Origin of the sequence: Mesonia profundi (assembly GCF_031085155.1) — a bacterium.
In the GTDB taxonomy this organism is placed as follows: Bacteria; Bacteroidota; Bacteroidia; order Flavobacteriales; family Flavobacteriaceae; genus Mesonia; species Mesonia profundi.
In genome coordinates, this window is sequence record NZ_JAVHUL010000002.1 from 1 (window position 1) to 57,671 (window position 57,671).

At 37.0% G+C, this 57,671-nt stretch carries 53 protein-coding genes and 1 tRNA gene (1 of these 54 running past the window's edge); 31 read left to right on the top strand and 23 right to left on the bottom strand.

Going from position 1 to position 57,671, the window contains the following annotated elements:
• Nucleotides 1–478 precede the first annotated feature (478 nt).
• Nucleotides 479–1,123, top strand: coding sequence for a carbonate dehydratase (gene can / locus RBU60_RS01065; RefSeq protein ID WP_308862761.1), 645 nt, complete (start codon nt 479–481; stop codon nt 1,121–1,123).
• Between the two features lie 283 nt (nt 1,124–1,406).
• Here can and RBU60_RS01070 read toward each other — a convergent pair whose 3' ends face one another.
• A complete protein-coding gene (locus RBU60_RS01070) occupies nt 1,407–1,922 on the bottom strand; it encodes a CvpA family protein (RefSeq protein ID WP_308862762.1) in 516 nt (171 codons plus the stop codon).
• Between the two features lie 99 nt (nt 1,923–2,021).
• On the opposite strand from RBU60_RS01070, the gene RBU60_RS01075 reads away from it, so the two are divergent.
• From RBU60_RS01075 to RBU60_RS01090, 4 genes are all read left to right on the top strand, one after another.
• On the top strand, nt 2,022–2,378 hold the full coding sequence (locus RBU60_RS01075) for a hypothetical protein (RefSeq protein ID WP_308862763.1): 357 nt from the start codon (nt 2,022–2,024) through the stop codon (nt 2,376–2,378).
• Between the two features lie 135 nt (nt 2,379–2,513).
• Nucleotides 2,514–3,536, top strand: coding sequence for a phenylalanine--tRNA ligase subunit alpha (pheS, locus tag RBU60_RS01080; protein ID WP_308862764.1), 1,023 nt, complete (start codon nt 2,514–2,516; stop codon nt 3,534–3,536).
• The gene (locus RBU60_RS01085; protein WP_308862765.1) at nt 3,537–3,707 is read left to right on the top strand and encodes a hypothetical protein; all 171 of its coding nucleotides are present in this window, start codon (nt 3,537–3,539) and stop codon (nt 3,705–3,707) included.
• A gap of 3 nt (nt 3,708–3,710) precedes the next feature.
• Complete coding sequence (locus RBU60_RS01090) at nt 3,711–4,106, top strand: hypothetical protein (protein ID WP_308862766.1); 396 nt, start codon at nt 3,711–3,713, stop codon at nt 4,104–4,106.
• A 1-nt stretch (nt 4,107) separates the two neighbouring features.
• On the opposite strand, the gene RBU60_RS01095 is transcribed toward RBU60_RS01090, so the two are convergent.
• The 5 genes from RBU60_RS01095 to RBU60_RS01115 form a co-directional block, all read right to left on the bottom strand.
• Nucleotides 4,108–5,007 carry an EamA family transporter gene (locus RBU60_RS01095; protein WP_308862767.1) on the bottom strand — a complete coding sequence of 300 codons (900 nt, stop codon included), beginning with the start codon at nt 5,005–5,007 and terminating at the stop codon, nt 4,108–4,110.
• A 27-nt stretch (nt 5,008–5,034) separates the two neighbouring features.
• Nucleotides 5,035–6,039 carry an NAD(P)H-dependent glycerol-3-phosphate dehydrogenase gene (locus RBU60_RS01100; RefSeq protein WP_308862768.1) on the bottom strand — a complete coding sequence of 335 codons (1,005 nt, stop codon included), beginning with the start codon at nt 6,037–6,039 and terminating at the stop codon, nt 5,035–5,037.
• Between the two features lie 196 nt (nt 6,040–6,235).
• Nucleotides 6,236–6,820, bottom strand: coding sequence for a nicotinate (nicotinamide) nucleotide adenylyltransferase (gene nadD / locus RBU60_RS01105; protein WP_308862769.1), 585 nt, complete (start codon nt 6,818–6,820; stop codon nt 6,236–6,238).
• A gap of 91 nt (nt 6,821–6,911) precedes the next feature.
• Nucleotides 6,912–7,484, bottom strand: coding sequence for a guanylate kinase (gene gmk / locus RBU60_RS01110; protein WP_308862770.1), 573 nt, complete (start codon nt 7,482–7,484; stop codon nt 6,912–6,914).
• Nucleotides 7,484–8,350 (bottom strand): YicC/YloC family endoribonuclease, encoded by an 867-nt coding sequence (locus tag RBU60_RS01115; protein ID WP_308862771.1) that lies wholly within the window; start codon nt 8,348–8,350, stop codon nt 7,484–7,486. The genes gmk and RBU60_RS01115 overlap by 1 nt, the downstream gene beginning before the upstream one ends.
• A gap of 154 nt (nt 8,351–8,504) precedes the next feature.
• Here RBU60_RS01115 and RBU60_RS01120 point away from each other — a divergent pair, with 154 nt between their 5' ends.
• Nucleotides 8,505–8,993, top strand: coding sequence for an acyl-CoA thioesterase (locus RBU60_RS01120; RefSeq protein ID WP_308862772.1), 489 nt, complete (start codon nt 8,505–8,507; stop codon nt 8,991–8,993).
• 102 nt (nt 8,994–9,095) lie between these two features.
• Here the strand turns inward: RBU60_RS01120 and RBU60_RS01125 are convergent, their stop codons facing one another.
• Together RBU60_RS01125 and RBU60_RS01130 are read right to left on the bottom strand one after the other, a co-directional pair.
• Complete coding sequence (locus tag RBU60_RS01125; protein ID WP_308862773.1) at nt 9,096–9,449, bottom strand: arsenate reductase family protein; 354 nt, start codon at nt 9,447–9,449, stop codon at nt 9,096–9,098.
• A gap of 2 nt (nt 9,450–9,451) precedes the next feature.
• Nucleotides 9,452–10,261 (bottom strand): DUF3298 and DUF4163 domain-containing protein, encoded by an 810-nt coding sequence (locus RBU60_RS01130; RefSeq protein WP_308862774.1) that lies wholly within the window; start codon nt 10,259–10,261, stop codon nt 9,452–9,454.
• A 100-nt stretch (nt 10,262–10,361) separates the two neighbouring features.
• Here RBU60_RS01130 and RBU60_RS01135 point away from each other — a divergent pair, with 100 nt between their 5' ends.
• The 14 genes from RBU60_RS01135 (at nt 10,362) to RBU60_RS01200 (ending at nt 24,820) form a co-directional block, all read left to right on the top strand.
• Nucleotides 10,362–11,504 (top strand): cystathionine gamma-synthase, encoded by a 1,143-nt coding sequence (locus RBU60_RS01135; RefSeq protein ID WP_308862775.1) that lies wholly within the window; start codon nt 10,362–10,364, stop codon nt 11,502–11,504.
• 111 nt (nt 11,505–11,615) lie between these two features.
• The gene (gene porZ, locus RBU60_RS01140; RefSeq protein ID WP_308862776.1) at nt 11,616–13,886 is read left to right on the top strand and encodes a type IX secretion system anionic LPS delivery protein PorZ; all 2,271 of its coding nucleotides are present in this window, start codon (nt 11,616–11,618) and stop codon (nt 13,884–13,886) included.
• Complete coding sequence (gene recO / locus RBU60_RS01145) at nt 13,886–14,602, top strand: DNA repair protein RecO (protein ID WP_308862777.1); 717 nt, start codon at nt 13,886–13,888, stop codon at nt 14,600–14,602. Before porZ ends, recO begins: the two co-directional genes overlap by 1 nt.
• Before the next feature lie 297 nt (nt 14,603–14,899).
• Nucleotides 14,900–16,657 (top strand): aspartate--tRNA ligase, encoded by a 1,758-nt coding sequence (gene aspS, locus RBU60_RS01150; protein WP_308862778.1) that lies wholly within the window; start codon nt 14,900–14,902, stop codon nt 16,655–16,657.
• Nucleotides 16,658–16,724: 67 nt separating this feature from the next.
• Nucleotides 16,725–18,497, top strand: coding sequence for a chloride channel protein (locus tag RBU60_RS01155; protein ID WP_308862779.1), 1,773 nt, complete (start codon nt 16,725–16,727; stop codon nt 18,495–18,497).
• A gap of 2 nt (nt 18,498–18,499) precedes the next feature.
• Complete coding sequence (locus tag RBU60_RS01160; protein WP_308862780.1) at nt 18,500–18,742, top strand: hypothetical protein; 243 nt, start codon at nt 18,500–18,502, stop codon at nt 18,740–18,742.
• Nucleotides 18,743–18,846: 104 nt separating this feature from the next.
• The gene (locus tag RBU60_RS01165) at nt 18,847–19,041 is read left to right on the top strand and encodes a cold-shock protein (RefSeq protein ID WP_308862781.1); all 195 of its coding nucleotides are present in this window, start codon (nt 18,847–18,849) and stop codon (nt 19,039–19,041) included.
• Between the two features lie 186 nt (nt 19,042–19,227).
• Entirely contained in the window at nt 19,228–19,473 is a 246-nt protein-coding gene (locus tag RBU60_RS01170; RefSeq protein ID WP_308862783.1) for an AbrB/MazE/SpoVT family DNA-binding domain-containing protein, read from the top strand.
• Nucleotides 19,464–19,787, top strand: coding sequence for a type II toxin-antitoxin system PemK/MazF family toxin (locus RBU60_RS01175; RefSeq protein ID WP_308862784.1), 324 nt, complete (start codon nt 19,464–19,466; stop codon nt 19,785–19,787). Before RBU60_RS01170 ends, RBU60_RS01175 begins: the two co-directional genes overlap by 10 nt.
• Nucleotides 19,788–20,041: 254 nt before the next feature.
• Nucleotides 20,042–20,392 (top strand): hypothetical protein, encoded by a 351-nt coding sequence (locus RBU60_RS01180; protein WP_308862786.1) that lies wholly within the window; start codon nt 20,042–20,044, stop codon nt 20,390–20,392.
• A 1-nt stretch (nt 20,393) separates the two neighbouring features.
• Nucleotides 20,394–22,697 carry a M28 family peptidase gene (locus RBU60_RS01185; RefSeq protein ID WP_308862787.1) on the top strand — a complete coding sequence of 768 codons (2,304 nt, stop codon included), beginning with the start codon at nt 20,394–20,396 and terminating at the stop codon, nt 22,695–22,697.
• Entirely contained in the window at nt 22,694–22,894 is a 201-nt protein-coding gene (locus tag RBU60_RS01190; protein ID WP_308862788.1) for a hypothetical protein, read from the top strand. Before RBU60_RS01185 ends, RBU60_RS01190 begins: the two co-directional genes overlap by 4 nt.
• Nucleotides 22,884–23,690, top strand: a complete 807-nt coding sequence (locus RBU60_RS01195; protein WP_308862789.1) for an NAD(P)-binding domain-containing protein — start codon at nt 22,884–22,886, stop codon at nt 23,688–23,690. The genes RBU60_RS01190 and RBU60_RS01195 overlap by 11 nt, the downstream gene beginning before the upstream one ends.
• Before the next feature lie 206 nt (nt 23,691–23,896).
• A complete protein-coding gene (locus RBU60_RS01200) occupies nt 23,897–24,820 on the top strand; it encodes a T9SS type A sorting domain-containing protein (protein ID WP_308862790.1) in 924 nt (307 codons plus the stop codon).
• Nucleotides 24,821–24,918: 98 nt separating this feature from the next.
• Here RBU60_RS01200 and RBU60_RS01205 read toward each other — a convergent pair whose 3' ends face one another.
• From RBU60_RS01205 to RBU60_RS01215, 3 genes are read right to left on the bottom strand one after another with little or no spacing between them, the layout of a single operon-like run.
• Nucleotides 24,919–26,997, bottom strand: a complete 2,079-nt coding sequence (locus RBU60_RS01205; protein WP_308862791.1) for a M13 family metallopeptidase — start codon at nt 26,995–26,997, stop codon at nt 24,919–24,921.
• 50 nt (nt 26,998–27,047) lie between these two features.
• Entirely contained in the window at nt 27,048–27,293 is a 246-nt protein-coding gene (locus RBU60_RS01210) for a nuclear transport factor 2 family protein (RefSeq protein WP_308862792.1), read from the bottom strand.
• Nucleotides 27,290–27,889 carry a hypothetical protein gene (locus tag RBU60_RS01215; RefSeq protein ID WP_308862793.1) on the bottom strand — a complete coding sequence of 200 codons (600 nt, stop codon included), beginning with the start codon at nt 27,887–27,889 and terminating at the stop codon, nt 27,290–27,292. The genes RBU60_RS01210 and RBU60_RS01215 overlap by 4 nt, the downstream gene beginning before the upstream one ends.
• A 140-nt stretch (nt 27,890–28,029) precedes the next feature.
• Between RBU60_RS01215 and RBU60_RS01220 the strand changes: the two genes are divergently transcribed.
• Nucleotides 28,030–28,971 (top strand): NAD-dependent epimerase/dehydratase family protein, encoded by a 942-nt coding sequence (locus tag RBU60_RS01220; protein WP_308862794.1) that lies wholly within the window; start codon nt 28,030–28,032, stop codon nt 28,969–28,971.
• Nucleotides 28,972–28,973: 2 nt separating this feature from the next.
• Here the strand turns inward: RBU60_RS01220 and RBU60_RS01225 are convergent, their stop codons facing one another.
• The 4 genes from RBU60_RS01225 to RBU60_RS01240 form a co-directional block, all read right to left on the bottom strand.
• Nucleotides 28,974–30,119 carry a methionine aminotransferase gene (locus RBU60_RS01225; RefSeq protein ID WP_308862795.1) on the bottom strand — a complete coding sequence of 382 codons (1,146 nt, stop codon included), beginning with the start codon at nt 30,117–30,119 and terminating at the stop codon, nt 28,974–28,976.
• A gap of 83 nt (nt 30,120–30,202) precedes the next feature.
• Nucleotides 30,203–30,949, bottom strand: coding sequence for a succinate dehydrogenase/fumarate reductase iron-sulfur subunit (locus RBU60_RS01230; protein ID WP_308862796.1), 747 nt, complete (start codon nt 30,947–30,949; stop codon nt 30,203–30,205).
• 70 nt (nt 30,950–31,019) lie between these two features.
• Nucleotides 31,020–33,023, bottom strand: a complete 2,004-nt coding sequence (locus RBU60_RS01235) for a fumarate reductase/succinate dehydrogenase flavoprotein subunit (RefSeq protein WP_308862797.1) — start codon at nt 33,021–33,023, stop codon at nt 31,020–31,022.
• 11 nt (nt 33,024–33,034) lie between these two features.
• Nucleotides 33,035–33,697 carry a succinate dehydrogenase cytochrome b subunit gene (locus RBU60_RS01240; protein ID WP_308862798.1) on the bottom strand — a complete coding sequence of 221 codons (663 nt, stop codon included), beginning with the start codon at nt 33,695–33,697 and terminating at the stop codon, nt 33,035–33,037.
• 299 nt (nt 33,698–33,996) lie between these two features.
• Between RBU60_RS01240 and RBU60_RS01245 the strand changes: the two genes are divergently transcribed.
• Entirely contained in the window at nt 33,997–34,911 is a 915-nt protein-coding gene (locus RBU60_RS01245) for a J domain-containing protein (protein ID WP_308862799.1), read from the top strand.
• The gene (locus tag RBU60_RS01250; protein WP_308862800.1) at nt 34,908–35,198 is read left to right on the top strand and encodes a chaperone modulator CbpM; all 291 of its coding nucleotides are present in this window, start codon (nt 34,908–34,910) and stop codon (nt 35,196–35,198) included. The genes RBU60_RS01245 and RBU60_RS01250 overlap by 4 nt, the downstream gene beginning before the upstream one ends.
• Nucleotides 35,199–35,655: 457 nt before the next feature.
• Here RBU60_RS01250 and RBU60_RS01255 read toward each other — a convergent pair whose 3' ends face one another.
• Nucleotides 35,656–38,208: an adenosylcobalamin-dependent ribonucleoside-diphosphate reductase gene (locus tag RBU60_RS01255; RefSeq protein WP_308862801.1), complete on the bottom strand. Its 2,553-nt coding sequence runs from the start codon at nt 38,206–38,208 to the stop codon at nt 35,656–35,658.
• Nucleotides 38,209–38,694: 486 nt separating this feature from the next.
• On the bottom strand, nt 38,695–40,245 hold the full coding sequence (locus RBU60_RS01260; RefSeq protein WP_308862802.1) for a serine hydrolase: 1,551 nt from the start codon (nt 40,243–40,245) through the stop codon (nt 38,695–38,697).
• Between the two features lie 94 nt (nt 40,246–40,339).
• On the opposite strand from RBU60_RS01260, the gene RBU60_RS01265 reads away from it, so the two are divergent.
• Both RBU60_RS01265 and RBU60_RS01270 read left to right on the top strand, forming a co-directional pair.
• Entirely contained in the window at nt 40,340–41,125 is a 786-nt protein-coding gene (locus RBU60_RS01265; RefSeq protein ID WP_308862803.1) for an alpha/beta fold hydrolase, read from the top strand.
• 332 nt (nt 41,126–41,457) lie between these two features.
• The gene (locus RBU60_RS01270) at nt 41,458–42,114 is read left to right on the top strand and encodes a hypothetical protein (protein WP_308862804.1); all 657 of its coding nucleotides are present in this window, start codon (nt 41,458–41,460) and stop codon (nt 42,112–42,114) included.
• 363 nt (nt 42,115–42,477) lie between these two features.
• On the opposite strand, the gene RBU60_RS01275 is transcribed toward RBU60_RS01270, so the two are convergent.
• From RBU60_RS01275 to RBU60_RS01300, 6 genes are all read right to left on the bottom strand, one after another.
• Nucleotides 42,478–43,275 carry a tryptophan-rich sensory protein gene (locus RBU60_RS01275; protein ID WP_308862805.1) on the bottom strand — a complete coding sequence of 266 codons (798 nt, stop codon included), beginning with the start codon at nt 43,273–43,275 and terminating at the stop codon, nt 42,478–42,480.
• Entirely contained in the window at nt 43,272–43,910 is a 639-nt protein-coding gene (pdeM, locus tag RBU60_RS01280) for a ligase-associated DNA damage response endonuclease PdeM (RefSeq protein ID WP_308862806.1), read from the bottom strand. The genes RBU60_RS01275 and pdeM overlap by 4 nt, the downstream gene beginning before the upstream one ends.
• Before the next feature lie 189 nt (nt 43,911–44,099).
• A complete protein-coding gene (locus RBU60_RS01285) occupies nt 44,100–46,583 on the bottom strand; it encodes a ligase-associated DNA damage response DEXH box helicase (RefSeq protein ID WP_308862883.1) in 2,484 nt (827 codons plus the stop codon).
• A 183-nt stretch (nt 46,584–46,766) separates the two neighbouring features.
• The gene (locus RBU60_RS01290) at nt 46,767–48,359 is read right to left on the bottom strand and encodes an ATP-dependent DNA ligase (protein ID WP_308862807.1); all 1,593 of its coding nucleotides are present in this window, start codon (nt 48,357–48,359) and stop codon (nt 46,767–46,769) included.
• A 2-nt stretch (nt 48,360–48,361) separates the two neighbouring features.
• Nucleotides 48,362–49,393, bottom strand: coding sequence for a ligase-associated DNA damage response exonuclease (locus RBU60_RS01295; protein WP_308862808.1), 1,032 nt, complete (start codon nt 49,391–49,393; stop codon nt 48,362–48,364).
• A gap of 488 nt (nt 49,394–49,881) precedes the next feature.
• Nucleotides 49,882–49,954: transfer RNA gene (locus RBU60_RS01300), tRNA-Phe, on the bottom strand.
• 97 nt (nt 49,955–50,051) lie between these two features.
• Between RBU60_RS01300 and RBU60_RS01305 the strand changes: the two genes are divergently transcribed.
• The 6 genes from RBU60_RS01305 to RBU60_RS01330 all read left to right on the top strand — a co-directional run.
• The gene (locus RBU60_RS01305) at nt 50,052–50,792 is read left to right on the top strand and encodes a type III pantothenate kinase (RefSeq protein WP_308862809.1); all 741 of its coding nucleotides are present in this window, start codon (nt 50,052–50,054) and stop codon (nt 50,790–50,792) included.
• The gene (locus RBU60_RS01310) at nt 50,789–52,030 is read left to right on the top strand and encodes a hypothetical protein (RefSeq protein ID WP_308862810.1); all 1,242 of its coding nucleotides are present in this window, start codon (nt 50,789–50,791) and stop codon (nt 52,028–52,030) included. Before RBU60_RS01305 ends, RBU60_RS01310 begins: the two co-directional genes overlap by 4 nt.
• Before the next feature lie 27 nt (nt 52,031–52,057).
• On the top strand, nt 52,058–53,431 hold the full coding sequence (locus tag RBU60_RS01315; RefSeq protein WP_308862811.1) for a hypothetical protein: 1,374 nt from the start codon (nt 52,058–52,060) through the stop codon (nt 53,429–53,431).
• Nucleotides 53,432–53,436: 5 nt separating this feature from the next.
• The gene (lptC, locus tag RBU60_RS01320; protein WP_308862812.1) at nt 53,437–54,000 is read left to right on the top strand and encodes an LPS export ABC transporter periplasmic protein LptC; all 564 of its coding nucleotides are present in this window, start codon (nt 53,437–53,439) and stop codon (nt 53,998–54,000) included.
• A 196-nt stretch (nt 54,001–54,196) separates the two neighbouring features.
• On the top strand, nt 54,197–55,486 hold the full coding sequence (locus RBU60_RS01325) for a hemolysin family protein (RefSeq protein WP_308862813.1): 1,290 nt from the start codon (nt 54,197–54,199) through the stop codon (nt 55,484–55,486).
• A gap of 97 nt (nt 55,487–55,583) precedes the next feature.
• On the top strand, nt 55,584–57,671 hold the 5' portion of the coding sequence (locus RBU60_RS01330) for a peptidylprolyl isomerase (RefSeq protein WP_308862814.1). The gene runs 24 nt beyond the window's last position; 2,088 of the gene's 2,112 nt are visible here — the first part of the coding sequence; its start codon is at nt 55,584–55,586; the stop codon falls past the right edge of the window.

The window sequence follows — 57,671 nt, forward strand, 5'->3', positions numbered from 1 at the left end:
GTGGACCTAAACGTTTTCCGCTTTTTATCATCTTTTAAATGTTTTATAAAACGGTCAACCTATATCAGGGAGTGACATGGAGAGGTGAGAAAATGGATTCGAAATTTTGCTAGAAATTGAATTTTGAACTTTCAGGTGTAGGACGTTGAGTGATTTTTGCAAAAAATAGTATCGAAGCGACCGGATTAGAAGTTAGGCACGAAGCTGAAATCAAAAAATCCTAATCCTTAATCTGCATTCTCCAATCAAAAATCTCCAATCGTTAATCGTTAATCAAGAAGATTCCTCCTTTTTTGGACTACCAATTTATCTACACCATCATCTGTTTAATTTGGTATAAATTCAGATTTAACTAAAATTAGGAATTTAGATTTTTAGTGGATAGAAATTTTAAATGTATTTTAGCTACGGCTAAGCAAAAAACACGCCTCTACATAAATAATTTTTTAATAAAGAGAATCACTTCAAACATACAGTTATGGGTAAAGAGTTTTATAAAAAAATGTTGGACAATAATAAAAAGTGGGTGGAAAGAAGACTTTCTGAAGATGAGCAATACTTCAAAAAGTTAGAAAACGGTCAGTCCCCGCCACTTTTATGGATTGGTTGTGCAGATAGCCGCGTGCCTGCAAATGAAATTATTGGCGCTGAACCAGGGGAAGTTTTTGTGCACCGAAATATTGCCAATTTGGTGGTACATACGGATATGAATATGTTGAGTGTTTTAGATTATGCGGTAAATGCCTTAAAAATTGAGCATATTATTGTGTGCGGTCATTATGGTTGCGGAGGTGTAAAAGCAGCGATGGAAAATCAATCTATCGGACTTATAGATAATTGGATAAGACACATCAAAGATGTCTATATGATTTATAAAAAGGAATTGGACGCTATTGAAGACGAAAAAATGCGTTGGGATAGGTTTGTAGAACTTAACGTTAAAGAGCAAGTTTACGATATGGCCGAAACCTCTATCGTACAAAATGCGTGGAGAAATAACCAAAAGTTAACCGTTCACGGTTGGGCTTACGGAGTAGGAACTGGAATTGTAAACGACCTAGGCGTAAACTTGATGGGGAACGATGATTTAGATGAGGTCTATCAATTAAAGTTTGAAGAGTAGATTTTATTCTCTTTAAAAACAGAGGTTAGGAGTATGTAGAATTTTTCCATTGCTGAAATTATTTTCAACTTCAAACTAAAATTTCACACACCCTTGGATTTCTTCGGGATATTTTTCTGATAAACTCTTCCGCTCTTTTTAGAGGGGGAGTTTATGCAAGTTTCCACAATGATTTACAAGTTAATTTTGTAATATTCTAAAATAACATTTTCGACAAAGTTTACCCGATGCAAAAGAAGAGCTCAGAAGAATAACTTCAAGTAAATTCTAACTCAGCTTAAGACTACTTTAAATTATTTTCTTCCATAGTTTCATCTACTTTATTTAAAATTTGAGGCAAAAATACGGGAGCAATCACTTTTATGGGTTCATAAAGAATAGACTCCTCTAAGGTTTCTTCTTTAACAAATTGCGCATGATCATTGTAACTAGCGATAAACATGAGGATAGCGCTGGTAATAAAAACTGCTTTTAAGAGTCCGAAAGCGCCGCCTAAGATGCGGTTCACAATTCCTAAGGCAATCACGCCAACCAACTTTGTCAAGAGTTTTCCTATGAGCAAAATAAAGAGAACTATAAGAATAAAAGTGACAGCAAAAGCGGTAAGTTGTATGTATTGTTCTTCCCAATCAAACTGATGGTGTAAAAAATTAAAGGCAAAATGACTAAAGTGAATAGCGCCATAAATACCTAGTATTAAAGCTACTAAGGAGGCGAGTTCAATAATAAAACCTTTCATAAAACCTCTTATGAGCCCCAAAAGGAGAATAATCCCTAAAACAATATCAATTACATTCATAGCTCAAATATAACTTAAAATCAATAATCTCTACATAAACACTCAAGCTATACGTGAAAAATAAGCTTAAATTTTAAAACTAAACTCTATCTTTGCGATATGATAAGAGACGAAGAATTAAAGAACAGATGGGAACGCGTGCAAACACAACTTTCAAAGCAATTTGCCGATGGAGAGATGATGGATTTGGATGCGATTATTTACCTGATTGGAGTTCAAGAACTAGGACAACTACATAAAAAATTTAAAAAAGACCATAAAATAGATTTGATGCATATTGCGATTTGTAAGCTGTTAGAGCCATATGGTTACTATGAATTTGATTATGTAGATGATGACGGTTGGCCACATTATAAAATTATAGAACATTTACCAGTTTTAAAAGCCGGGGAACAATCTATTATGATGAAAGAAGCCATCGTAACGTATTTTCTAGAGAAAGAATACATCAAATAATTAGTGTGATAAATAGAAATGGAAGTGGAGAAAAGAAGCGCTTAAGATTTTGGCTTTCTTAAATGTAGGCAGTAAAAACTATTTGCCTAACACGCTTTATTTTTTCTTAACTTTGCAGACTTAATTTAAGAGAAGATGATTCAGAAGATTAAAGATTATATTACTGAAGTAGAAAATTTTCAGGCGAAAACGGCTGAAGAAATTGAAGCTTTCAGAATTAAATTTTTAGGAAAAAAGGGGGTGTTAAATGATTTCTTTACGGAATTTAAAAACGTTCCTAATGAGCAAAAGAAAGAATTTGGTCAAAGCATCAATCAGCTTAAAACTTCCGCGCAAGCGAAAGTAGATAGCTTAAAAGATTGGCTGGAGAATCAAGCAGAAGAAAAAGGAGCTTACGGAGATTTATCCCGTCCTGGCGAGGCCATTGAGATTGGCTCGAGGCATCCCATTTCTATTGTAAAGAATCAAATTATTGAAATCTTCTCGAATATAGGTTTTAATGTGTCTGAAGGTCCAGAGATGGAAGACGATTGGCATAATTTTACCGCCTTAAACTTGCCAGAATATCACCCGGCAAGAGATATGCAGGATACGTTTTTTATTCAAACCAATCCCGAAGATATTTTATTGAGAACGCATACCTCTAGCGTACAAGTGCGGTATATGGAAGAACATCAACCGCCTATTAGAACCATTTCTCCGGGTCGGGTTTTTAGAAACGAAGCCATTTCTTCTCGTTCTCACTGTATTTTTCACCAAGTGGAAGGTTTGTATATAGATAAAGATGTGAGCTTTGCCGATTTAAAGCAAACCCTTCTTTATTTTACCAAACAGCTTTTTGGAAAGTCTAAAATACGATTAAGACCTTCTTATTTTCCGTTTACGGAACCTAGCGCCGAAGTAGATATTTACTGGGGACTAGAAACTGAAACCGATTATAGAATCACTAAAGGAACCGGTTGGTTAGAAATTATGGGCTGCGGAATGGTAGATCCTAACGTGCTTAAAAATTCTAATATTGATCCTAACGAATATTCTGGTTTCGCTTTTGGAATGGGAATAGAACGTATCGCCATGTTATTGTATCAAATAGATGACATTAGAATGTTTTACGAAAATGACGTTCGGTTTTTAAAACAATTTAAATCTGTATTATAGATGAAAAAAATAGGGTTTATCATATTGGCCGCCTTTATTCTAGGCCTTATTGTTTATGTCACTTTTATTATTGCCGTAATTAAAATTACGTTAGGCATAATTTTATTGGCTATCGCTGCCGTTTTATTGACTATTGTTTATTTTAAAATTAAACACCGTTTAAACGACTAAGCTTTGAAGAAAGATATTAAGATTACTCCCGTTGAAGGCGTATATGTCGCTGCCGTTTTAGAGTACAATAAAGACTTTCAAATGGATGATTGGAATGTGTATGTCATCAACGAAAACCTCTATCCTATAGAAACGGTTCTTATTGTTTCTAAAGGTTTTGAAGGTAAAAAAATCACCACTACTTTTAGGCATAACTTAAAGTTACTCCCTGCAAAATCTTATGCAAAAGTGGAGTTGCTTCAACCCGATTTGTTTGAAATCAATAACGAATTTTCAGTTTCCTTCTTTTCAGAAAAAGGATTTTTACACCATAACTTCTTATTCCCAAAACGCAGTATAGACGAAGCTAATCGTAAAGAATTACCGATTATGAAAGAAAAAGGAATCTTAGCTCAGTAATTTATAAAGCTTTTTTCGCCGTCTTTAGGTTCATCACTACAATAGAGAGTAAGATCAATACAATTCCTAGCCATTGCGGTAAAGTCACGACTTCATTCAGTAATAAATAAGCCATACAAACCGCTACTGGTAACTCGATAGAAGTGATAATCACCCCAATTCCCACATTTAATTTAGGCATTCCAGTGGTTAGAAATAAAGGAGGTAAAATGGTTCCGAAGATGGCTAATAAAGGTCCCCAAAAGTAAAATATTTCCAGATTAAAACCTTGTATCAACGTAGGCAAGGTAATAGCGCTTACAATGATTAAGCCGCCTAACATCATCCATTTACTTCTTAGCATAGACGGCAACTCTGTAGAAACCGTATTAGAACTGTAAATGGTAACCGTATAGGAAGCTGCAGCCAGCAATCCGAATAAAATACCTCTGAGGTCTAATTCGAAGCTCTCAAATAGAACGTTGGTAGCCAAAAGGGTTCCTAGTAGAATAATGAGTACCGCCAAGATTTTAAGGGCAGTAGGCTTTTGTTTTTGAATGACTGCATCTAGTGCGACTCCCATCCAAACACTCTGCATCAATAAAACGATTCCTATAGAAACCGTAATGTATTGCACCGCCAAATAGTAGAAAATACTGGTAAGTCCCAAGGAGCTACCCGCAACAATAAGCTTTAAGATACTTTTCCTTGAAGCCGGAGCTGCAGGGGTTTTTCTTTTCTTTCCTTTATAAAATAGATTAAGAATCACAAGACCAAAGAAACCAATAAAAAGTTGTGCAAAAGTCACTTCGTAAGCGGTGAAGCCTTCCTCATAGGCCATTTTTACAAAGGTGGTGAGCATTCCGTAACTCGAGGCGCCTAGAGCTACTAGAATGCCTCCTTTTAAAACAGTATTTTTCAAATAGGTTGTATTATCGCTTTCGCGGAATTAATCTAATTTATCGGTAAGTTTTAAGAATACTCTTTTCGGGTTTTTATGCTCGTACAAGATCTCATAGACCGCATTGATAATTGGAGTCCTGGCTTTTTTACTTCCTTTATTCTTGTTGATGTGGTAAGCGCTTTTGCTAGCATAATAACCTTCTGCAATCATACTCATTTCCATTTGAGCACTTTTTACTGTGTAGCCTTTCCCTATCATATTTCCAAACATTCTATTGCGACTAAAAACAGAGTACCCCGTCACCAAAAGATCCCCTAAATAGGCGGAATCATTAATATTGCGCTTCATCTTATACGTTTTTTTAATAAAACGTTTCATCTCTCGTATCGCATTACTCATCAAAACGCTCTGGAAGTTATCGCCATAACCTAAACCATGTGCAATTCCCGCAGCAATAGCATAGATGTTTTTAAGCATAGCGGCATATTCGGTACCAATAATGTCTTCGCTGGTTTTACATTTAATGTAATGGTTACTCAAATGACTGGCTAGGTATTTGGCATTATCTTCATTAGAACAAGCAATAGTAAGGTATGAAAGCCGTTCTAAAGCTACTTCTTCGGCATGACAAGGTCCTGTGATCACTCCAATATGATCAAAAGGAATATCATACGTCTTGTGAAAGTGTTCTCCTACAATAAGGCTGCTTTCAGGAACAATTCCTTTAATGGCACTAAAAATAAGCTTGTCTTTTAAGGGAACAGTAAGTTGGTCTAATTCGGTTTTCAAAAATGCTGAAGGAATAGCAAACACGAGACAGTCTGCTTCCGCGACAGCGACATTAATATCATTGGTTAATTTAAGCTGGGAGACATCAAACTCTACCGAGCTTAAATAATTGGGGTTATGGTCTTCTTTTTTTATATGCTCAATCGCGTCTTGGTTGCGCATGTACCAATGTACGGTTTGTACATTCTCACATAGCATTTTGGTAATAGCGGTCGCCCAACTACCACCACCAATGACAGCAAATTTTGAATCTTTCTTCATAAAACATCGTTCTTAGAAGCTAAAGTACAAAATAAAAAAGGGTTTAAAATTTACAAGGCTTGGCCTAAAGAAATTTTAACACTATTTATGGGTAGAGCGTACAATTTAATCAAAGAATACCACGTTATCCTTAGAGATTTTTTGGTTGGTTATTTAGTTGAAGATCCGTTTACTTTCGTAGTAAACGGATCTTTTTTTAGGAATAAAATCCCATTTCATCTATATATTCCCAAGCCGATGCAGGTAATAAAGGCCGAATGTTCTTTCCTTCTTTGATAGAATTTCTAATAAACGTAGAGGAGATTTCCATGATAGGTGCTTTTATGTAAGTCACTTTTTCATGATGGGCTAAAGTCGGTGTTTTTTTAAGATCGTAAACTCTTGGATAGACCAAAAGGTGATAACGTTCTAAAATGACTTCGTAGTTTTTCCATTTGGGAAGACTTTGTAAATTATCCTCTCCCATAATTAGAGAAAACGTATAGTCTGGAAATTTCTCCTCTAAATGTGCCAAGGTATTCACCGTATAATTAGGCTGCAGTAAACCAAACTCAATGTCTGATGGTCTTAATTTATCGTAACTCTGGGTCGCTCTATGCGCCATTTCTAAACGATCATAATCGGGGAGGAGGCTGCTTTTTTTCTTATGAGGATTATGCGGCGTCACTACTAGCCACACTTCATCTAGGTCAGAAAATTCTGCCATATGATTGGCGATAGCCAAATGTCCTATGTGAATAGGATTAAAGGTTCCAAAATAAAGTCCGATGTGTTTTTTCAAAACGAAAATTAGTTTTATTCACGAAGTGAAGTTTCAAATATTCCGAGTTTCGTCTCGAAATTTAAATATTTTGCGGCTTGCGCGAATTGATTTATTTACTGATAAAGTTTTTCACCAGGCTGTACGATTCAGATAAAGCGGTAGGCAGGTCGTTATTCACAATAATAAAGTCAAATTGTGGCGCCGTCGCCATCTCAATAGAAGCTTTTGCGACCCGCATATTGATACGGTCATCTGTTTCTGTCTTTCGTTTCTTAAGCCTTATTTTTAGCTCCTCAATACTTGGAGGTTGCACAAAAACCGCTAAGGTTCTTTCGGGATAAATGTGTTTAATGTCTAGGCCTCCCACCACATCAATATCAAAAACAACGTGTTTGCCACTGGCCCAAATGCGTTGTACTTCTTTTTTTAAAGTGCCGTAAAAATTATCTCGGTACACCTCTTCCCATTCTAAGAAATCCTCTTTCTTAATATGCGATTTAAACTCCTCTAACGACATAAAGTAGTAGTCTCTTCCATCAACTTCATCTCCTCGCGGTTCTCTTGAAGTAGCAGAAATGGAGAAATCTAAGTTGAGGTCTTCTTGTTTTAGCAGGTGCTTTACGATAGTGGTTTTACCTGATCCCGATGGTGCTGAAAAAACGATTAGTTTTCCTTCAATCATTACAAGACGTTTAAAAGTTGTTCTTTGATTTTCTCTAATTCATCTTTCATTTCTACCACCAATTTCTGCATAGGAGCATAATTAGATTTGCTTCCAATGGTGTTGACTTCTCTTCCAATTTCTTGTCCTATAAAACCTAATTTTTTACCATTAGAGTCACTAGAATTTAAGGATTCCGTAAAGTAAGATAAGTGATTGTCTAAACGTATTTTTTCTTCGGTAATGTCATATTTTTCAATATAATAAACCAATTCTTGTTCAAACCTATTCTCGTCTACATTTTCTTTTAAATCGGCTATTCCTTTTCTAAGACGTTCTTTTACAGCTTCCACCCGTTGCGGATCAATTGCTATAATTTCTGATAAGATATTTTTTATGTTGGTAATGCGAAGCACAAAATCTTGCTCTAGCGCTTTCCCTTCATCCAATCTGTAGCGAGTCACTTCTTGTAAAGCAGCTTCTACTCCTTTTTCAATCGCTATAAACTCATCTTCATCTACTTCTTCGCGCTCTGTTTTTAAAGCATCTGGTAAGCGAATGGCCATTTTTAAAAGCTCTACATCATCTTTGTTTCCCGTTTCCGGAATTGCTTTAAGCTGCGCCATATAATTTTTCACCACAACGGCATTGATAGCAGAAGAAGTTTCTTCGCCTGTAACCTCTGCATATAAGGAAAAATCTACTTTTCCACGTTGTAGGGATTTAGAAATTTTATTGCGTAGGCTTAGTTCTTTCTCTCGATACTGAGAAGGCATACGGGCGTTAAGATCTAAATTTTTACTATTTAAAGTTTTAATTTCAATAGTGATTTTCTTATTGGGAAGCTCTACCGTATGCTTGCCAAAACCAGTCATGGATTGAATCATGTCTCTTTTTTAAAGTTGAGCAAAGGTAATAAAAACTAATAGTTTAACGATAAATAATCTCCTTTGCTGTGAGTACTGGGTTTTGCGTTAAATAAAAACAAAAACGTATAGGGTTTGCTTTAAATTTATTATGCTTGCGTAATAAAACACAATCATGTATACAAAAGACTTTGAAATCCGCTGGAGCGATATAGACGCCAATAGACATTTAGCCAATTCGGCTTATATGAATTTTATGAGTCATACCAGGATGGCTTTTTTAATGGAACACGGCTTTGGCCAAAAACAATTGGCTCAACATAACATTGGACCTGTGGTTTTTTATGAACATATCTATTATTTTAAGGAAATCTTTGCAGGGAAACCCATCAAAGTAAGTTTAGAACTTAAAGGGATCTCTGAAGACGGGATGTTTTTTGAATTTCTTCATAATATCTACGATGCTAAAGGAAAGAATTGCGCAAGTTGCGAAATGTTAGGTTCTTGGATTGACCTTAAAGACAGAACCTTAGTCACGTTACCGAAAGATCTTTTGAAAGAATTAAATTCTTTAGGAAAAACAGAAGACTTTAAAATTCTCACTAAAGAAGACACGAGAAAGTTTGGTAAGAAGCCAAAGCATATAGACCCTAGCTTACTGTAATCATACGGTAGAACTATAAAAAAATCCGCTAAGAGTGTAGCTTCTAGCGGATTTTTATGTTGATAATAGTAACCTAAGAGTCTAAATCTTGTAAAGAAACACTTAAGAATTCAGCTGCTTCTTTAGTGCTTCGACCGTTTTTTTACTATTGCCGATAAAAATGTGGTCTTCAATGACAAACACAGGTCTTTTAAGAAAAGTATAATGTTCTAAAAGCAAGTTTTTGTAATCTGCTTCAGACAATGATTTGTTTTTTAAATCCTGTTCTTTATAGCGTTTTGCTCTTTTGTTGAATAAAGATTCATAGCTCTGTGATAAGGCATACAATTCTTCCAATTGAACTTCGGTTAAGGCTTCTTTTTTTACATCTTGCTTCACAAAATCTGAAGCTAGCTCTATTTCTTTTAAAATTCTTTTACAGGTATCGCAAGTGGATAGGTAATAAACTTTTTTCATATTTAATAATTTAGCCAAGTTTCAACATCTTTTTTAGGAAAAGAAAGCTTTATATCTCCTTCTGCATAGCTTGCTGCTTCATAAGGATTGTAAATCATATGCAAGCTATCTTTGGTTATGGCCATGTTTTCTGGTAATTTAAATTCATCGTTTTCAAAAAAGAATCCGTTTTTGTTTAGACTCTCCGTTTCAGAAAGATGAAACTTTTTTCTAAACATTCCTTCCGCGTAAGCTTTAAAAGCCTTCTCATTTTTTAAAAGTGCTTTAGGTTCTATTCTTTTGGCATTCACTTTATCATAGGTATTATATAATTTGGCTCCGTACCCGTGAGCACCTCCCGTATAGTTGTAAAATATAGAGGATATGACCAAAATGCTATCACTTTCAAAAAGTTTTTCTTGTCTAATATAGAGTTCGTAAACGGCATGGGAATCTGGAAAATCATTCTTAAAATTAGCGTACTCTTCCATAAACTTATCAACGCTCTTGTCTATATGATCTTGCGGAATTGAATCTGAAGGAGTAAGCACAATCTCTGTTAAGCTCTTTTCATTTAACTGATTGATTTTTTTACCAGCATTCGTAGCATCTGTAATGTGTAAATATTCAATGTCTAGCTTAGGACACGGATTCATTTTACAAATATCTAAACTGTCTTTAGAAATGGTTTTGGTATCGTAGCTAAAAGTTGGATTCTTGGAGGAAGTTTCTTCTGTGGAAGTATCTTTATCTAACTTTTGCTTTTGATCTTCTTTACAGCTTAGACTTAAAATAAGAATTAAGCATAAACTTAAAAGTGAATTTTTTTTCATCGGTGTATATTAATGTTAAACTACAACTAAAGGTAAGGTCAATTTTGGGAATCGGCAAATGCAATGGTATTTTTGATGTACATTTTTTAAATAAAGTTTTATGAAATTCAACACAAAGACGATACATGGCGGACAAGAAAACATAGATCCGGCCTACAATTCTGTTATGCCTCCCATATATCAAACTTCCACCTATGCGCAATCTACTCCAGGGGGACATAAAGGTTTTGAATATTCACGAAGTGGAAACCCTACCCGCTCTGCTTTAGAAAAATCTGTTGCAAGTTTAGAAAACGGAAATTACGGTTTGGCATTTGGGTCTGGACTGGCAGCAATTGATGCGGTTTTAAAATTATTGAAACCTGGGGATGAGGTCATTTCTACTAGCGATTTATATGGCGGAACGTACCGTTTATTTACGGGTATTTTTGAAGACTTCGGAATTAAATTTCACTTTATTGGGATGAGCGAGGCCAAAAATATTGAAAACTATGTGAATGATCACACCAAGTTGATTTGGGTAGAAACGCCAACCAACCCCATGATGAATATTATTGATCTGGAAGCGGTAGCAAAAATCAGTAATAAACATGAGATCTTATTGGCGGTAGACAACACCTTTGCGACTCCGTATTTGCAACAACCTTTAGCTATAGGTGCCGATATTGTGATGCATAGCGCCACCAAATACTTAGGAGGTCATAGTGATGTGGTCATGGGCGTACTGGCCGTAAAAGAGGAAGCACTAGCCAGCCGACTTTATTTTATTCAGAATGCAAGTGGAGCCGTGGCAGGGCCACAAGATAGCTTCTTAGTGTTGAGAGGAATAAAGACACTCCACTTAAGAATGCAAAGACATTGTGAGAATGGGAAAGCGGTAGGTGAATTTTTAAATCGTCATCCCAAAGTAGATAAGGTATATTGGCCAGGGCTTCCATCACATCCTAATCATGAAATTGCCAAAAGACAAATGAAGGATTTTGGCGGCATGGTTTCCTTCACTACAAAAGACAATAGCTTGTCTGGAGCGATTTCTTTTCTAGAAAAATTAAAGGTATTCACCTTAGCGGAATCTCTTGGCGGAGTAGAATCTTTAGCAGGACATCCTGCAAGTATGACGCACGCTTCTATTCCTAAAGAGGAAAGAGAAAAATTAGGCGTGGTAGATTCACTAATCCGTTTAAGTGTAGGGGTTGAAGATGAGCAAGATTTACTGGAAGATTTGAAACAAGCTTTGGGATAGTGTTCTTAGGATGCTTTTTTATAGCGTACATTTTTTGAAGCCTAGCTCTAGAGATATAAGTATATTTGCTCCCGCGTTACAATAATATCATTTACACCTAGTTATAACTTGATGAAACGAATAGTTCTCCTTTTCTTTTTCTTTAGTCTCTTTTCTCAAGCACAAGAGCAAAATCCAAATTGGGAAGATTTATTCTCGTATTATAGCATCCAAGATATTTCAACGGGGGGCGGTAAGGTTTTCGCTGCCGCGGAAAACTCTGTATTCTCTTACCGAATAGGAACTCAAGAAATTGAAAAAATATCTTCTATTCAAGGGCTCTCAAGTGAAAAAATAAATACTATCTATTATTCTGCGAATTACAACCTATTATTTATAGGCTATAAAACAGGATTAATGGATGTGTATAACCCCCAAGATAAAACGGTTTTAAAAGTGATAAATATCACTGAAAAAGTGACAATTACCCCCGCTAACAGAAGAATTAATCATTTTTATGAATATGGAGATAAACTGTTTATCTCTACCAACTATGGAATTTCAGAGTTTAGGTTAAACAATCTTGAATTTGGAGATACGTATTTTATTGGGGATGCTGGCGAGCAGCTTCAGGTGACGCAAACCACTGTTTTTAACGATAAGATTTATGCAGCTACTCAGCAAGGAGGACTTCGTTTTTCAGACGTGAATAGTCCTAATTTGGTAGATTTCTCTTTGTGGCAAAACATCACTAATAATTCTTTTAGAGGTGTGGTGACGCTTAATAATGCTGTTTATATAATGAGCAATAACAATACCTTACAACAATTGCAAGGGAATAATTTTATCAATAAGGATCAATTTAATCAGGAGGTGAGAGACTTCCGTGTCAACGAAGAAAAACTCATCGTGACTACTTCCAATAGAGTTAAAATTTATGACAATCAATTAAGTACGCTCGTTAACATTTCTAATTTTAGTGATTTTTCACCTAATTTAAGTAGTGCAACTATCTTTCAAGAAGTTATTTATCTGGGAGATTTAAATGAAGGTTTACTGGCTGCGACACCTAGTAATACAAGTGCCTTTCAGTTTTTAAGTCCGGATGGGCCTTTACGAAATGATGTATTTAGCCTCTCAGTCATACCAAATGAGGTTTGGGTGACTTATGGAGAATATGACGTATTTTTTAATCCATATCCTTTAAAAAGAGCGGGAGTTAGTCATCTTGTGAATGAGGAATGGATAAATATTCCTTTTGAAAGTTTAGACGAAACAGAAGAAATAACTAGAACAGCGATAAACCCATCTAATACCAATCAGGTTTTTTTAAGCTCATTTTTCGGGGGCGTATTAGATATTCAAGATAACGAACTTCAAAATAAATATGATATCACCAACTCTCCTTTGCAAAGTGTAGTAGGTAATGACGTAAGAGTTAACGGAATTGCTTTTGATAGAGATGGGAATCTTTGGGGGAATGTTTCTAGAGTAGATAATGGATTATTTAAACTTTCTTCTGGTGGAAGTTTTCAAGTTTTTGATACTTCAGAAATAGTTCCAGGAGGTGGAAATGATAATTTAGGACTGTCTGAGTTAATAATAGACAATTCGGGGAATGTTTACTTTGGAAGTTATATAGACGGTATTGTAGGTTATCAACCCTCAACAAATACCTTTGCTAAGGTTAAAGGAGGGGAAACGGCAGGAAACCTTCCTAATAATTATGTAAAAAGTCTAGCTTTAGACAACAACAATCAACTCTGGGTAGGAACCGCTAGAGGCTTGAGAGTATTATATGGCCCTTCGGGAATGTTTGATGATCCCAATACGAGTGCCAATGAGATTATTATTTTAGATGATGATGGCGTAGCACAAGAACTTTTAGTGGGGAGTAGTATTTCTGCGATTACTGTAGACGGAAATAACAACAAATGGATTGCCACTGAAGCTGGTGCTTTTTATCTTTCTTCTAACGGACAAGAAACCATTTATAGGTTTACTAAAGAAAACTCGCCCCTACCGTCCAATTCAGTTACCGATATTGAAGTAGATGAGGCTAGTGGAAAAGTGTATATAGGAACTAGTAATGGGTTGGTCGCTTTTAGAGGGACGGCAACTTCCTCTGTAGAAACTTTTGATGAAGTAAGAGCTTTTCCTAATCCGGTAAGACCAGGATATTCTGGGATGGTTACTATAGACGGCTTACGGGAAGGTGCCAACGTAAAAATCACCGACATTGAAGGGAATTTGGTGTATGAAGTTTTTTCTGAAGGAGGAAGTGTACAGTGGGACAGTAGGGCTTTTGGAAAACATAAAGTAGCCTCGGGTGTATATATGGTATTGATTAGCTCAAAAGATCAATTAGAAACCAAAGTGACCAAAATCATGGTAATTAGATAATGCTCATAAATACTAGGGCCATAGTAATTCAGTCTATTCGCTATAGCGAAGCAGATCTTATTGTAAAGTGTTTTACAGAAAGCAGCGGTCTTAAATCTTACCTGTGTCGCAACATACTAAAAAGTAAGAAAGGGAAGTTAAAAGCATCCATGTTTCAGGTGCTTACTCAATTAGATTTGGTTGCCAATCATAAGGACAAAGGCACTTTAGAAAACATTAGAGAAGCCAAGGTGAATCCGCCATATCAGGAAATTCCTGTAGATGTTTATAAGTCTTCCATTGCACTTTTTTTAGCCGAAGTACTTCGGAATAGCATTCAGGAAGAAGAAAAAAATGAAGCTTTATTTCAGTTTTTAGAACAGTCTTTTTCGAGCTTAGATCAAACCGCGCATTTTGCTAATTTCCATTTGTGGTTTTTGGTGAAATTAACGCAGTATGTTGGTTTTTATCCCAATACTTCTACCTTAGAAGCACCGTTTTTTAATCTTTTAGACGGAGATTTTCAGCTTTCTGAAACTAATAAATACTGTATCAGCAATTCTAATACCTATTTATTGAAACAGTTTTTGGAGCTTCCAGCATCAGAATCATTTCAGCTAAAGCTAAATAAAACCCAACGTAAAAATTTTTTAGAAATGATGCTGCTCTACTATGAGTTGCACTTGCAGGGCTTTAGAAAGCCAAAATCCTTAGAGATCTTACAGCAAATATTTTAAGTTGTAGAAATCACTTTCAACTTAAGCTAGGTTTTATCTCTCAATTTATTCCTCTTGCTCCAAATCCTGTGGCAGCTGCCGAGCTGCCGTTCCCTTCTTTTTCATTTAAAAAATAAATGAAACTCCAAGTCTTAAGTGTTTAAATTACAGCATTTTGATGTCTCTTTGGGCTTGATTTCAATCAAATCTATAAAAATTAAGATCTCTTTGAGGAATTACGATTATTTATACAGGATTTTATAGTGGTTATATAAGTATCTTCTTATTTTTGCGCCATCATTTATAGCAAAAACAATTATGTATAGAAGTCATACCAACGGGGAGTTAACTAGCGAGCATATCAATCAAGAAGTAATCTTATCTGGATGGGTGCAAAAGGTACGAGATAAAGGTTTTATGATTTGGGCCGATTTAAGAGATCGTTACGGAATTACGCAACTTATTTTTGATGAAGAGCGAACTCCGGCTGTGATGATGGAAGACGCTAAAAAGCTAGGAAGAGAATTTGTGGTTCAGGTGAAAGGAACGGTGATCGAGAGAGAATCTAAAAACCCGAATCTTCCTACAGGAGATATTGAAATCTTGGTGAAAGAATTGACAATCTTAAATGAGGCAAAAACACCTCCATTTACGATTGAAGATGAGACCGATGGTGGCGAAGACCTAAGAATGAAATATCGATATTTAGATATTAGAAGAAATCCAGTAAAAAACAAACTTATCTTTCGTCACAAAGTAGCGATGGAAGTGAGAAACTTTCTTTCTACAGAAGGCTTTATAGAGGTAGAAACGCCTTACTTAATCAAATCTACTCCAGAAGGAGCAAGAGATTTTGTAGTGCCAAGTAGAATGAACGGCGGGCAATTTTATGCCTTGCCACAATCGCCGCAAACCTTTAAGCAATTGCTTATGGTGGGCGGAATGGATAAATACTTTCAAATTGTAAAATGTTTTAGGGATGAAGATCTAAGAGCAGATCGCCAGCCAGAGTTTACGCAAATTGACTGCGAAATGGCGTTTGTAGATCAAGAAGATATTTTAAACATTTTTGAGGATTTAACGAGACATTTATTGCAAAAAATCAATAACGTAAGCGTAGATAAATTTCCAAGAATGACCTACGATGATGCGTTACGTCTTTACGGAAATGATAAACCAGACATTCGTTTTGGAATGGAGTTTGGCGAGTTGAACGAAGTAGCACAACACAAAGAGTTCAAGGTGTTTAATGATGCCGAATTAGTTGTGGGAATTGCAGTTCCTGGCGGAGCGAGTTACAGTAGAAAAGAAATTGACAAACTCATCAATTGGGTAAAGCGTCCGCAAGTAGGAGCTTTAGGCATGGTATATGCAAAATATAATGAAGACGGAAGTTTTAAATCCTCTGTAGATAAATTCTATGATGAAGAGGATTTAAAACAATGGGCAGAAAAAACTAAGGCGCAACCAGGAGATTTAATTTGTGTGCTTTCTGGGGACACTAATAAAGTAAGAGCGCAATTAAGTGCGTTGCGTATGGAAATGGCAGAGCGTTTAGGCTTAAGAAAAGCTAACGAGTTTGCACCCCTTTGGGTGGTAGATTTTCCATTATTAGAATGGGACGAAGAAACCGAGCGTTACCACGCGATGCATCACCCATTTACTTCTCCAAAACCAGGGCAAATTCCTCTATTGGCAACCAATCCTGCAGCGGTAAAAGCAAATGCGTATGACCTTGTGCTTAACGGAAATGAAATAGGAGGAGGTTCTATTCGTATTCACGATAAAGCGACTCAGGCTCAAATGTTCGAATATTTAGGCTTTACGGAAGAAGAAGCAAAAGCGCAGTTTGGCTTTTTAATGGATGCTTTCCAATACGGAGCGCCACCACACGGCGGCTTGGCTTTTGGTTTGGATCGATTGGTAGCTATTCTAGGCGGACAAGAAACCATTCGAGATTTTATTGCTTTTCCAAAAAATAATTCAGGACGCGATGTAATGATCGATGCGCCAGCACCTATAGATGAACAACAATTAAAAGAACTTCATCTTAACGTGGTAAAAACTAAAGAATAATCAAAAAACTAAATCCTGTTCACGCAGGATTTTTTTAGCTAGCTTTAGCTGAAGAATAAACAACCGAATGTTAAAGAAGAGAACACCATTTACTAAGTTTTTAGTGTGGAGGTATAAAAATATCTCCGATAAGAACTTTGTCTATATCCTATCTGTATTGGTAGGCTTGATTGCGGGTTTAGCTTCGGTGACCTTAAAAAACATTACTCATTTTATCAGTACGGTTTTTGAAGAAGGTATCATTCAATCATATCATACGTATTGGTATTTTGCTTTTCCATTTATTGGTTTGTTTCTAACACTTTTAGTAAGGAAGTATATTTTAAAAGGCGATGTTGCCCACGGGATTCCCATGGCTCTATTTTCCATCTCTAAGCAGGAAGGAAAAGTAAGTAGGAAAAATATGTTTAGTTCACTGCTTACTGCGCCTTTAACCGTAGGTTTTGGAGGGTCTGTAGGTTTGGAGGGACCATCGGTGGCTACAGGAGCAGCTTTTGGTTCTTCCATTGGGTCGCTTTTTCATATGAAAACTCAAACCAGAAAATTATTATTGGTTTGTGCCGCAGCAGGATCGCTTTCGGCGATTTTTAAAGCCCCTATTGCCGCCATTTTGTTTGCGATAGAAGTCTTCAGCTTAGACCTCACTTTTGCTTCTTTATTACCTTTACTATTTGCTTCGGCAGCAGCTGTAGTGACTAGAATCTGGGTGATTGGAGAACAGTATATTGTAGACTTTAAAGACATTCAGCATTTTGAACTGAATAACATCTTATTTTATGTCGCTTTAGGAATTTTGGCCTCGTTGGTATCGGTGTATTTTTCTAAAATTTATTTTACAACCGAGGATCATTTCCGTAAAGTGAAAAACGATTATGTAAAAGTGGTTATTGCTGGAGTAATTCTTGGTGTACTTACCTTTTTGGTGCCGCCTTTATATGGAGAGGGCTTCTCCTTTATGAACAATCTTATCGCTCAAAATTATGAACAAGCTTTAGATACGTTTTTGTTTAAAGATAGCGGACAAAGTTCTTGGGTGATTCTTTTCTTGATTGCCGGTCTCATTCTTCTCAAGCCTATTGCTACTTCGGTAACCTTGGGTAGTGGCGGAGTAGGAGGTATTTTTGCGCCAGTTTTATTCTTAGGTGCCGTTACCGGAAGTTTTTTTGTAAACATCTGTAAACAGCTCGGTTTTTATTTGCCTTCTAGTAATTTTACCATGGTGGGAATGGCAGGACTTATGGCTGGGGTTTTACAAGCACCGCTTACCGCGATGTTTTTAATTGCCGAAATTACGGGTGGGTATGAGTTATTTATTCCGTTGATGATTGTAGTGGGAATTTCATTTGTAGTTTCTAAAGCCTTTAGCGATAGTAATATATATACCAAAGAATTAAAAGATAACAACGCCTTGATTACGCATAATAAAGACCATGCTGTGCTTACTTTGCTGAAATTAGATCGCATCATCGAAGAGAATTTTATCAAGCTAAAGCCAGAAATGACTTTAAAAGAAATGTTATTTGGCGCCGTCGTAAAATCGAAGAGAAATTTATTTCCGGTAGTAAATGAGGAAGAAGAATTAGTGGGCGTGATCACCTTAGACGATATTAGAGAGATGATGTTTGATACCTCTCTGCACGAAACGGTTCTGGTCGAGTTTTTAATGCACGATGCTCCTGATTATATTTTCTACGGAAAAGATGACATGCAAATGGTGATGAGTAAATTTCAGAGTAGTGGCGCTTGGAATTTGCCTGTGATTAAAGACGGAAAATATATTGGCTTTGTATCTAAATCTAAAATGCTAACGGCTTATCGCCGAAAATTAATTACCTATTAGAAATGAAATATGTTATTATAATACTTTTTATTGCCATAAGCATAACGCTAGGAACTGGGATTTATCTAACTCAAGCGGAAGTTGATCTTAAACTAGGAGGAATTCTTATTGGTTCTTCTCTAGGAACAGGAATTTTCGTTTGGATTCCTTTATTTTTATACTACAGATCTAAAGGAAGAAATTTAAAAGACTACATGCTTACCCCAGAGAATATTAAAAAAATGCGAGACAAAAGCATAGATTAAAACACTCACACTCAATTAATTTTGAATTTTTTCACCTTATTTTTATTTCAATAATCAAATTTAAATTGTAGGTTTGTTCTTTATTAATATATTATTTTATTACAATGGAAGGTACAGTTAAATTTTTCAATGAGTCTAAAGGATATGGATTCATTACCAACGAAGACACAGGAAATGACATTTTTGTTCACATTTCAGGTCTAGACGCCGAAAACCTAAATGAAGGTGATCGTGTTGAATACGAAGAAAGCGAAGGAAGAAAAGGATTGACGGCGACAAATGTTCGTCTCATCGACTAATACATATTTAGTATTGATTTTCAAAGCACCACTTTTTTTTAAAGTGGTGCTTTTATTTTATAGCATATCTATTTAAGTTTAAGCGCCTTTAAATAGGAATTACCACTTTAATGCGAGTTAGCTATAATACAAAAAGAGTTGCGGATTAAATAAAAAGTAATAACTTTGTAGTCACAATATAAAGTTATGGAAGCGTCAATAATAAAAATCGGAAATTCAAAAGGTTTGCGTTTGAGTAAAACTATTTTGGAAAAATATAATATTAAAGATAAAGTGGAGATGATATTGGAAAAAGGACAAATCATATTAAAACCAATAGATAAACCACGGGAAAACTGGGAACAAGCATTTAAAAAGATGCGAGAAAATGTCGATGATAAATTGCTTTTAAGTGATGTTTTTGAGGATGAAAATCTTGAAGAATGGAATTAAAACAATATTTCATTGTACTTGTCAATCTTGACCCAACAATTGGTAGTGAAATCAAAAAGACTCGACCTTGCGTGATTGTTTCACCTAATGAAATGAACAAGTATTTAAACACGATTGTTGTAGCCCCAATGATAACAAACTTGAAAAAATATCCAACAAGAGTTGCCGTCGAACATAATAATAAAAATGGAATGCTTGCGATTGACCAAATTCGGACAATTGACAAAAAACGTATTTTAAAAAGATTTGATCAATTAACAAAATCAGAAATAAAAAGATGTAAAGAGATTATTCGAGAAACATTCGTTGATTGAGAAAAGTACGAATACCAAGACCTTACAATAAATGGTGGGGTTCGGTTTGATTTTAAATTTTGATATGTTGTCATTTTTTTTTATTAATCCGCTAATAATCATACAAAAAATCGATATAGAATCTTCGTATTTATGAGTTCAAAGAATTCAGCATATATAAAAGAGAATTGCTTATTTAGTCTCACATCTAATCTCTAATAGCAGAGCGGTCTATTTTCTTAGTCAGACACGACTAATTTTATTACCTTTAGGTGATGCAAAAAGAATGTTTAGAGTGTAAAGAAAGAATAGTAGGCAGGATTGATAAAAAATTCTGCAGCGATTACTGTCGCAATGCCTATAACAATCGGTTGAATAAAGACTCTAATAATTTAGTAAGAAATACCAATAACCGATTGCGTAAAAATTACCGCATTCTTCAAGACCTCAACCCCGATAAAAAATCGAAAACCACCAAGTCCAAACTCTCTTCTTTAGGTTTTGATTTTGAATTGGTCACCAGCATTTATACCACCAAAAAAGGCACTGTGTATTACTTTGTATATGATCAAGGTTACTTGCCCCTAGAAAACGAATATTACGCTTTAGTAAAGAGAACAGATTAAGATGAAAACTACGATTAGCAGTATTTTAGTGCTCCTTCTCCTTGCGCTTATTTCCTACTTTAGCATCGTAGGTCTGCAACCATCAGCCACTTATTTTGAAGATCATAATGACACTTCCTTTTCTACTTCTAATGCCTTAAAGCATGTCAAAGAAATTGGGAGTCGGCCGCATGCGATTGGTACCAAAGCACACAGCGAAGTGCGTAATTACATCGTACAGGAGTTACAAGATTTAGATCTCGCGGTGCAAACTCAAAAAGGCTACGATTTTAATAACAACGGAGTGATAACGGCGCCAGAAAATATCATCGCCAAAATAGAAGGAACCCACCCTGACCGGCCTGCGTTGTTGGTGATGACGCATTACGATAGTGCGGTACATTCTTCTCCGGGAGCTAGCGATGCCGCCTCTGGAGTGGGGGTAATTCTTGAAAGTTTACGGGTTTTCTTAGCTGAAAATACACCGCCTAAGAATGATGTAATCATTTGTTTTACCGATGGGGAAGAAGTCGGTTTAAGTGGCGCGGGACTCTTTGTAAAAGAACATCCTTGGGCCAGGAATATAGGCTTGGTATTAAATTTTGAAGCCCGCGGTAGTGGCGGTCCTTCCAATACAATTTTAGAAACCAACAGCGGAAATTCTAATTTAATCCAGGCTTTCGCCGAAGCAAATCCGCGTTTTCCTGTAGCCACTTCCTTAATGTATAGTGTATACAAAAAGCTACCTAATGATACCGATGCTACCGTTTTTAGGGAAGTGAACAATACGCCGAGTTTCTTTTTTGCTTTTATAGACGATCATTTTGATTACCATACTGCTTTGGATACGCCCCAGAATCTTGATACAGCATCTTTGGTACATCAAGCCACTTATTTACAAGCGCTGCTGCCCTACTTTTCTCAGTTAGATTTAAATACGCTTCACGCGGAAAAGGACGAAGTTTATTTTAATTTCTTCGGACTCGATCTAGTGCATTATCCTTTTGCTTGGATCATTCCCATGCTCGTTTTGGCTTGGCTTCTCTTTTTGGTTTTTTTCCTTTACGGAACAAGAAAAAAACTGCTTCTTTTATCTGAAGTTACCAAAGGATTCTGGCCATTACTGAAATCTCTTTTCTTTGCGATTTTAACTACCTACGCAATCACTTTTGTGCTTCCAAAAATTTACGATTCGGTGTTGGAGAATGCCAATGATTTTCCGTTTAACGGTCATTTTTATATTGGAGTAGGCGTTGCCTTGACCTTAGCTTTCTTGTGTTACTTTTATAGAAAGTACGCTCCAAAAACTACCGAAGCCAATAAAGGCGCCATGGTTTCTTTTCTTTTTTTGTGGCTCATTATCCTCACGCTTATTGCTTTTGTACTCAAAGGCGCGGCTTATTTTATGATTCCGTTTTTCTTTAGCTTGGCTTCTTTTGTATTGTTGCTTTTTAATCAGAGAAACTCCTTTATACATTTGGTTTTGGGAATCCCTGCACTGGTTCTATTGGTGCCTTTGGTTCAGTTTTTTCCTATAGGTTTGGGCTTAAGTAAATTATTTATTAGTGCTTTGTTTGTCATTCTTATCTTCGGATTGTTGTGGCCGGTTATGGCGAGTTTAAAATTTAAAAAAGCCGGAGTTTTTGTCTTTGGTTTACTCGCGGTATTTTTATTTATCGTCGCGCATAGCAAATCCGGGTTTACTAAAGAGAGACCCAAACCCAACAGTTTGGTTTACCTCTTAGAAACAGATACTCAAAAAGCAAGTTGGAATACCTACGATTTGGTTTTAGATGATTATACCAAGCCTTATTTTGGGGAGAAAAATGTTCAAATGGATTCGGTGAGGTTTGATAGTAAATACCAAAGCCAATTTACCCATTCCGCGGCAGCGCCAAACCTAGAAGTTTCTGCAGCAGAGATTCAGGTAGAAAAAATAAGTGAGCAGCCAATCTTTACGGAATATGAGGTGAAAATAAGTCCGCAGCGAGAGGTGAAGCGCATAGAAATCTTTCTAGATCAGCAAGAGACTATAGAAGAGTTACAAGTCAACGGAAAAAGCACGCCTTCACAACAAAAACCCTATTATAAAAACAGAACTTCGTCTAAATTACTCACCTATTATGCGGTAGATCGAGATACGTTGAGGTTGACGTTGAAGTTAAAAAACACAAATTCTCCTCCGATTTTAAAAGTCTATGAAGCTAGTTATGATCTGCTCGACCATAAAACCTTGAATATTACCCCCAGAAATGATAAGATGATGCCGCGTCCTTTTGTATTGAATGACGTGATCATCACCAAACAAAAAATACGCTTAGAATGAAAGAATACCTTTTTAAATACGGATTTCTATTTGGAGCTGTACCCGTTTCTCTCTTAACCGAACTGTGTTTTTACTTTTTCTATGAAACAGAATTTTCTATAAAACGTCTCCTATTCTTATTGGTTTTCAACTCTTTCTTTTGGGTTGGGATTGCGTATGTTCAATGGAGAAAAAAACAACATAAAAATGAAGAATAAAATAGCGATTTTAGGATGTGGTTGGCTGGGATTTCCCTTAGCTCAAAAACTAGTAAAAGAAGGATACGATGTAAAAGGAACGACTACGACTTCTGGTAAATTAGAAAAGTTAGAAGAAGCAGGAATCCAGTCTTTTCTTATTTCCTTAACGGAAGAAAAAGTAACAGGAAATACAAAAGATTTCCTTAGTAATATTGAAACCTTGATCATTGATATTCCGCCGGGATTGCGCCGCAACCCGAATGAAGATTTTGTAAAAAAAATGAAAAATTTCTTGACGGAAGTAGAAAAAAGTGATGTCAAAAATGTGGTCTATGTAAGTTCTACTTCGGTTTTTGAAGGTGATGATACCATCCCAGTTTTTAGTGAGAGCGATAAGCCAAATGGAAGTTCTTTTAAAGCACAACAATTGATTGCTGTAGAAGGACTTTGGCAAAACCACGCGGCTTTTTTAAGTGCGGTAGTTCGTTTTGGTGGCTTGGTTGGCGAAGACAGGCATCCTGCCAAATACTTGGCGGGGAAAAAAAATGTAAAGAATCCCCAAGCGCCAGTAAATATGATTGCTCAAAAAGATGCAGTAGAGTTGCTTCTTCAATGGGTGAAGAATCCCGTTGCCGGAATTTTTCACGGGGTTTATCCAGATCATCCAAGCCGAGAAGTTTATTATTCCGCGAAAGCGAAAGAAAAAGGCTTAGCTACCCCTCATTTCAATACCAAAGAAACCTCTAAAGGAAAACAGATAAGTTCTAAAGAAACCTCTAAAACATTAGATTTTGTTTTTCAACATCGGCCATAACTCTAAGAGCTTTGCTAATAAGAATCATGCTTACCATTTTCGTCTTATGAAGAGTTGAAAAGCTAAATCTGAGCGAGGTTTGCGATACGGGAAACAATTTATTTTAGTTAAAATGCGGTATAAAATTAATTATTTGTAATAAAAATTACATACTTACTTTTTAAAGCTATTTTTAAGTAGTATAACTAACTTCTTATTCATTCCTTATGCAAAAAATTACAACCGCAATTTTGTTTTTGTTCAGCTTAACGTGCTTTTCTCAAACCACTCAAATAACTGATCCTAATTTTGAAAAAACTTTAATCGATTTAGGAATCGATAGTGATGGGATTGTTAATGGGCAAGTACTTACTTCAGATATCGCCCAAGTTACGCATTTGGATTTAAGTACCTCTAATCATTTGCCAATTGAGACGCTAACTACAGGCGTCTCTTGGAATAAAAGTCTAAAAGGCTTCACCTCTCTAAAAGTTTTAAATGTTAGTGGTATAGGATATTGGGGAGGTATTTATGATGTAGCCCCTGTATTAGATCTCACAGAAGTAACCAATTTAGAAGAATTGTATTTTACGAATACTGGGACTGATTTTATGAATGAAATTTATGTTATTTTTTTAGGAAACAATCCCAATTTAAAAGTGATAGAGAGTTTTGATACAGGTCGTTTATCTACTATAGATTTAAAAGGGAGTGATTTAAATACCATCAATTTAAATATAAATTTAGAAGGAGATACTAATGATTTTGGATGTTGTGGAAATATATGTGTGAATGTTACTAATCCCGTAGATGCACAAAATGAACAAGGTCTTTATGCCAACTGGAATGTAATCTATACTAATAATAGCGGACTTTCCATTACCTATTCAGATGATTGTGATTTATTTTTTGATATTAAAAATCACGAGTTAAAAGCTATTAAAATCTACCCCAATCCTGTAACTAGTAATTTGTACATCGAGACAACACAAAACTATGAACAAGTAGAAATCTTCACCCTGCAAGGAAGATTGATAAAAAGCTTTTTGCCGCAAGAACTTTACAACATCGCAGAATTGCCAAGCGGTCTGTATTTTGTAAAGGTAAAAAGCAAAAACAGAGAGACTATCCAAAAACTGATTAAGAATTGAGATTTATAGCATAAAAAACTGCTCGCAATGAATTACGAGCAGTTAATAAATTAATTTGGACAAGAAACTAAGTCTAATTATATTTCTCTAGTCTATTACTACCAAATAACAACCCTGTCTTTTGGTGCTATATACATAGAATCTCCTTCTTTAATATCAAAAGCTTTATAGAAAGCTTCTACATTTTGTAAAGGCACATAAGCTCTGTATTGTCCTGGAGAATGCGGATCTGTTTTTACTTGAGAGCGTAAAGCTTCCTCTCTTACTTTGGTTCTCCATACGGTAGCCCAAGAAAGAAAGAAACGTTGTTCTGGCGTGTAACCATCAATTTTTTCTGGTCTTCCGTGCTCGTCAAAATAACGTTGTAAACCATCATAAGCAGCAAGAACACCACCTAAATCTCCAATGTTTTCTCCCAAGGTGAATTTCCCATTGATGTAAACAGAATCCAAGACTTCAATATCACTGTATTGAGTGGCTAACTTTTCACCACGTTTAGTGAATTCTTCCAAATCTTTATCGGTCCACCAGTTGTTTAAGTTTCCGTCTGAGTCAAAACGCGCTCCGCTATCATCAAAAGCGTGAGAGATTTCGTGTCCAATTACAGCTCCAATTCCACCATAATTTACAGCAGCATCTGCTTTGTAATCGTAAAAAGGAGGTTGTAAAATCGCCGCTGGAAATACGATTTCGTTAAACATCGGGTTAAAATAAGCATTCACCGTTTGTGGAGACATTCCCCATTTAGTCTTATCTACAGGCTCGTTAATTTCAGAAAGATTTTTCTTATAACTCCAGTCAGAAACGGCAACCATATTTGCATAGTATCCGTTTTCTTTATTCACTGCTAATTTGGAGTAATCTTCAAACTCATCTGGATATCCAATTTTTACCGTAAACTTGTCTAATTTCTTGATCGCTTTTAACTTGGTGCTATCGCTCATCCAATCTAATTTTTCAATACGATCTTGGTAAGAAGCAATCACATTAGCAATCATTTCTTCGGCTTTTGCCTTAGCTTCTGGAGGAAATTTTTCATCTACATATAATTGTCCTAAAGCTTCTCCAATGGTATTGTTTACCGTAGATAAAGCGCGTTCATCTGCAGGAAGTTGCTTTTTAGCGCCGTTTAAACGTTTGCTATAAAAGTCCCAGTTTGCTTTGTCCAATTCGGTTGTCAACATACCAGCAGCATCATTTACCGTAGCCCAACGCGTTAAGGTTTTGATCAATTCGATATCGCCTTCAGCTAAAATAGATTGCAACTCTTTCATATATTTAGGTTGCATTACGATTACCGTATCAATATCTTTTTCAACCCCTAAATCGTCAAAATACTTTTCCCATTGTATAGCAGGAACCATTTTTTGAAGTTCGGCGATCGAACGCGGATTGTTGAATTTTCTAAAGTCACGACTCTCCACTTTGTCTAAACGTGGTGTAGCTAAACGCGTTTCAAAAGCTAAAACAGCATCGGCTTGTTCTTTTGCTGAAGCTTCTTCCTCGCCAATAAGTTGTAACATACGAGCGATATGCGCTTTGTAGTCCTCTCTAATTTCTTTAGATTCACTATCTGTATTGGTGTAATAATCACGATCTGGCAATCCTAAACCGCCCGTAGAAAGGTAAGCAGAATTCATATCAGAATTTGAAGGATTAGAATAAGCTCCTAAACCAAAAAACGGACTCGAAATCGTGTTAGGATTTTTAGCCATCACTTCTTGCAAATCGCTAACGCTCTTGATAGATTCGATTTTCTCTAATGCTGGTTGTAGCGGAGTTAAACCTGCCTTATCTCTAGCGGCCATATCTAGCTTAGATTCAAATAAGAAGATGGCTTTAGCTTGATCGGTATCAGCAGCGTAAGCGCCGCTATCTTGAGCTTTCTTAATAATTGCCAAAACATCTTTTACAGTGCTTTGTCTAAGTACTTGAAAACCTCCCCAAGAAGTTCTATCGTCGGGAATTTGGGTATCTTTCATCCAAGTCCCATTCACATAATTGTAAAAATCGTCTTTCGGACTTACTAAAGTATCCATGTACTCTAATTCGATACCGGGATTTTTTTGTTCGGCTTGTGCTAGGTCTTTATCTGTTTTAGAACCTTCTTCTTTACAAGAAAGAACTGCAAAAGATGCCGCAGCCACAAGTAAACTTTGTTTAATTGTTATTTTCATGAGTTGATTATTTTAGGTATTAGTAATTGTGTTCGTTAAATTGTTACAGGTTATGGTCTTGTTTTTAGTTTTTTTATAAATTTTGATTCAAAATCTTTTCTTTCCCAGTTTTCAGTAGGGTCGGTGCCAATAAAGATGGCATCTTTGGTCATTAAAGAAAAGTAAGCTTCATCATTTGCTTCGGCGGCAGCCTGATGCCAATCATCTACTACGCGATTAATCTGCTTCTGTGCGTTTTGCGCAGAAAGCTGGAAATTTAGTCCTACAAAAAGAATTAAAAAAGTGAACGTTCTCATGAGATGCTGTCTTTTTTAAGTTCAAGTTGCTGAATGCTGTCTTGCGTTTGGATTCTTTTTTCTATTTCTTCTTCAAATTCTTCCAAGGTTTTGAGGAAGACCTCATTCAGCTGTGTTTTTAAATTCTGAAAGGCAATCATCAACTCTTTCGCCTCTTCAGTAATGAGCGCATTGTCAAAATTGGTTTTTGAAGTTTCTTGTACCAACACACTGGCTTTGGTGTACAGCACATTGATCCTTGCTTTAATAGGGATTTCTCTAAAAATAGGCGGAATTGTAGAGATTAAGCCCGCGCTGGTTTCTTTTAAGTTATTACTGCTGTTCACAATTTCCTGAATACTCGAATTTTGAATATCGGCGATTTCATTTTGGAAGGTTAGAAATTCTGGCCATTGGGATACGCTGTCTCTCGCTTCCGCGGAAAGCGAAACATTCATAATATCAGCTATTTTTACACTTTCTTTCAGTTGAGCCGCTTTCTTCTCCTGAAAGCTTTCCAATGCTTTTTGCTGCTTTTCCTCTTCATTACAACCTGTCCATAAAACAATGGGGAGAAGAAACAATAACTTAAAAAATAGAGATTTAAGGTTTTTCATAAAAAAGTTAATATCGCCGAAAGATACGGATTTTTTTAAGGAGCCCAATTTAAGGCTTTCAATTTTGTATTAAGGTTTAAAAGTCGTTCTTTTGAATTGCGATAAAAGAAGCGTAAAATAAATTAAAATTTCAACACATTATGGCGATAAAGACATTGATTATAGGAGCTTGCGGACAAATAGGAACAGAACTTACTTTAGCATTGCGTGAAAAACATGGCAATGAAAATGTAATTGCAAGTGATATTAGAGAAGGAAGCGCGTCTTTAATGTCTTCTGGGCCTTTTGAAGTTTTAGACGCGACCAATTATAAAGCGATTGAAGACATTGTTTTGCATTACGATGTAGAAGAGGTATATCTTATGGCAGCAATGTTGAGCGCTACCGCAGAGAAATTCCCGATGAGAGGTTGGGAATTGAATATGAACTCTCTTTTTAACGTGCTTAATCTAGCTAAAGACAAAAAAGTAGCTAAGGTGTTTTGGCCTTCAAGCATTGCTGTTTTTGGTCCTTCAACGCCTAAATTTGATACGCCACAAACCACCGTGATGGAACCAACTACCGTGTACGGAATTAGTAAACAAACCGGAGAACGTTGGTGTGAATATTACTTTAATAAATATGGAGTAGACGTAAGAAGTATTCGTTACCCAGGCTTAATTAGTTATAAAACGATGCCTGGCGGCGGAACGACAGATTATGCGGTAGAGATTTATCACGAAGCTTTAAAAGAAGGAAAATACACTTCCTTTTTAAGCGAGGACACTGCACTTCCTATGATGTTTATGGACGACGCTATTAAAGCCACCATCTCTTTGATGGAAACCGAAGAAGACAAGTTAACGATTCGTTCTTCGTATAACCTTGGCGGAATTAGTTTTACCCCAAAAGAATTGGCAGCAAGTATTCAAAAAGAAATCCCAGATTTCAAAATTGACTACGCCCCAGACTTTAGACAACCCATCGCCGATTCTTGGCCTTCAAGTATTGATGATGCCCAAGCTCAAAAAGACTGGAACTGGAAGCATGAGTACGATATCGATAAGATGACCAAAACGATGTTAGCAGGTTTACGCGATTAAGTTTATAGCGTATTGATAATTTTGGCAGCAGCTTTTAGGGTTTCATCTTTTTTGGCGAAACAAAATCGCAGCATGTGATCGTCTTGTTGGTCTTTATTAAACACCGAAATGGGAATCGTAGCCAAACCTTTCTCTTTAATGAGTCTTAGGGCAAAGACGGTGTCTTTTTCTTGGGAGATGTTTTTGTAGGAAGCTGCCTGAAAGTAAGTGCCTTCTGAAGGCGTCAACTCTAAACGCGAATCTTTGATGAGCGATAAAAAGTAATCTCTTTTCTGCTGATAAAAATCTCCCAATTGCATATAATGCTTTTCTTCTTGTAAATAGCTGTTAATGGCTACTTGCATGGGGTGGTTGACGCAAAAGACATTGTATTGATGTACTTTATTAAACTCCTTCATCATGGCTTTTGGCGCTACGCAATAGCCCAATTTCCAGCCTGTCACGTGAAAAGTCTTCCCAAAAGAATAGGTGATAAAAGAACGTTCTGCTAATTTGGGAAAATGCGCTACGCTGTAATGCTTTTGGTCGTCATACACCAAATGCTCATAGACTTCATCGCTTAAAATTAAGATATTGGTGCCTTCCACCAGTTGTTGAAGCTGCTCTAAATCTTTCTGCTGAAGTACTTTTCCGCTAGGATTATGAGGGGAATTAATAATGATCATTTTCGTTTTAGAAGAAATCTTGGCAGCGACTTCTTCCCAATCAATTTTATAGCTTGGCGCTTGCATTTGAATGAGCACGGGTTTCCCTCCGTAAAGTTCAATCGCAGGTTCATAACAATCATAGGCCGGTTTAAATACGATTACTTCATCTTCGGCTTTTATAAAAGCAGAAATAGCAGTAAAAATAGCTTGAGTCGCACCGGCGGTAAGGGTAATATCAGTTTTAGGTTGATAATCACTTCCGTAAAGGGTATTGAGCTTATGGCATAAGGTTTCGCGCAAAGAAAAAATTCCCTGTAAAGGCGCATATTGGTTTTTACCGTTATGTAAAGCTTTAGAAACTTCTTCCAGAAGCACAGGATCTGGACTATAATTAGGAAAACCTTGCGATAAATTAATCGCTTGATGCTCATGCGCCAATTGACTCATTTTGGTAAATATGGTAGTTCCTATATGTGGAAGTTTAGAAGTGGAGAGTTTCATGAAGTTAATTTTGACATAAGATAAAAACAAAAAACCCCAAATTCAAAAGAATTTGAGGTTTTACATATATTTGGATAAAGCGACTATCCTTCCGTAGTCGCGCTCATATATTCTCTGTTCATACGGGCGATATTCTCTAAAGAAATTCCTTTAGGACATTCTAGTTCACAGGCTCCCGTATTGCTACAGTTACCAAAACCTTCTTCGTCCATTTGTCTTACCATCGCTTGCACACGCTCTGTAGCTTCTATTTTCCCTTGTGGCAATAAGGCATACTGAGAAACTTTAGCGGAGGTAAATAACATGGCACTGGCATTTTTACAAGCTGCAACACAAGCTCCGCAACCAATGCAAGTCGCAGCGTTAAAAGAATCGTCTGCGTCTTCTTTATTTACAGGAGTTGCATTTGCATCTATGGTATTTCCTGAAGTGTTAACAGAAACATATCCTCCGGCTTGCTGAATGCGGTCAAAAGAGGAACGATCTATGATTAAATCTTTTACCACAGGAAAAGCATTTGCTCTAAAAGGCTCTATGGTAATTGTATCCCCATCGTTAAAACTACGCATATGCAATTGGCAGGTCGTCACCAAACGATCTGGTCCGTGAGGTTCTCCGTTGATTTGTAAAGAACAAGACCCACAAATTCCTTCACGACAATCGTGATCAAATTCTACAGGCTCTTCTCCTTTAACTACCAACTCTTCATTTAGTACATCTAGCATTTCTAGAAAGGACATGTCTCCTTCAATTCCATCGATAGGATAATCGACCATCTTTCCTTTTGTCGTGGCATTATCTTGGCGCCATATTTTTAATGTAAGTTTCATATCTCTAATTTGAAGATTAAAAAATTTGAAAATAAGATTACCCAAATTGAGTTATTTTCAAATTTTCAAATTATTTATAACTTCTCGTTTTTAATTCAATGTTGTTAAAGGTCAAGTCTTCCTTGTGCAATTTCGCATCGCGAGGATTTCCTGTATATTCCCAGGCAGCCACATATTTAAAGTGCTCATCGTCTCTTAAAGCTTCTCCTTCTTCCGTTTGGTACTCTTCTCTAAAGTGACCTCCACAAGATTCATTTCTATGTAAGGCATCTTTAGCAAAAAGTTCTCCTAATTCTAAGAAATCGGCTACACGGCCTGCTTTCTCAAGCTCGGCGTTTTTCGTATCTTCTTTCCCCGTTACTTTTACATTCGCCCAAAAATCTTCGCGTAAAGCTTTGATTTCATCTAAGGCAGATTGTAAATCGGTTGCATTTCTTGCCATTCCACACTTGTTCCACATGATCTTACCTAATAATTTGTGGTAATGATCTACAGAGTGTTTCCCACTCGCTTTCATTAAGCGATCAATTCTATCTTTTACATCCTTTTCGGCAGCATCAAATTCAGTTGAATCTGTAGGGATTTTTCCAGTTCTAATGTCTTTAGAAAGGTAATCTCCAATCGTGTAAGGAAGCACGAAATAACCATCGGCTAAACCTTGCATTAATGCTGAAGCTCCTAATCGGTTTGCTCCGTGATCAGAGAAATTAGCTTCTCCTGTAGCGTAACAACCAGGAATGGTGGTTTGTAGATTGTAATCTACCCAAAGACCTCCCATAGTATAGTGTACCGCAGGGTAAATCATCATTGGGGTTTCATACGGATTTTGATCTACAATTTTTTGATACATTTGGAATAAGTTACCGTATTTAGATTCGATAATCTCTTTTCCTAATTTAGTAACTTCTTCATCTGAAGGATTCTTATGTCCGTGCTTAAAAGCTGCCTCTTTTCCGTAACGCTCAATAGCGCTCTTAAAATCAAGGTAAACAGCCTCTCCAGTTTTATTAACTCCAAACCCAGCATCACAACGCTCTTTGGCTGCTCTAGAAGCCACATCACGTGGTACTAAGTTACCAAAAGCAGGATATCTTCTTTCTAAGTAATAATCTCTTTCATCTTCGCTTAAATCGGTTGGTTTCTTCTTACCTTCACGAATCGCTAATACATCTTCTTTATTTTTTGGCACCCAAATTCTTCCGTCATTACGAAGAGACTCAGACATCAAAGTTAATTTTGACTGGTGATCTCCCGAAACTGGAATACAAGTAGGGTGAATTTGTGTGTAACAAGGGTTAGCGAAGTAAGCTCCTCTACGGTGAGCTCTCCAGGCAGCCATCACATTACTTCCCATCGCATTGGTCGATAAGAAAAATACGTTTCCGTACCCTCCAGATGCCAACACCACAGCGTGCGCCGAGTGACGCTCAATTTCTCCCGTTACCATATCACGAGCAATAATTCCTCTCGCTTTCCCATCTACCAACACTAAATCCATCATTTCATGACGGTTGAAAGACTGAATCTTTCCGCGGTTAATCTGGCGGTTCATCGCAGAGTAAGCCCCTAATAAAAGCTGCTGCCCAGTTTGACCTTTCGCGTAAAAAGTACGAGATACCAACACCCCTCCAAAAGAACGATTGTCTAATAACCCACCATATTCACGCGCAAAAGGAACTCCTTGTGCCACACATTGGTCAATGATATTTCCAGACACTTCGGCTAGACGGTAAACATTACCTTCTCTAGAACGGTAATCCCCACCTTTTACGGTATCGTAAAATAAACGGTAGTTAGAATCTCCATCTCCCTGATAGTTTTTTGCAGCATTAATTCCGCCTTGAGCGGCAATAGAGTGTGCGCGACGAGGAGAATCTTGATAGCAAAACGTTTTCACGTTATAGCCTAATTCTGCCAAGGTTGCAGCGGCGCTACCTCCTGCTAAACCGGTACCCACCATAATAATATCTATATTACGCTTATTGGCAGGGTTAACGAGGTTAATATCGTTTTTATGTTTGGTCCATTTGTCGGCCAAAGGGCCTTCTGGTATTTTTGAGTCTAAAACTGACATAATCTTACGTATTATAGGTGATTAATATAGTGAAATACTGCTATAAAAATAAACCCTAATGGAATAATGATAGCAAAAGCTTTGGTGAAGCCTTGTAATGCTTTTGAATATTTGTTGTTAAATCCAACCGACTGGAAGGAAGAAGCAAAACCGTGCAATAAGTGTAGCATCAAAAAGATGAACGAAATCACATAAAGCCCCACTCTCACAGGGTTTTCGAATTTTGCAATCGTTTCTTCGTAGTAGCGTGTAGGATCTTCTGGATTCGCTTCTACATATTTATGAACTAATTCTGGAAACCAGAAGTCATAAAAGTGTAAGCCTAAAAAAGCTAAAATTACGATCCCAGAATAGATCATGTTTCTAGACATCCAGCTAGAGTTAGCCGAGCCATTGTAGTTTTGGTACCCAATATCTCGTGCGTTTCTATTCTGAATTTCTAAGGTAAGCCCCATAATAAAATGGAAAACAACCCCAAAAATTAGTACGGGTTGTAAAATAGCTTGTACCAAAAAGTTGGTACCCATAAAATGTGACAACTCATTAAACATATCGGGACTAATGACCGAAGTAATGTTAATGGTAAAATGTTGCAATAAGAAAAAGACGAGGAAAAGTCCTGAAAGAGCCATAGCAAACTTTCTTGCTACAGACGATTTTATAATTCCACCCATTGGTTATGATTATTTAAATAATAAGTATCTACAAAAATACATGGGCGCGGGCTTATAGACAAACTTTAAGCTGTCTTTGATGCTATTTAGAATTAGTATAAGCTATTCAAATCAAAATAATAACTTTTATGCAACCTTAACAGTATACTTGAAGCAGATTTATTACCTTCCCTAGTTAATTGGTATAATATAGGCGCAACCCTATCGGGTCAGGCTATTCGTTACAACTCCGTTGGCTTAAAAAAGCCATCCGGGGTTTTCACTGCTATCCTTTGCGCAAAAAAACGAGCCTTACGTACATGGAATTTATAGATTATTATCAACTTTTGGGAATCGACAAATCGGCTAGCCAAGCCGAAATCAAAAAAGCTTACCGCAAGATGGCAAGAAAACACCATCCAGATTTACACCCCAATGATGCCGAGGCACATAAAAGATTTCAGCAACTCAATGAAGCCAACGAAGTTTTAAGCGACCCCGAAAAACGAAAAAAATACGACGCACATGGTAAAGATTGGCAACACGCCGATCAATACGAGCAAGCAAGACAACAACAATCGCGTTCTAATCAATCTAGAGCTGGTGGTTTTAATGGCGGGCAACAATACTCTGGTAATTTTGATGATGACACGTTTTCTGACTTTTTTGAAGAAATGTTTGGTGGCCGAGCTAGAAGTCAGGGGGCACATAGAAGTCCGCAGTTTAAAGGACAAGATGTGCAAGCAACCCTTCAGCTTAACTTAACCGATGTTTATAAAAGTCAGAAGCAAGTGGTTAACGTCAACGGTAAAAAAATAAGATTTAGCATTCCTGCCGGAGTCGAAAACGAGCAAACTATTAAAATTAAAGGTTATGGAGGCGATGGTGTTGAAGGTGGTCCCAAAGGAGATTTGTACATCACTTTTCACATTCATAATAATACCGCCTTTAAGCGAGAAAAGTCCAATTTGTACAAAACCTTAGAAGTAGATTTATATACCGCATTGTTGGGAGGAGAAATTACGGTAGATACCATGGACGGGAAAGTAAAATTGACCCTAAAGCCCGAAACTCAACCTGGAGCTCAAGTAAAACTTAAGGGAAAAGGTTTTTCTAAATATAAGAAAGAGAAAGAGTTTGGAGACTTGTACATTACCTACCAAGTTAAAATCCCGACTCATTTAACCGAAAAGGAAAAAGACTTATTTAAGGAACTTCAAAAACTAAGATCGTGAAACAGGAAGAATATATAGAAGTAAAAGAGATTTGTGTAGTGTATCAAGTGGAACATCATTTTATAGAGCAACTTCAGGATAGTGGTCTTTTAGAGCTGGTATTAATCGAGCAAAAACACTATTTGCCTTACCAATTTATTCCTAGATTCGAGAAATTGAAGCGTTTACATTACGAGCTAGAAATTAATATAGAAGGATTAGAAGCCATAGAAAATTTATTGGAGCGGGTAGAAAATCTTCAAGAACAAAACAGGCAATTAAAAAATAAGTTGTCTATTTATGAGTAGCAAATTTTAAATCCCTCTAGCAATATCGCTGGCTCAAGAATCGCACAAAGCTGGTGCACGGTTGTATCGCCCTCCGTTCAGAAACCTGAAAGAGTTTTTTTCTTGTTTTAAACTTTAGAACTACTTTTTTAGATTCGACAGAACCACCCCTTTTTTCACAAGTGAAAAATTCCCTTCCTTTACTCAAGGAGGGGAGCTTTTGCTGATTTTAACGAAGTACAGTACAATATAATTTAGCTTATAGGAACTACAAGTGTTCCTTCCCTTTTTTAAAGGGAAGGTGGCATTGCGTAGCAATGACGGAAGGGTTTTTACACGCAACCTATTCTCGCGTGGCTAAAATCAAAAACAAAAAAAACTCCGAATCGAGTCCTTTCAACAGGACTCGATTCGGAGTTTTTATAAATTGTCATTTAGACTTGGGAGAAATCTTTCTTCTAAGAATAAGGATTCTTCCCTATCCGCATTTAGAAGATCCGCAATCCTTACAAGTTAGGCAGCCTTCTTGGTAGATTAGGGAAGTACTATTACAGTTTTCACATTTCTGTTTTGTGGCTTCTGTCCCATCGGCAACGTAGCGTTTTAAGGCTCTGGCAACACCATTTTTCCAAGTGTTGATGCTTTCGGTATCTAATTGTAAGCTGTTGATTAAATCTACGGCTTTTACAATCGGCATTCCGTGGCGAAGTGTGCTAGAGATTAACTTCGCATAGTTCCAAAATTCAGGGTTAAACTTATGAGAAAGTCCTTCAATAGTAGTTTTGTAACCTCTTTTATTTTCATATTGAAAATCGTAACGCGAAGTTCCATCTTGATTTCGGTTTTTAATAATCAAGCCTTCACCTACCCAACGTGGAATCAAAATCCCATCCTCATCATCTGCAAAACCTGTGAAAATTTCATAAGGCTTATCATCAATCAATCCAATGAAAGCAATCCATTTATCTTTGCTGTTTTGGAAACGCACAACGTCTGCTTTTAACACTTCAGGACGTTTGGTTGGGAAAGTAGTCAAGGTGTCTTTACTCTCCTCTTTCTTTTCGTCATTTGAAATTAAAACTCCAGAACGTGAACCATCTCGGTAAACGGTAACTCCTTTACAACCTGCTTGCCAAGCTTCTAAATAAAGCTTTCCGACCAAGTCTTCGGTAGCATCGTTTGGTAAATTGATGGTTACCGAAATAGAGTGATCTACCCATTTTTGAACCGCACCTTGCATTCTTACTTTACTCAACCAATCTACATCGTTGGAAGTAGCTTTATAATAAGGTGACTTTTCAACTATTTTATTTAGTTCTTGCTGCGTGTAATTTTTATCAGTTGCAATGCCGTTAATTTCCATCCACTGCTTAAAGCGGTGGTGAAAAACTACGTATTCTTCCCAGCTATCACCTACTTCATCCACAAAATCAACACGTGAATTCTTGTCGTTAGGATTTACTTTTCTTCTTCTTTTGTAAACTGGAAGAAAAACAGGCTCGATTCCAGAACTCGTCTGCGTCATCAAACTCGTAGTTCCTGTTGGGGCGATGGTTAATAAAGCGATATTTCTTCTCCCGTATTCCAGCATATCGTAATATAGCTTTTCATCGGCTTCTTTAAGACGAAGTATAAATGGGTTTTCTTTTTCTCTTTCTGAATCAAATATTTTGAAAGCACCTCTTTCTTTTGCTGCATATACTGAAGCACGATAGGTTTCAATCGCTAGCATTTTGTGAATTTCTACTGAGAAATCATTCCCTTCTTGGCTCCCATATTGAATACCTAAAGCGGCAAGCATATCACCTTCTGCAGTAATTCCAATTCCAGTTCTTCTTCCTTCTTCTGCTTTGTGCTTAATATTTGACCATAAATTTCTTTCTACAGCTTTTACTTCATCTGTTTGCGGATCGGCATCAATTTTTGCGAGGATAGCATCCACTTTTTCCAATTCTAGATCAATAATATCATCCATGATCTTTTGTGCGATGATAATATTCTTTTTGAAAAGCTCATAGTTAAATTCAGCTTTATCGGTGAAAGGATTTTCCACGTAAGAGAATAAGTTGATCGCTAACAAACGACAAGAATCGTAAGGACAAAGAGGAATTTCTCCACAAGGATTTGTAGAAACGGTTTTGTATCCTAAATCTGCATAGCAATCTGGCACAGACTCGTTAATAATAGTATCCCAGAAAAGGATTCCGGGTTCAGCAGATTTCCATGCGTTGTGCACAATTTTTTTCCAAAGTTTACCCGCTTCAATTTCGTTGGTGTTTTTTGGATTTTCACTAAAAATAGGATATTTCTGCGTGTATTTTTCTCCATTTTGTACGGCTTTCATAAACGCATCGTCCATACGTACCGAAACATTGGCTCCAGTTACTTTTCCTTGCTCCATTTTAGCATCAATGAAATCTTCAGAATCTGGATGGTTGATGGATACTGAAAGCATCAACGCACCGCGACGCCCATCTTGAGCTACTTCGCGAGTAGAGTTAGAGTAACGCTCCATAAAAGGAACAATCCCTGTTGAAGTCAAAGCCGAATTTTTTACGGGAGAACCTTTGGGGCGAATGTGTGAAAGATCGTGACCTACACCGCCTCGACGTTTCATTAATTGTACTTGCTCTTGATCTATTTTCATTATTCCTCCGTAAGAATCAGATTCTCCTTTGTTTCCAATAACGAAACAGTTGGAAAGTGAACCGATTTGATACGGATTACCAATTCCTGCCATGGGGCTCCCTTGAGGCACGATGTACTTAAAATCTTTGATGGCGTTAAAAACTTCCTCTTCAGAAAGTGGATTTGTATAGCGCTGCTCTATACGCGCAATTTCTTTTGCGATGCGACGGTGCATCTCGTTCGGATTTTTTTCGTAGATATTCCCAGCGGAATCTTTAAGAGCATATTTATTTACCCAAACGCGGGCGGCAAGATCATCGCCTTTAAAATATTTAACCGAAGCTTCAAAAGCTTCTTCTTGAGTGTAGGTTTTAAGGGCAGAATCGGCGGCTTTTACTGGCATATGATAACGTATTTGAAATGGATGTATTATTGAATTATAAAGGTAGGCAAAGCTAGTGATATTGAAAGATTAAATGAAAATTTAATTTTAAAGTTATCAAAAAAAAATGTTAGTAAGTTGATTATCAATTTAATAATTCTGTAAAAGACTTTAAAAGTTGACAAATTGTAAAATTTCTTTTGGAATTGTCATTTCGTTTATTTTCTTGTAAATACGTTTATTTTTCGATAAAAAACCTGAATCCTTCGGGCTCAATATTTTAGATTTTAAACGCTGCGATAGGGAGGAGTCTACGCTTCCGCGGAAGCGTAAATTGTTTATTTATTTGGATTAAATTTGATGATTTTTTTACGAAATCAATAATTACAAAAAATTAAACCCGAAGAAATTTCTGATGGTTAAGAAATTAATTCGGGCTTAAAAATGGAGCTCATTTAGATTTAAATGTAGTCCTTAATTACTTGTGAAAACAATTCCGCGAAAGCGTTATTTTGAAACTCTTTTTAAATGTAAGTCGCCAAAATCGAAACTAAAATCGGTGATGGGAGCAATATATTTCATCGTCGCACTTTGAGCTTTTCCTTTTTCATCTAAAGTAAAGAGGACAAACACATCGGCATCAAAGCTTCTGTTTTTCCATTTCGCCACATAAGTGGTCTCCGAGTAAGGAAGTAATTCTCCTGTAAGCTGCGGATTCCTTGCTGAAGTGATTTTTAAAGCCTTTCCATCTTTAGTGATATTCACTTTTCCAAACCAAGCATCTTCATAGGTTCCTGTAACTTGCTGCGCATCTAAAAGAGCCGATTGGTCTTTATAGATCTTCGTTTGTTGGTAAACTGCTTTTTTAATGCTGTCGTTTTTAGCAATCCACTTCGTGTTTCTCTTGCCGTTTTTCTCTACCCAATCTCTGTCTTTGTAGCCTAAATAGCTATCTTTTACGGTGTTGGTGATGCTGCTAAATGCGCCGCCAATCATTTGGTTGGTCAACACTACGATTCCTAAATCTAGTTCAGGGATTAAGGTAAATTGTGTCACCGTTCCTAGTAAACCGCCTGTATGCGTTACTTGTTTGTAACCCTTCACATCGCTTACAAACCAACCTAGGGAATAGCCGTAAAAATGGGTGTTGTAATCGTTGTCTTTACTTACCGGCAATGGCGTTTGTAATTGCCATAGCTCGTGCATATTTTTCTCACTTAATAAGCGTTCTCCGTTTTCGGTCACGGCATCGTTCATTAAAAATTTTGCCCAAGTAAGCATATCGGTAACGTTACTCATGATTCCGCCAGCAGGATTCGCTAACTCGCTCCAATCATGAGGAATCTGAATCACTTCTCCCTCGGTTCTCGTGTGTGCATCGATGATATTCGACCTGTCTGTCACGCGATTGTAAGAAGCTTTACTGTTTTTCATTCCTACGGGTTGTAGGATGCGAGTTTCAATAAACTCATCCCAATTTAATCCGCTTACACGGTGAATCACCTCGCCGGCGATGATAAACATATTGTTATTGTACCTAAAACTGCTTCTAAAGGAGCTTTCGGGTTCTAGTTTGCTCACATTTGCAAGAACATCATCTATAGTGAAATCTCCACCTTCGGGGAAAAACATAAGATCTCCCGCGCCAAGGCTTAGTCCGCTGCGATGCGTTAACAAATCTCTAATGGTAAACTCTTTGGTCACCCAAGCGTTCGGCATTTGAAATTCTGGAATGTGTTTTCTCACCTTATCATCCCAATCTAATTTTCCTTCGTCTACCAAAATCCCTAAGGCGAAACTTGTGAATCCTTTAGAATTGGAAGCTACGCCTACCAGCGTATTTTGGTTCATTTCTTTGTTGTTGGCTAAGGAGCGAACGCCGTGACCTTTGGCATAAACCACTTTGTTGTCTTTTATAATTCCTACCGAAATACCTGGCACGTCAAATGTTTCTAGGGTGTTTTCGATAAGTCGGTCTAATTTTTTCTCTTTGATTTGCGCCGAGACACTTAGCGTGAATAAACATAAACCTAGGGATAGAACTTTTACAATTTTCATAGAAATTTATTGTTTTTAGAGAAGAATTCGGTTAAGCTTTTTGGGAGTTTAAAAAAATTAAACGAGTTCTAAAAAAAGAATCTATTTTTGCCGCATGCAAAAATTTATACCTTACAAAAATATACAAATTGCCTTTACGGCTCAAGGAAAGGGCGAGGCAATCGTGTTATTACACGGTTTTTTAGAGAATTCTAGTATGTGGGACGCGGTGGTTCCTGTCTTGGCAAAGTCACACCGAGTAATCTACATAGATTTGCTAGGACATGGAAACACTCAGCGGTTGGGATATATTCATACCATGCAAGAAATGGCACAGACGGTAAAGCAGGTGCTCGACCATCTTAAAGTAGAAAAGGCTTCTTTTATAGGTCACTCTATGGGAGGTTATGTGACGCTCGCTTTTGCGGAATTGTTTCCGTTAAGGATAAAAAAAATACTGCTTTTAAATTCCACTCCATTAGCCGATTCTCCCGAACGTGTGGCCAATAGAAACCGTGCTATTCGCTTGGTGAAGCAAAACAAAGATGCTTTTGTGAGTATGGCGATTACCAATTTGTTTGGAAAAGAAAGCCGGGAGGAATTGCGAGAAAAGATAAATGCATTAATTAAGGAAGCTCAGCAAATGCCCACCGAAAATATTGTGGCGGCAATGGAAGGTTTAAAGTCTAGAAACGATAGGACTCAAGTTTTAAAAGATTTTGGCGGAGAGAAAATATTTTTAGCGGGCAAAGAAGATGAAATTGTACCCTTAGAAAGTTTGCAACAACTCGCCAAAGAAACTCATACACCACTTATAATTATAACCTTTAAAGGCGGACATATGACGCATTTGGAAGCTGAAGAGGAATTGTTGAAGTTTCTTGAGAAAGATTTTAGTTAGCCTAGATTTTCTAAGGATAGAAAGTAGATGATTAATAAAAAACCAGCTCGAAGGAGCTGGTTTTTTCGGTTTTAGTTGATTGATGTTTAACTAGGTTAAGGGGTAATTGTGCACTATTTTTGGGGCAAAAAGGTGCGGACTAATGGTTTTTTAAATGGGTTACATTCGGGGGTGTTTATATAAAATTTAGTGTTGTGGCTACTTGTTTTATAAATTTCGACCTTTAGTAAGAACATCTCTTCCTTGTTTTCAAATATAAGCTAGACATGGAGTGAGACCATAAAATTGTTTGTATTTTACTAATTTAACACAAATTGTTATATATTTAACAAATGAAAACAATTACTCAGTGTGTAGAAGAGATTTTAGTCCAACAATCTTTTTTGGAGGAAGCTTTGCAGCGAAAGATTATTAATTATACGGCCTTAGCGGAAGAATTGCGGGAGCCCATAAGTAAAATGCTGCGTAAACCTGTAAAAGTGGGGGCGATTATGATGGCGTTAAGGCGTTATCAAAATCCTTCTAACCTAAGAAGTTCTTCCCATGTAAAAGGAGCTTTGCGACAAATGGGAGATATCACGTTAAAATCTAATCTGTTTGCATTTACTTTTAAAAATTCGGTTTCTTTAATTGAAAGTCATCGCCTGCTACTGGATTATGTAGCCTCTAATTCGCATGTGTTTTATGCTTTTACGAGAGGCTTGGTTGAAAGTAACCTGATGATTTCGGGTTCTGAAAAAGAAAAAGTAGATGAGGTGTTTTCCGAAGAAATTTTATTGGATAGACGTGGAGATTTAGCGGCACTTAGTGTGCAATTGCCGCAAAATAACTATAAAATTGCTGGGTTATACTATCAATTTTTTAAGCAATTGGCTTGGAGTGGCGTTACGGTTTATGAGGTGGTTTCTACCAGCAACGAAATTACTATTTTGGTAGAGGATGCGGTGATTGAAAAAGCTTTTTCGGCCATTAAGAGTTTGAAGAATTAGTAGCTCATAGAGACTTTAATTCTCTGAACTCTTTTTGAAGGCTAAGTGCAGAAAATAAGTAGTAAGGTTTAGTAGTGCGAGATGAGGATGAGTCAAAAACTATAAAAGCACCTTATATCTTAAGTCTGTTCCCTAACCGTCTAGCCTCTATATTCTTATTGTGATTTTGTATCGAAACGAAAGAGGAAATGAATGTGAAATTAAAATTGAAGTCGAAAAACGAAGGCAACTCAGTAAAATTTTTCTTTTAGAAGTAAAATTAGAACAATACAAGGGAGAAATCCTGAAATAACCTCACCCTAAGGGTACGTGCAGGTTCAAGATGACATAAAAATATCAATACTCATCTCTAATTACTCACTACTACGTATTAATCATTTTAAACATCGGGTTGGTTTTTCTATTGATAAAACCGTGGTAGCCGGCGTATAATCCAATAAGAATTGCTCCAATGAGAGCCGCGTAGGCAATGCTTTCTACGTTATCTTGCTGTTTGATGTAAATGGCAAATAATGCCCAAATCCCAACCGCAGCAAACTCACGCATATTTCTAAAATAAATCATGGCTAAATTCAGCAAGGTCGCAACAATCACCATAATGATTGCCCATTGCACTTCTGTAAACAGAAAAATTTCCCATTCTATTTTTACCAAATACGCAGAAATATTGGCAATAGTCGCCACCGAAATCCATCCCGAATACAAACAAATAGGCCACCAAGAAAATGCGATGGTTTTAAACGGAGCGCCCCAACGTTCCATATTGGTGTTGAGAATAATTTTTATTAGAGAGAAGAGCGCAATCAGCATAAATACTACAGATAATCCCGTGTATTCATACAGCCAAGCCACCACCCATGCCGAAGTCGCAACATTAGCCGCCACCAACCAAAGCCCGGTTTGTTGTAAAAAAGCTTGCACGTTTTTTTTCTTAAATACTTGGTACAAATGGTAAACGCTAAAAGCCAATAACCCCAAATAAATTAGACCCCAAATCGCAAAAGCATAACCCGCAGGCGTAAATAAATTAGCATATTCGGGTTGTTTGCTTAAACTGCCAATGGTGTTTCCGTTAAGTTGAAAAGCTTGCGTAAAATAGCTGGTGCCAATAGCCAACAGTACAGAAATAAAATTAAGGACAGCGAGTAATTTTGGTTTCATGATTTTTGTGGTATAAGAATTACTTCTGTTTCTGTGCAAACGTAAATCTGATTATTTTTAGATTGCTGCAACAAATACTTCCCTGTAAAGGTACCAAAAGCGGGAAGAATTAATTGATGTTTGGTTTTAAAAAAACACGATAATTTCTCGTGCTGTCGTCCCATTCCGCGTAAGCGAAACCCAGGATGTATATGTCCACAAATGTTAAAAAAACCTTCGCGTTCTTCGGGATGATGGGTGAGCAGAAAACGCTCTAAACAGATTTCTTCCTTCAATGCTATACCCAAATTTTTAAAGTGCGTTGGCGAAATAATATCGTGATTTCCTACAATTAACACCAAATCTGCCTGCTGCTCTTGCACCCAAGTTTTAAAATAAGCAAACTCAGAGTTATAAGCGCTGTGAAACAAATCGCCCAGAAAATATATTTTTTCTGGTTGATACGTATCTACCACTTTTTTAAGCTGCTCAAAATTTTTTAAAATTGCTTTTTGTGGTACCGCGCTGCCGTGTTTTCTAAAATGCGCTATTTTTCCCAAATGCACATCGGCAATCAATAAAATGCCTTTAGACTCCCAATAAGCGACGCCACTAGGGTCAAAAATAAAATTTTCTTGTTGTAAGTTAACTTTCAAAAAGGGATAGATTTAAGTACACAAAATAAGGTTTTTATCTGCTGAATTAACACGATTCTTAAGCTTCTTTTTTCGCTTCCGCGGATTTGTTTAATGGATAAATTCAAAAACAGAATTTCAATTTATAATACTTCTAACCGAAATTTCTTTTGTTCCGTTACCAAAAGCTTCATCCAGATAAAATTCAACTTAAAAACTTTTAATCATCCGCTTAATGCGATCTTCCAACTTTTCGGAAGATAATTTCTCCCGCAATCTATCTGTAATAATCGGAAACGAAAAAGGCGTGGGTTTCTCACATTTTTTCCAAACTATTTTTTGCCGCTGAATACGTTCTAAAGCCAATCGCAATCTTCCCTCTTCCAATTGATGTTCAAAAGTTTCCGTAAAGGCTTGCAAAAACAACAAATTTTCGGGTTCATAATCTCTAAAAACATCAAAAAGCAATTGTGAACTGGCTTGCAAGTGTTTACTCTTGACCAGTTTATTAGGATAACCGGTAAAAACCAAACCTGCAATGACCGCAATATCTCTAAATTTTCTACGCGCCATTTCTGTAGCGTTTAGACTTTTATATAAATCGTCCATCACAAATTCGTTAGAAAATAGATTATTATCCAACACTTGCTGCATATCGATTTCTTGATCAGACAGCAGCTCAAATCCGTAGTCATTAAAGGCAATGCTAAACGAAATGGGACTTAATAAACTAATGCGATACGCCAGCAAGCTTCCTAAAGCTTCGTGTACAAACCTGCCTTCAAACGGGTAAAACACGGCGTGATATCCCTCTCTGGTTTTAAAGGTTTCGATAAGAAATTCATTCTTCGTGGGAATGATAGATTCTAACAATTGGCGCTGAAATATAGGTTGTAAGGCTGTAAGTTCTAAAGATTTTGTGGTTATGCCTAATTCTTTCGCTAAATCAGGATCTGCGCTGGCTGCGGCGATATACATTTCTTCGCGTAATAACTCGCTCATTTGCGCAGAAAAGCTCATTCTACCTCCCGCCCAACTGGGGACTTTGCCGGTTTTTTTCTTCGATTTTCGCACTTGCACTTGCATGCCTTTTAAGCGCACAAATTCTAAGTTTCTACCCGCAAACATAAAAACATCACCGCGTTTGAGTTTGGAAACAAAAAATTCCTCGATACTGCCAATAAATCCTCCTTTAATATATTTAACGCTCAGCACAGCATCGCTCACAATAGCACCTATTTGCAAGCGGTGCCGCATAGCGACTCCACGATTTGTCACCGTAAACTTGCCATCTTCTTCTACCGTTACTTTTTGATATTCATCATAGGTATGTAAAGTCTCGCCGCCGGTAGTAATGAATTTTAGGCACCACTCCCATTGTTCTTGCGTTAACGCTTGGTAACAAAAAGTAGCGCTGACTTCTGGGTAAATTTCTTCAGGATAAAAACCGTTAGAAACTGCCAAGGTGGTTAAATACTGCAACAAGACATCGAAACTTTGTAAATACGGAACGCGATCTTCAACCGCTTGTGTTTTTACTGCTTTTTGCAAAGCCGAAGCTTCAATAAGTTCCATCGCGTGGGTAGGTAAAAAATGAATTACACTTTGTTTGCCCGGCTGGTGGCCACTTCTTCCCGCACGTTGTAAAAACCGAGCCACGCCTTTTGGGCTGCCTATTTGGATAATGGTTTCTACTGGGGCAAAATCGACGCCCAAATCCAAACTAGAAGTGCAAACCACCGCTTTTAAAGTTTCATTGCGTATGGCTTGCTCTACCCATAATCGAGTTTCTTTATGGATACTCCCGTGATGCATGGCTACTTCTCCCGCAAATTCGGGGTGTTTTTCCATCAATTTTTGAAACCACAATTCACATTGCGATCGCGTATTGGTAAATAATAAAGTACTTCTAGAATTTTTTATAATAGGCACAACCTCATCCAGCAAATGCAAGCCCAAATGCCCCCGCCAAGGGAATTTTTCCATCTTTTTAGGAATAACCGATTGTACTTTTATTTTCTTTTTCAGGTTGGCTTTTATTAATACAGAATTTTCAAATTGCGGCGTTTGTGGTCCCAATAACACTTCTCGAGCTTGCTCCAAATTACCAATGGTTGCAGAAATACCCCAAATTTTTAAGTTATTCGAGACGGCTTTAAGTCGGCTTAAGGCGAGTTCCATCTGCACGCCGCGTTTACTACCTAATAGCTCGTGCCATTCATCGACCACCACGGCATTTAGATTTTTAAATTGCTCATCATAATTTTTAGAAGAGAGAAGAAGTTGCAAACTCTCTGGCGTGGTAATGAGTAAATCTGGCATTTTTCGCTTTTGCGCAGCGCGTTCTTTTTGTGGCGTATCTCCCGTGCGTATTCCTACACGTATTTGCGGATCTATATCTTGAGCAAACCGATTTGCGGCTTGTTCAATTTCTACCGAAAGTGCTCTAAGCGGAGTAATCCACACCCCTTTTAAACCCTTAGCGGATTTCTTTTTTCTGCTTTTTTGCTGAAGTATTTCTAACACAATCGGTACCCAGAGCGCATAGGTTTTCCCGCTTCCTGTAGGAGCATTCAGCAAGCCATTTTTTCCTTTTAAATATTCCTGCCAAGTATCTTTCTGAAACTTAAATGCTTTCCAGTCTTGCTGCGCAAACCAAGTTTTGGCAATATCTAAAAGTTGTTTTTTATTCATGTTTTGGTTGGTGTTAATTACCCTTCCGTCCTCTGCAGCTCCCGTTGCAAAATCCATCTTCCCTATCTTAGGGAAGGAATCTTTAATAGGTTTATACAATAAATATAATTCAAATTTTGTTTAAAAGTTCCCCTCCTTAGAAAAGGAGGGGTGGCTCAACTTGTTGAGACGGGGTGGTTGCACTCACGGTATCAAATCTTTTAAATCCTCCAACGTATTCGCTTCTTCTATCTTTTTATCTTGTCGCCAACGCAAGATTCTTGGGAACCTAGTCGCTACTCCGCTTTTATGACGTTTAGATTTGGCTATGCCTTCAAAAGCGATTTCAAAAACGTGATGCGGAGTCACACTTCGCACGGGGCCGTAGCGTTCTAACGTATTTTTTTTGATCCACGCATCTACTTTTTTAAATTCGGCATCGGTGAGGCCAGAATAAGCTTTGGCGAACGTGACCAACTTCTCTTTGTTTTGGTCCCACAATCCAAACGTATAATCGGTGAAGAGATTACTTCGTCTTCCGTGGCCTCGCATTGCGTAAGTCAATACTGCATCGATGGTTAAGGGATCTACTTTCCATTTCCACCAGTCTCCTTTTTTTCTTCCGACTAAATAAGGAGAATCCCAGCGCTTCAGCATCAAACCTTCCGATTTTACCTCTCGACTGCGCTCGCGTTCTTTCGCAGCTTCTTCCCAATTGGAAAATGAAATCGTTTCTGACAAATGCAACGGAATCTCTTTTGTCTTTACTTCATGATACAAGTCTTCTAAAATTTGTCTTCGTTCTTTAAAAGATTTCTGACGGATATCCTCCTCTTTCCATTCCAATACATCATAAGCTTTTAGAATTACCGGAGTTTTTTCCAGTAGTTTTTTACTGATATTTTTCCGACCAATACGGGTTTGTAAATCCTTAAAAGTACCGATGTCTCCGTTTGGAAAAGGTAAAATTTCACCGTCTAACACCGTTCCATCCGGAATCACTTCCGTAAAGGCTTCAAACTCGGGATATTTATCGGTCACCAACTCTTCCCCGCGGCTCCACACAAACAATTCTCCCTTGCGAATGATGACCTGTGATCTAATACCGTCCCACTTATGTTCTGCGGCCCAACCTTCTACATCTCCCAAATCCTGTGGCTCATTTTCTATGGCGTAGGCCAAATAAAACGGATAGGGCTTAGATAAATAATCGGCTTCATTTTCTTCTAAGATTAAGCTGGTGTAGGTGGTGATTGCCGGATCCCAATTCCCCATCATTTTATAGGCAAGAATGTCTTCATCAATTTCGGTGGCTTTAGATAAAGCCCGCGTCATCAGCTTCTGACTTACACCAATGCGGAAACTTCCGGTAATCAATTTGGTAAACACAAAACGCTCGTAATAATTAAGGCTGAGCCAATTTTCGAACAGATATTCTTTCTTTTCGTCTTCTGATTTCTTTTTCAAAGCGATAATTTCAGCTAAAAACTGGTGTAAACTTTTTTCTGAAATTTCTTCGGAAGGAGGAATAACCAGAGCAATCGTTTCGGCTAAATCACCTACAATGTGATAGGATTCCTCAAATAACCACAAAGGAATTTTCGATAATTCTGAAGCCCATTCTCGCAAGAGCGTCGTGTTTACGGGTCGCGGTGGTCTTCTGTGAGATAAAATTGCAATGGTCCAAACTTTATCTTTTGGCGAAGCTTTTTCAAAATATTGCGCCAAGGCAGCTACCTTTAAAGTGGTTTTATTGGTACTGTCTAAAGTTTTTATGAGCTCTGCAAAATTTTTCATACTTAGTCTTTATCGGTCTCTTTTTGAGAGGTGGCTTTTTCCTCTTCTGCATTTTCTTCTTCAAACTGGGTTTCTTCCGTGCGGGCATCGTAACCTTGCTCTATTAAGAAGCGCGAGAAAATATCGGTATAACCGTGGGTGCAAATAATTTTTTCTGCTCCCGTGGCTTTTATAGAAGACAACAAACCCTGCCAATCGCAATGGTCTGAGAGTACAAAACCTTTATCTATCGCGCGGCGTCTGCGTGCTCCGCGAAAAGCCATCCAGCCACTTGCCGATGCGGTAACATACGGAAGCATTTTCTTGATCCACGGCGAACTCTGAGCACTTGGCGGCGCAATAACCATATTTCCTTTAAGTTCTTCTTTCTTGGTGTCGGCCGTAATCCTAATGGTTTCAGGTAAAGGCGTGATTTTACGAATGATCTCATTCATATTTTGGATGGCAGCGTGAGTGTAAATTTTTCCTATAGACGTATCCAAGTGTTTTAGCAATCGTTGTGCTTTTCCTAGCGAATAACCAAATAAAATAGAGGTATTTTCATCTTCCTTATTCTGTTGCCACCAGGTATTAATATCGTGAAATACCTCTTGTTGAGGTTGCCATTTAAAGGCGGGAAGTCCAAAAGTACATTCGGTGATAAACGTGTGACATTTCACTACTTCGTAGGGAACTGAAATGCCATCGTTTTCGGTTTTGTAATCGCCCGTAAAAACCCAAACTTCACCTTGGTATTCTACTCTAATTTGAGCCGAACCAATAATATGGCCGGCTGGATGCAGCGAAAATTTAACTCCGTTAACCGTGAAGGTTTCTCCCCAATCTACACCAGAAACATTAATGTCTCCCAAGCGGTGTTTGATGATGGGCACATTGGTATGATGCGTAATGTATTGCTGATGTCCCCACTTAGAATGATCTGCATGGCCGTGAGAAATAATGGCTTTTTTTACGGGTTTCCAAGGATCTAAATAGACGTCTGCTTGCTGACAATAAATTCCTTTGTTGTTAAAATGGAGTAAGGGTGTCTTCATACTCAACAATTTAAGGAAATCTTTGGCAAGATTTTTTTTAAAGTTAAAATCTTAGCGGAATTTTATGAGTTGTAGGGAGAGGTTTGGGGTGAAGAAGTTGAAGATAAGTGAGTATTGAGATTTTAGTAATTAGTGGGGAGAAATTTAAACGTTGCGTGAAACCAGCTAAGATTTTGTATCGAAGCTATGTGTAGGTTATTTTAAATCAAATCGAACAGTAACGGAAGACGATATTTTCGAAGCTTAGGAAGAGTAGCAATCTTTAAGTTGAAAGCTATGAATCTCCTTCTGTATAGATTAACGGGGATTTTTTGTTTAGTTAACAACAATTAGTCTTGATCCATTTTTTCCTATTTAGACTATCCACAATTTTTGCATAAAACTAAAATCCCACAACTTTTTGACTTGATCCATCCTTGATCCATAAGAAATGCATAAAATGATTTTTAAAACAAAAAACCCCGATCGTGAGATCGAGGTTTTAAAGGTGGTGCCTCCAGGAATCGAACCAGGGACACAAGGATTTTCAGTCCTTTGCTCTACCAACTGAGCTAAGGCACCAGTGCTTGTAAGCGGTGGCAAATATATATTCATTTTTAATATCTGCCAAATAAATTAATAAAAAAAGTAAATTTGTCTTTTTAAAAATCCCTTTTAAGTGAAGAATTTAGCAATAGATATAGGGAACACCCTAGTTAAACTAGCTGTTTTTGAGGATGGTAGGTTGTTGGAGTTGAAAATTACTCCAGCAGAAAATATTTCTTTCGTTTTAAACAAATTAGTGATAAGTCACCCCGAAATCTCTGAATCGATCCTAGCTTCTGTAGCCGGAATCCATAAAGATGTCATCGCTAATAGCTTAAAAAATCAATCAATTTTAGAATTAACTGCAACAACTCCAGTTCCGTTTCGTAATTTATATGAAACTCCGCATAGTCTGGGAATAGATCGCATAGCTTTGACAGTAGCAGCGACATGTGAATATCCTAATAAAAATGTGTTGGTCATAGATGCCGGTACTTGCATCACCTATGATATGGTAACGAAAAATAAGGAGTATGTGGGAGGGGCTATTTCGCCGGGGGTAAATATGCGTTTAGAGGCGATGCATAATTTTACGTCCAAATTGCCGTTAATTCGTATAGAAAAAGAAACCAGTGATAAAATTATAGGTACCACTACCCAAGAAAACTTAGAGATAGGCGCATTAATGGGGGCAGCATTAGAAATAAATGGCTTTATAGAAAGTTATGAGCTTCAATATCAAGATTTAACAGTTATTTTAACAGGAGGAGATAGTCAACTGTTGTCTAAGAAAGTAAAAAATGGCATATTTGCGTCTTATAATTTTCTGCTGAAGGGATTAAACCATATTTTGGAATTTAATACAACTAAATGATTAAGAAAACACTTTTTTTTACATTGCTGCTTTGTTCAGTATTAGTAAATGCACAAGAAAATACTTCTTCTCCATATTCTTTTTTTGGAGTAGGACTCAATAAGTTCAACGGAACAGCAGAAAATAGATCGATGGCCGGTATGGGGATTGCATCAGACAGTATCCATATCAATCTTCAGAATCCAGCAGGTTATGGAGCTTTAGACTTAACTACCTATGCGTTGGGAGGCTCTCATGCTTCAACAACAATTGAAAGCTCAAGCGCATCAGATAAAGTTTCTTCTTCTACCTTTGATTACCTAGCAATGGCGTTTCCTGCCGGGAAGTTAGGTTTTGGGATAGGAGTAATACCTTATAGTTCTGTAGGTTATGAGATGGAAGATATTACCAATGAAAGCTCGAGTAGATTTAGTGGTAGCGGAGGTTTAAACAAACTTTTTTTAGGAGTAGGTTACGAAGTGACTAGAGAATTACGCGTTGGAGTAGAAGGGAGTTATAATTTTGGGAACATCAAAAATAAGAACTTTCTCTTTCAAAACGAACTTCAGTTTGGAACAAGAGAAACGAACAGATCTGACCTTAGCGGGTTCAAAGTGGATTTTGGCGCTCAATACGAGAAGCTTTTAAAGTCGGGATTACAATTGACAGGTTCGGCTAGTTTTTCTCCGTCAACAAAAATAACTTCTGAAAATCAAAGACAATTAGCAACCCTTATTTTGAATGACGATGAGAATGAAGTCATTGCAGATATTAGGGATCTTGATGTGGAGGATTCAAAGTTAACTCTTCCTTCTGAACTTAAAGTAGGAGGGGGGGTAGGAAAACCTAAAAAATGGTTTGCCGGAGTAGAATACGGAAGAAAATCTTCAAGTGATTTTACCAATAGATCTTTTCAGCTAGATAATGTGAATTATACAGACGCTAGTAGTTACAAGTTGGGAGGATATTATATTCCTAACTATAACGACATTACCAGCTATTTTCAGCGAATTGTATATAGAGCGGGTTTTAGGTATGAAGAGACCGGATTAAACATTAATACGGAAGATGTAGATGAGTTTGGCATATCTTTTGGAGTGGGATTACCAGCAGGAAACTTCTTAACGAATATCAACTTGGGAGTTGAGTACGGTGAAAGAGGCACTACAAGTAATAATTTGGTAAAAGAAAAATTTGTAAATGTGTTTCTAAGTCTTTCCTTAAACGATAAATGGTTTGTCAAAAGAAGATTCGATTAATAAATAAAATAATAACTATATTCAACTATGAAAACTAAATTTTTCATCTTATTATCAGGAATTTTTTTAAGTGCAGGAGTAGTAAATGCGCAGGAGGTAGATTGTAATACCGAATTAGCATTATTCTCTCAAAGCGCAAAAATAAAGGACTACGATGCGGCAAAGCCACATTATGAAAAACTTATAAAAAATTGTGAGGCGAGTAACTTGGCAATTTATCAATATGGAGAGCGTATGTTTAAGCACTTCGCTAAAAATGCTCCAGAAGGAAGAAAAAAAGCTTCCGCAGAAGCTTTAATAGAAAATTATAAGCTAAGACTTAAATGTTTTCCAGCTAAGACTGAAGTAGGTGAAACTTATGCTAAGATAGGGGAAGCTATGTACGATAATAATATTGGTACAAAGGAAGAGCAGCTAGCGATGTTTGATAAAGCTTGGAAAGAAGACAAAGAGTCGTTTGATGCGCCAAGATCTTTATACGTGTACTTTAACATTATGGTTGAATTGCAAGATAAAGGCAAAAAAGAATTACAGGATGTATTCAATCTATATGACAATGTAATCAAGCAAGTAGAAGAGCAGGAGGTTTATCGTGCATCACAAGCAGAGCCTCTATTGAAAAAACAAGAAGCAGGAGAAAAGTTAAACTCAGACGAAACGAGAACACTTAAAAACTCTGAAATTTACTTGTCAAACTTTAGTAAGATTAAAGCAGGAATTAATGGATTGTTAGGAGAAAGAGCAGATTGTGAAAACTTAATTCCTTTATACAATAAAGATTTTGATGCTAAGAAAACTAATGTGGAGTGGTTAAAAAGAGCTGCGAAGAGACTTTCGGCTAAAGATTGTACAGACGATCCTATTTTCTTTAAGCTAGTAGAGGCGTTACATACCTCTGATCCTTCTGCGAAATCTGCACTTTACTTAGGGCAGTTAGCAGATAAAGATGGGAAATCTGCAAAAGCTTTGGAGTATTATAACCAGAGTGCAGAGTTAGAAGATAATAACTTAGATAAGGCGAGGGTTTATATGAAAATCGCGGGTAATTATAAGTCAAAAGGTAGTTTGTCTACGGCGAGAAACTATTATAGAAAAGCATTAAAAGCACAGCCTTCTTTAGGAGTTGCTTACCTTCAAATTGCTAGTATGTATGCCTCTAGTGTTAACTCTTGTGGAGATTCGTCTTTTAACAAAAGAGCGGTGTATTGGTTAGCTGCAGACTATGCAGATAGAGCAGGAAGAGTAGATCCTTCTATGAAATCTACAGCAAACAAATCTGCTAGTAGTTATAGAGGCTTAGCTCCACAGTCATCGGACATTTTCCAAGAAGGAGTAAAAGAAGGATCAACCATTAAAATTGGATGTTGGATTGGAGAAAGTGTTAGAGTACCAGCTATATAATTAAAATGCTGAAAACATACCGAAATCATAGGATAAGCATTGTCGTGATCATCTTTACGACAATGCTTTTTTCTTGTCAAAACCGGCTTAATGAGGTTAGAAAATGGGATTTAGATGAGGGGAAGCCTCAAACTGCAGGGAAAGGAATTAACCTTTTTTATACCGATAGCGGAGCGGTAAAAGCTAATTTAAGAACTCCGTTGATGTATGATTTCACCCATTTAGAATTTGCTTACAGAGAGTTTCCAGACGGATTAGAATTAGATTTCTTTGACGATGAGAATAAAAAAAATACCATTATTGCAGACTACGGAATCATGTATGAAAAGACAGATTTGGTAGATTTACAAGGGAATGTGCTCATTACCACAGCAGATAGTACCGTGCTTAACGCCAATCAATTATATTGGGATCAAAAAAGAGGTTGGGTGTTTTCTGATATTAATTACAATATCAAATTAAATAATGGAGCTTTAAATGAAGGAGAAGGTTTTGATGCTAACGAAAAATTCGATAAATTCATATCTCGATCCAATAAAGGAGTGCAAATTGTAGAAGAGACCGAATAATATGATGAAATTTTTTAAATACTTTGAGTACGCTTACCTAATTATAGCAGCGTTTTTTGCATTTGAATCCTATAGGATTTGGAGTAGCGACAGAGATAGGGCTTATATTTTTATCTTTTTTGTGGCTCTAGCTATTTTTATGTATTTTTTTAAAAGAAGATTTAGGAAAAAAATAGAGCAAAGCAATAAGCCATAAATGGAATTAAATATTTTAATCATTGTTCTTTCCCTAATATTCTCAGCGTTCTTCTCTGGTATGGAAATCGCTTATGTCTCTGCCAACAAAATTCATATAGAAATAGAGAAAAAGCAAGGCAGTTTTCTTTCTAATATCTTGGCGCGACTCACAAGAAAACCATCCAAGTTTATTGCCACCATGCTGGTGGGGAATAATATAGCCTTGGTAATTTATGGTTTTTTTATGGGAGACCTGTTGGTAGATCTTCTCACCGCACAAGTTCCTTTAGAAAACGCTTTTCTTAATTATTGGTTAACCGACGGACTTATCGTTAGCCAAACCATCATTTCTACCTTGGTGATTTTATTTACTGCGGAATTTCTTCCTAAAGTATTTTTTCAAATCTACGCCAATAACTTACTGAAGTTTTTTGCGTTACCGGCCTATTTCTTTTACCTGATATTTTCTTTTATCTCTTCTTTTGTGATTTGGATTTCTGATTTGGTCTTAAAATCTTTCTTTAAAACCGATGGGGATGAAGTACAGCTCGCTTTTAGTAAAGTAGAGCTAGGAAACTACATCAATGAGCAGATGGACTCTGTGGAGGAAGATGATGAGATTGATTCTGAAATTCAAATTTTTAAAAATGCCTTAGAATTTTCTGAAGTGAAGTCACGAGAAGTGATGATTCCCCGTACCGAGATAATTGCGGTAGATATTTCGGAATCGCCTAAAAATTTAATCAATATATTTACGGAAACAGGACTGAGTAAAATTTTGGTTTACAAAGAAACCAATGATGATATCGTAGGCTATATTCATTCTTTTGATTTGTTTAAAAAGCCTAAAGACATCAAAACGATTATGATGCCGGTGCTTTATGTGCCAGAAACCATGTTGGTAAAAGACGTATTAAATATTCTTATCAGGAAACGTAAAAGTATTGCAGTGGTGATTGATGAGTATGGAGGAACCAGCGGAATTATGACGGTAGAAGATATTGTAGAGGAGCTTTTTGGTGAAATTGAAGACGAACATGATGCCGTGGTCTTAATTGAAGAAGATTTAGGAGAAGGCGTTTATAAGTTTTCAGCTAGGATGGAAATCGATTATATTAATGAAACCTACAAGCTCAATCTTCCCGAAGGAGAAAATTACGAAACGCTAGGCGGCCTCATCGTACACCATACAGAGGAAATTCCAGAAAAAAACGGGCAAGTAGTGATCGATGGATTTAAGGTATTAATCTTAGAAGTTTCCAATACAAAAATAGAATTAGTACAAATTCAAGCGATAGAAGAAGACTGATTTAAAGATTCTTTAACATTTTCAGTAATATCTGTTTTAAAGTTTCGGTAATTATCTTATTTTCGCCCACTATTATTTAGACAAATCAATATTCAAAATGGCAGTATTAAATAAAATAAGACAACGTTCGGTTTTTTTGATCGTAATCATTGCATTGGCATTGTTTTCATTTGTATTAGCAGATGTAATTAGAAACAGTGGATTTTCAAAAAATCAAAGCACTATTGGTGTAGTGAACGGCAATGAAATTTCTAGAGAAGATTTTGCTAGACAAGTGGAAGCTGTTCAGCGTAATGCTCAAGGAAATGTAACTACCGCGCAAGCTGTAAATAGAGTGTGGGACAATAAATTGAGAGAAACTATTCTGGATGAGCAGTTAGAAGAACTGGAGATTGAAGTGGGTCAAGGGCAAATCAATAATGTATTAAAGCAACAGTTCGCAGGTAATCAAAACTTCACTAACGAAGCAGGAATGTTTGATTTTGGTGTGATGAGAGAATATGTCGCTAATCTTAAGGCTACTTCGCCAGAAGCTTACCAACAATGGCTTGCCGTAGAAGAAAGTGCTGCAAAACAAGCTAAAGCTGGTATTTACTACAATATGGTGAGAGCTGGAGTAGGAGCAACTTTGATAGAAGGAGAACAGGCTTACAAAATGGAAAACGATAACATCGATTTGAACTTTGTGAAAATTCCTTACGAAAGCGTTGGAGAGGTAGAGGTTTCTAAAGATGAAATCAAAAGCTACTTAAAAGATCATAAAGATAAATACGAAGTAGATGCTTCAAGAGATATTCAGTATGTGTTTTTTGAAGAAAAAGCATCAACTTCAGATGACGCTGATACAAAAGCAGGATTAGAAAAATTAATGAAAGATCGTGAAGAGTACAATGAAGTTTCTCAAGCGAACGAAAAATTAGACGGTTTTTCTAAGACTAGCAATAATGAGGAATTTGTAAATGAATTTTCAGACCTTCCTTATGAAGAACGTTTTACGTTTAAAGATGAGTTAAAGGGAGAAAATGCAGACCAAATCTTTAATTTATCAGAAGGACAAACTTTCGGGCCTTACAAAGAAGGAGGTTTCTGGAAAGTAACGAAAGTAACTGGAGTGAAGCAAATGACAGATTCTATTAAGGCAAATCACATTTTGATTGCTCATAAAGATAGTCCTGTAGGAAGTGAGTTAGATAGAACAAAAGAAGAAGCTAAGAAATTAGCGGATAGTATTTTAACGCAAGTAAAGTCAAATGACTCTTTATTTGCTTCCTTAGCGAAAGACTATTCTGCTGATACTACTTCTAAAGATAAAGGAGGAGATTTAGGATGGGTAGATTATAGAAATACTACATCTTCCCCATTTATTGATTATATTTTTGATGCAAATTCAGGGAAATACGGAATGGTAGATACCGAGTATGGCTACCACGTCGTATTTATTGAAGAAGTAAAGTCTCCTAAGAAAGCCGTAAAAATGGTAAGTTTAGGGAAAGAAATTGAGCCTTCAGAAAAAACTACAAACGACTTATTTGCTACGACTACAAAATTTGAAATCGCCGCAGGTAAAAAAGATTTTGATGAGGTAGCTAAAGAAAGCGGTTACGAAGTAAGACCTGTAAAAGGTATTAAAGCGATGGAAGAAGCTTTAAGAGGTATTGGAAATCAAAGAAGAATTGTGCAATGGGCTTTTAAAGAAGAAACTTCTACAGGAGACATTAGCAGATTTGACTTAAATAATGGATATGTAGTAGCTCAATTAACGGCTAAAAATAAAAAAGGATTAATGAGTGTAGAAGAAGCTTCTCCTCAAGTTACGCCTTTAATTAGAAAAGAGAAGCAAGCCAAAATGATTAAAGATAAAATATCGGGAAGTACACTTTCAGAGATTGCATCGAGTCAAAATGCTTCTGTAGAGAATGCCTCTTCCGTTAATTTAGGAAGTCCAGTTTTACCAGGAGCAACCTCAGAGCCTAAAGTTGTAGGAGCTGCATTTTTCTTAGAAAAAGGAAAAGTAAGTAGGCCTATTGCTGGAGAAAAAGGAGTGTATGTGGTAGAAGTCACCAATAGAACAGAAGCTGCGCCGCTTAACTCTTACCGTATGATTGCTGCTAGAAAAACAAAAGAACGTTCTGCACAAGCTACCTCTAGATTGGTAGAAGCTTTAAAAAGCAGTGCAGAGGTTGAA

What these genes read in the sequence shown, in the direction of transcription:
- RBU60_RS01205 (WP_308862791.1), bottom strand. Translation starts at nt 26,997, where the DNA reads ATGAAAATAACAATTAAACAAAGTTTACTTGTGGCTGCGGCATCTTTT.
- RBU60_RS01210 (WP_308862792.1), bottom strand. Translation starts at nt 27,293, where the DNA reads ATGAGAACGTTCACTTTTTTAATTCTTTTTGTAGGACTAAATTTCCAG.
- RBU60_RS01115 (WP_308862771.1), bottom strand. Translation starts at nt 8,350, where the DNA reads ATGATTCAATCCATGACTGGTTTTGGCAAGCATACGGTAGAGCTTCCC.
- aspS (WP_308862778.1), top strand. Translation starts at nt 14,900, where the DNA reads ATGTATAGAAGTCATACCAACGGGGAGTTAACTAGCGAGCATATCAAT.
- RBU60_RS01310 (WP_308862810.1), top strand. Translation starts at nt 50,789, where the DNA reads ATGATTAAGAAAACACTTTTTTTTACATTGCTGCTTTGTTCAGTATTA.
- can (WP_308862761.1), top strand. Translation starts at nt 479, where the DNA reads ATGGGTAAAGAGTTTTATAAAAAAATGTTGGACAATAATAAAAAGTGG.
- porZ (WP_308862776.1), top strand. Translation starts at nt 11,616, where the DNA reads ATGAAACGAATAGTTCTCCTTTTCTTTTTCTTTAGTCTCTTTTCTCAA.
- lptC (WP_308862812.1), top strand. Translation starts at nt 53,437, where the DNA reads ATGCTGAAAACATACCGAAATCATAGGATAAGCATTGTCGTGATCATC.
- RBU60_RS01275 (WP_308862805.1), bottom strand. Translation starts at nt 43,275, where the DNA reads ATGAAACCAAAATTACTCGCTGTCCTTAATTTTATTTCTGTACTGTTG.
- gmk (WP_308862770.1), bottom strand. Translation starts at nt 7,484, where the DNA reads ATGATTGAAGGAAAACTAATCGTTTTTTCAGCACCATCGGGATCAGGT.
- RBU60_RS01165 (WP_308862781.1), top strand. Translation starts at nt 18,847, where the DNA reads ATGGAAGGTACAGTTAAATTTTTCAATGAGTCTAAAGGATATGGATTC.
- recO (WP_308862777.1), top strand. Translation starts at nt 13,886, where the DNA reads ATGCTCATAAATACTAGGGCCATAGTAATTCAGTCTATTCGCTATAGC.
- RBU60_RS01315 (WP_308862811.1), top strand. Translation starts at nt 52,058, where the DNA reads ATGAAAACTAAATTTTTCATCTTATTATCAGGAATTTTTTTAAGTGCA.
- RBU60_RS01240 (WP_308862798.1), bottom strand. Translation starts at nt 33,697, where the DNA reads ATGGGTGGAATTATAAAATCGTCTGTAGCAAGAAAGTTTGCTATGGCT.
- RBU60_RS01285 (WP_308862883.1), bottom strand. Translation starts at nt 46,583, where the DNA reads ATGAATAAAAAACAACTTTTAGATATTGCCAAAACTTGGTTTGCGCAG.
- RBU60_RS01130 (WP_308862774.1), bottom strand. Translation starts at nt 10,261, where the DNA reads ATGAAAAAAAATTCACTTTTAAGTTTATGCTTAATTCTTATTTTAAGT.
- RBU60_RS01175 (WP_308862784.1), top strand. Translation starts at nt 19,464, where the DNA reads ATGGAATTAAAACAATATTTCATTGTACTTGTCAATCTTGACCCAACA.
- RBU60_RS01075 (WP_308862763.1), top strand. Translation starts at nt 2,022, where the DNA reads ATGATAAGAGACGAAGAATTAAAGAACAGATGGGAACGCGTGCAAACA.
- RBU60_RS01225 (WP_308862795.1), bottom strand. Translation starts at nt 30,119, where the DNA reads ATGAAACTCTCCACTTCTAAACTTCCACATATAGGAACTACCATATTT.
- RBU60_RS01270 (WP_308862804.1), top strand. Translation starts at nt 41,458, where the DNA reads ATGAAAACAATTACTCAGTGTGTAGAAGAGATTTTAGTCCAACAATCT.
- RBU60_RS01190 (WP_308862788.1), top strand. Translation starts at nt 22,694, where the DNA reads ATGAAAGAATACCTTTTTAAATACGGATTTCTATTTGGAGCTGTACCC.
- RBU60_RS01125 (WP_308862773.1), bottom strand. Translation starts at nt 9,449, where the DNA reads ATGAAAAAAGTTTATTACCTATCCACTTGCGATACCTGTAAAAGAATT.
- RBU60_RS01290 (WP_308862807.1), bottom strand. Translation starts at nt 48,359, where the DNA reads ATGAAAAATTTTGCAGAGCTCATAAAAACTTTAGACAGTACCAATAAA.
- RBU60_RS01160 (WP_308862780.1), top strand. Translation starts at nt 18,500, where the DNA reads ATGAAATATGTTATTATAATACTTTTTATTGCCATAAGCATAACGCTA.
- RBU60_RS01265 (WP_308862803.1), top strand. Translation starts at nt 40,340, where the DNA reads ATGCAAAAATTTATACCTTACAAAAATATACAAATTGCCTTTACGGCT.
- RBU60_RS01070 (WP_308862762.1), bottom strand. Translation starts at nt 1,922, where the DNA reads ATGAATGTAATTGATATTGTTTTAGGGATTATTCTCCTTTTGGGGCTC.
- RBU60_RS01215 (WP_308862793.1), bottom strand. Translation starts at nt 27,889, where the DNA reads ATGAAAAACCTTAAATCTCTATTTTTTAAGTTATTGTTTCTTCTCCCC.
- RBU60_RS01260 (WP_308862802.1), bottom strand. Translation starts at nt 40,245, where the DNA reads ATGAAAATTGTAAAAGTTCTATCCCTAGGTTTATGTTTATTCACGCTA.
- RBU60_RS01245 (WP_308862799.1), top strand. Translation starts at nt 33,997, where the DNA reads ATGGAATTTATAGATTATTATCAACTTTTGGGAATCGACAAATCGGCT.
- RBU60_RS01230 (WP_308862796.1), bottom strand. Translation starts at nt 30,949, where the DNA reads ATGAAACTTACATTAAAAATATGGCGCCAAGATAATGCCACGACAAAA.
- RBU60_RS01325 (WP_308862813.1), top strand. Translation starts at nt 54,197, where the DNA reads ATGGAATTAAATATTTTAATCATTGTTCTTTCCCTAATATTCTCAGCG.
- RBU60_RS01255 (WP_308862801.1), bottom strand. Translation starts at nt 38,208, where the DNA reads ATGCCAGTAAAAGCCGCCGATTCTGCCCTTAAAACCTACACTCAAGAA.
- RBU60_RS01235 (WP_308862797.1), bottom strand. Translation starts at nt 33,023, where the DNA reads ATGTCAGTTTTAGACTCAAAAATACCAGAAGGCCCTTTGGCCGACAAA.
- RBU60_RS01220 (WP_308862794.1), top strand. Translation starts at nt 28,030, where the DNA reads ATGGCGATAAAGACATTGATTATAGGAGCTTGCGGACAAATAGGAACA.
- pheS (WP_308862764.1), top strand. Translation starts at nt 2,514, where the DNA reads ATGATTCAGAAGATTAAAGATTATATTACTGAAGTAGAAAATTTTCAG.
- RBU60_RS01100 (WP_308862768.1), bottom strand. Translation starts at nt 6,039, where the DNA reads ATGAAGAAAGATTCAAAATTTGCTGTCATTGGTGGTGGTAGTTGGGCG.
- RBU60_RS01185 (WP_308862787.1), top strand. Translation starts at nt 20,394, where the DNA reads ATGAAAACTACGATTAGCAGTATTTTAGTGCTCCTTCTCCTTGCGCTT.
- RBU60_RS01155 (WP_308862779.1), top strand. Translation starts at nt 16,725, where the DNA reads ATGTTAAAGAAGAGAACACCATTTACTAAGTTTTTAGTGTGGAGGTAT.
- RBU60_RS01135 (WP_308862775.1), top strand. Translation starts at nt 10,362, where the DNA reads ATGAAATTCAACACAAAGACGATACATGGCGGACAAGAAAACATAGAT.
- RBU60_RS01170 (WP_308862783.1), top strand. Translation starts at nt 19,228, where the DNA reads ATGGAAGCGTCAATAATAAAAATCGGAAATTCAAAAGGTTTGCGTTTG.
- RBU60_RS01180 (WP_308862786.1), top strand. Translation starts at nt 20,042, where the DNA reads ATGCAAAAAGAATGTTTAGAGTGTAAAGAAAGAATAGTAGGCAGGATT.
- RBU60_RS01195 (WP_308862789.1), top strand. Translation starts at nt 22,884, where the DNA reads ATGAAGAATAAAATAGCGATTTTAGGATGTGGTTGGCTGGGATTTCCC.
- RBU60_RS01085 (WP_308862765.1), top strand. Translation starts at nt 3,537, where the DNA reads ATGAAAAAAATAGGGTTTATCATATTGGCCGCCTTTATTCTAGGCCTT.
- RBU60_RS01200 (WP_308862790.1), top strand. Translation starts at nt 23,897, where the DNA reads ATGCAAAAAATTACAACCGCAATTTTGTTTTTGTTCAGCTTAACGTGC.
- RBU60_RS01295 (WP_308862808.1), bottom strand. Translation starts at nt 49,393, where the DNA reads ATGAAGACACCCTTACTCCATTTTAACAACAAAGGAATTTATTGTCAG.
- RBU60_RS01120 (WP_308862772.1), top strand. Translation starts at nt 8,505, where the DNA reads ATGTATACAAAAGACTTTGAAATCCGCTGGAGCGATATAGACGCCAAT.